The 57,671-nt window shown below is 70.7% G+C and carries 37 protein-coding genes and 1 pseudogene (1 of these 38 running past the window's edge); 14 read left to right on the top strand and 24 right to left on the bottom strand.

Annotation, left to right across the window (positions count from 1 at the left end; translation table 11 throughout):
- Positions 1 to 2,916: the 5' portion of a patatin-like phospholipase family protein gene (locus WMF28_RS20115; RefSeq protein ID WP_437603873.1), read on the bottom strand. Its footprint begins 510 nt before the window's first position; 2,916 of the gene's 3,426 nt are visible here — the first part of the coding sequence; it begins with the start codon at positions 2,914 to 2,916; the stop codon falls past the left edge of the window.
- A gap of 505 nt (positions 2,917 to 3,421) precedes the next feature.
- Between WMF28_RS20115 and WMF28_RS20120 the strand changes: the two genes are divergently transcribed.
- The 3 genes from WMF28_RS20120 to WMF28_RS20130 all read left to right on the top strand — a co-directional run bounded on the left by WMF28_RS20120 (position 3,422) and on the right by WMF28_RS20130 (position 7,745).
- A complete protein-coding gene (locus WMF28_RS20120) occupies positions 3,422 to 5,413 on the top strand; it encodes a hypothetical protein (RefSeq protein WP_437603874.1) in 1,992 nt (663 codons plus the stop codon).
- 282 nt (positions 5,414 to 5,695) lie between these two features.
- Positions 5,696 to 7,099, top strand: coding sequence for a selenium-binding protein SBP56-related protein (locus WMF28_RS20125; protein ID WP_437603875.1), 1,404 nt, complete (start codon positions 5,696 to 5,698; stop codon positions 7,097 to 7,099).
- Between the two features lie 64 nt (positions 7,100 to 7,163).
- On the top strand, positions 7,164 to 7,745 hold the full coding sequence (locus WMF28_RS20130; protein ID WP_437603876.1) for a hypothetical protein: 582 nt from the start codon (positions 7,164 to 7,166) through the stop codon (positions 7,743 to 7,745).
- A 26-nt stretch (positions 7,746 to 7,771) separates the two neighbouring features.
- Here the strand turns inward: WMF28_RS20130 and WMF28_RS20135 are convergent, their stop codons facing one another.
- The 4 genes from WMF28_RS20135 to pucL all read right to left on the bottom strand — a co-directional run bounded on the left by WMF28_RS20135 (position 7,772) and on the right by pucL (position 13,923).
- A complete protein-coding gene (locus WMF28_RS20135) occupies positions 7,772 to 9,421 on the bottom strand; it encodes an RICIN domain-containing protein (RefSeq protein ID WP_437603877.1) in 1,650 nt (549 codons plus the stop codon).
- A gap of 193 nt (positions 9,422 to 9,614) precedes the next feature.
- Complete coding sequence (locus tag WMF28_RS20140; protein ID WP_437603878.1) at positions 9,615 to 10,982, bottom strand: DUF1552 domain-containing protein; 1,368 nt, start codon at positions 10,980 to 10,982, stop codon at positions 9,615 to 9,617.
- A gap of 1 nt (position 10,983) precedes the next feature.
- A complete protein-coding gene (locus WMF28_RS20145) occupies positions 10,984 to 12,687 on the bottom strand; it encodes a DUF1592 domain-containing protein (protein WP_437603879.1) in 1,704 nt (567 codons plus the stop codon).
- 390 nt (positions 12,688 to 13,077) lie between these two features.
- The gene (pucL, locus tag WMF28_RS20150) at positions 13,078 to 13,923 is read right to left on the bottom strand and encodes a factor-independent urate hydroxylase (RefSeq protein ID WP_437603880.1); all 846 of its coding nucleotides are present in this window, start codon (positions 13,921 to 13,923) and stop codon (positions 13,078 to 13,080) included.
- Positions 13,924 to 14,130: 207 nt separating this feature from the next.
- Between pucL and WMF28_RS20155 the strand changes: the two genes are divergently transcribed.
- From WMF28_RS20155 to WMF28_RS20170, 4 genes are all read left to right on the top strand, one after another.
- On the top strand, positions 14,131 to 14,868 hold the full coding sequence (locus tag WMF28_RS20155; RefSeq protein WP_437603881.1) for a cobalamin B12-binding domain-containing protein: 738 nt from the start codon (positions 14,131 to 14,133) through the stop codon (positions 14,866 to 14,868).
- Positions 14,869 to 14,932: 64 nt separating this feature from the next.
- Positions 14,933 to 16,207, top strand: a complete 1,275-nt coding sequence (locus WMF28_RS20160) for a sensor histidine kinase (protein WP_437603882.1) — start codon at positions 14,933 to 14,935, stop codon at positions 16,205 to 16,207.
- The gene (locus tag WMF28_RS20165; protein ID WP_437603883.1) at positions 16,204 to 17,373 is read left to right on the top strand and encodes an ATP-binding protein; all 1,170 of its coding nucleotides are present in this window, start codon (positions 16,204 to 16,206) and stop codon (positions 17,371 to 17,373) included. Before WMF28_RS20160 ends, WMF28_RS20165 begins: the two co-directional genes overlap by 4 nt.
- A gap of 52 nt (positions 17,374 to 17,425) precedes the next feature.
- Complete coding sequence (locus WMF28_RS20170; protein WP_437603884.1) at positions 17,426 to 18,511, top strand: NAD(P)H-dependent flavin oxidoreductase; 1,086 nt, start codon at positions 17,426 to 17,428, stop codon at positions 18,509 to 18,511.
- Positions 18,512 to 18,605: 94 nt separating this feature from the next.
- Here WMF28_RS20170 and WMF28_RS20175 read toward each other — a convergent pair whose 3' ends face one another.
- The 11 genes and pseudogenes from WMF28_RS20175 to WMF28_RS20225 all read right to left on the bottom strand — a co-directional run bounded on the left by WMF28_RS20175 (position 18,606) and on the right by WMF28_RS20225 (position 36,067).
- Positions 18,606 to 21,281 carry a glycoside hydrolase family 15 protein gene (locus WMF28_RS20175; RefSeq protein ID WP_437603885.1) on the bottom strand — a complete coding sequence of 892 codons (2,676 nt, stop codon included), beginning with the start codon at positions 21,279 to 21,281 and terminating at the stop codon, positions 18,606 to 18,608.
- 375 nt (positions 21,282 to 21,656) lie between these two features.
- Positions 21,657 to 22,802, bottom strand: coding sequence for an ABC transporter permease (locus WMF28_RS20180; RefSeq protein WP_437603886.1), 1,146 nt, complete (start codon positions 22,800 to 22,802; stop codon positions 21,657 to 21,659).
- Positions 22,803 to 22,839: 37 nt separating this feature from the next.
- Positions 22,840 to 24,363, bottom strand: coding sequence for a sugar ABC transporter ATP-binding protein (locus tag WMF28_RS20185; RefSeq protein ID WP_437603887.1), 1,524 nt, complete (start codon positions 24,361 to 24,363; stop codon positions 22,840 to 22,842).
- Positions 24,364 to 24,416: 53 nt separating this feature from the next.
- Positions 24,417 to 25,451: a sugar-binding protein gene (locus WMF28_RS20190; RefSeq protein WP_437603888.1), complete on the bottom strand. Its 1,035-nt coding sequence runs from the start codon at positions 25,449 to 25,451 to the stop codon at positions 24,417 to 24,419.
- Positions 25,452 to 25,628: 177 nt separating this feature from the next.
- Positions 25,629 to 30,689, bottom strand: a complete 5,061-nt coding sequence (locus WMF28_RS20195; RefSeq protein WP_437603889.1) for an AAA family ATPase — start codon at positions 30,687 to 30,689, stop codon at positions 25,629 to 25,631.
- A gap of 352 nt (positions 30,690 to 31,041) precedes the next feature.
- On the bottom strand, positions 31,042 to 31,923 hold the full coding sequence (locus WMF28_RS20200; protein WP_437603890.1) for an ABC transporter ATP-binding protein: 882 nt from the start codon (positions 31,921 to 31,923) through the stop codon (positions 31,042 to 31,044).
- Positions 31,920 to 32,750, bottom strand: a complete 831-nt coding sequence (locus WMF28_RS20205; RefSeq protein ID WP_437603891.1) for an ABC transporter ATP-binding protein — start codon at positions 32,748 to 32,750, stop codon at positions 31,920 to 31,922. Before WMF28_RS20205 ends, WMF28_RS20200 begins: the two co-directional genes overlap by 4 nt.
- A gap of 5 nt (positions 32,751 to 32,755) precedes the next feature.
- Complete coding sequence (gene ntrB / locus WMF28_RS20210; protein ID WP_437603892.1) at positions 32,756 to 33,553, bottom strand: nitrate ABC transporter permease; 798 nt, start codon at positions 33,551 to 33,553, stop codon at positions 32,756 to 32,758.
- Between the two features lie 55 nt (positions 33,554 to 33,608).
- Positions 33,609 to 34,258 (bottom strand): annotated as a pseudogene (locus tag WMF28_RS20215) (ABC transporter substrate-binding protein).
- A 17-nt stretch (positions 34,259 to 34,275) separates the two neighbouring features.
- Positions 34,276 to 34,518, bottom strand: coding sequence for an ABC transporter substrate-binding protein (locus tag WMF28_RS20220; RefSeq protein WP_437603893.1), 243 nt, complete (start codon positions 34,516 to 34,518; stop codon positions 34,276 to 34,278).
- 682 nt (positions 34,519 to 35,200) lie between these two features.
- A complete protein-coding gene (locus tag WMF28_RS20225) occupies positions 35,201 to 36,067 on the bottom strand; it encodes an alpha/beta fold hydrolase (protein ID WP_437603894.1) in 867 nt (288 codons plus the stop codon).
- A 1,448-nt stretch (positions 36,068 to 37,515) separates the two neighbouring features.
- Between WMF28_RS20225 and WMF28_RS20230 the strand changes: the two genes are divergently transcribed.
- Genes WMF28_RS20230 through WMF28_RS20245 form a run of 4 tightly spaced genes read left to right on the top strand, consistent with a single transcriptional unit; the run spans position 37,516 to position 41,382 of the window.
- Positions 37,516 to 37,911 carry a VOC family protein gene (locus WMF28_RS20230; RefSeq protein ID WP_437603895.1) on the top strand — a complete coding sequence of 132 codons (396 nt, stop codon included), beginning with the start codon at positions 37,516 to 37,518 and terminating at the stop codon, positions 37,909 to 37,911.
- A gap of 57 nt (positions 37,912 to 37,968) precedes the next feature.
- Complete coding sequence (locus WMF28_RS20235) at positions 37,969 to 39,606, top strand: serine/threonine-protein kinase (RefSeq protein WP_437603896.1); 1,638 nt, start codon at positions 37,969 to 37,971, stop codon at positions 39,604 to 39,606.
- Positions 39,607 to 39,610: 4 nt separating this feature from the next.
- On the top strand, positions 39,611 to 40,528 hold the full coding sequence (locus tag WMF28_RS20240; protein WP_437603897.1) for a hypothetical protein: 918 nt from the start codon (positions 39,611 to 39,613) through the stop codon (positions 40,526 to 40,528).
- Entirely contained in the window at positions 40,528 to 41,382 is an 855-nt protein-coding gene (locus WMF28_RS20245) for a formylglycine-generating enzyme family protein (protein WP_437603898.1), read from the top strand. The genes WMF28_RS20240 and WMF28_RS20245 overlap by 1 nt, the downstream gene beginning before the upstream one ends.
- Before the next feature lie 181 nt (positions 41,383 to 41,563).
- On the opposite strand, the gene WMF28_RS20250 is transcribed toward WMF28_RS20245, so the two are convergent.
- From WMF28_RS20250 to WMF28_RS20270, 5 genes are all read right to left on the bottom strand, one after another.
- Positions 41,564 to 42,688 (bottom strand): SMP-30/gluconolactonase/LRE family protein, encoded by a 1,125-nt coding sequence (locus tag WMF28_RS20250; RefSeq protein ID WP_437603899.1) that lies wholly within the window; start codon positions 42,686 to 42,688, stop codon positions 41,564 to 41,566.
- 99 nt (positions 42,689 to 42,787) lie between these two features.
- Complete coding sequence (locus WMF28_RS20255; protein ID WP_437603900.1) at positions 42,788 to 43,012, bottom strand: DUF2188 domain-containing protein; 225 nt, start codon at positions 43,010 to 43,012, stop codon at positions 42,788 to 42,790.
- 22 nt (positions 43,013 to 43,034) lie between these two features.
- Positions 43,035 to 44,264 carry a glycosyltransferase family 4 protein gene (locus WMF28_RS20260; protein WP_437603901.1) on the bottom strand — a complete coding sequence of 410 codons (1,230 nt, stop codon included), beginning with the start codon at positions 44,262 to 44,264 and terminating at the stop codon, positions 43,035 to 43,037.
- Positions 44,261 to 44,746, bottom strand: a complete 486-nt coding sequence (locus WMF28_RS20265; protein ID WP_437603902.1) for an acyltransferase — start codon at positions 44,744 to 44,746, stop codon at positions 44,261 to 44,263. Before WMF28_RS20265 ends, WMF28_RS20260 begins: the two co-directional genes overlap by 4 nt.
- A 133-nt stretch (positions 44,747 to 44,879) precedes the next feature.
- Entirely contained in the window at positions 44,880 to 46,337 is a 1,458-nt protein-coding gene (locus tag WMF28_RS20270; RefSeq protein WP_437603903.1) for a sigma 54-interacting transcriptional regulator, read from the bottom strand.
- Positions 46,338 to 46,591: 254 nt separating this feature from the next.
- On the opposite strand from WMF28_RS20270, the gene WMF28_RS20275 reads away from it, so the two are divergent.
- On the top strand, positions 46,592 to 47,662 hold the full coding sequence (locus tag WMF28_RS20275; RefSeq protein WP_437603904.1) for an endo alpha-1,4 polygalactosaminidase: 1,071 nt from the start codon (positions 46,592 to 46,594) through the stop codon (positions 47,660 to 47,662).
- Positions 47,663 to 47,737: 75 nt separating this feature from the next.
- Here WMF28_RS20275 and WMF28_RS20280 read toward each other — a convergent pair whose 3' ends face one another.
- Positions 47,738 to 52,543: an MG2 domain-containing protein gene (locus WMF28_RS20280; protein WP_437603905.1), complete on the bottom strand. Its 4,806-nt coding sequence runs from the start codon at positions 52,541 to 52,543 to the stop codon at positions 47,738 to 47,740.
- Between the two features lie 593 nt (positions 52,544 to 53,136).
- Here WMF28_RS20280 and WMF28_RS20285 point away from each other — a divergent pair.
- Both WMF28_RS20285 and WMF28_RS20290 read left to right on the top strand, forming a co-directional pair.
- On the top strand, positions 53,137 to 53,937 hold the full coding sequence (locus WMF28_RS20285) for a hypothetical protein (protein ID WP_437603906.1): 801 nt from the start codon (positions 53,137 to 53,139) through the stop codon (positions 53,935 to 53,937).
- Positions 53,938 to 54,006: 69 nt separating this feature from the next.
- Complete coding sequence (locus tag WMF28_RS20290) at positions 54,007 to 54,951, top strand: bifunctional methylenetetrahydrofolate dehydrogenase/methenyltetrahydrofolate cyclohydrolase (protein WP_437603907.1); 945 nt, start codon at positions 54,007 to 54,009, stop codon at positions 54,949 to 54,951.
- 104 nt (positions 54,952 to 55,055) lie between these two features.
- Here WMF28_RS20290 and WMF28_RS20295 read toward each other — a convergent pair whose 3' ends face one another.
- Positions 55,056 to 56,576, bottom strand: coding sequence for a protein kinase domain-containing protein (locus WMF28_RS20295; RefSeq protein ID WP_437603908.1), 1,521 nt, complete (start codon positions 56,574 to 56,576; stop codon positions 55,056 to 55,058).
- Positions 56,577 to 56,741: 165 nt separating this feature from the next.
- Positions 56,742 to 57,560, bottom strand: coding sequence for a hypothetical protein (locus WMF28_RS20300; protein WP_437603909.1), 819 nt, complete (start codon positions 57,558 to 57,560; stop codon positions 56,742 to 56,744).
- Positions 57,561 to 57,671: the final 111 nt, after the last annotated feature.

The following is a 57,671-nucleotide window of genomic DNA, read 5'->3' on the forward strand; positions in this document are numbered from 1 at the left end:
GGTCTTCTCCACCTTCTCGTCCTCGCCGATCGCGTGGGAGCGCAGGAGCGCGAAGATCAGGCCCTCCTCGTCGCGCCAGCGGGCGGCGGCGGCCTTGCCGCGCAGGAACATGGGCGACGTCAGGCTGAGCAGGAGGACCCGGTGCTCGGCCGCGCCGATCCACCGGGTCTCGGGCTTCGCGCTGAGCCGCCTCAGGTACGAGAACGCCGTGTCGCTCGGGAAGTTGTTGAAGATGCCCCCGTCGGCGAACAGGTCGTCCGCCCTGCCCACGCTGTCGCGGCCGAAGATCTCGCGGCGGCTCCGCCTGCGGAACGCGAGCGGGAACGACGCGGCCGCGAGGCACGCCTGCACCGCCCTCGGCGACGGCCGCTCCGGATCGAGCTCGTCGTCGTACCCGAACGACTCCGGGACGCCGCGGGTGTGGTTGGTCACGCTGAAGATGTAGCGAACGCGCTCGCTGCTCGAGTGCAGCTGCAGCGTGGGGTCCCCGTCGCCGAACACGATGCGGCGGAGGTGGCGCTCGAGGTTCTCGAAGCCGATGATCTCGCCGCGATCGGGGTGATCCGGCTCGAAGCAGCCGAGGCTCGCGGCGATCGCGTCGAGCGGCGCCACCGCCTCGTCCAGCCGGAGCCGGGCGAGGCTCAGGAAGAACCCGCGGAGCGCCTCGTAGTCGCTCGCGCGCGACGGACCGCCGGGGAACGCGCGGGGCGAGCCGGCCCCCGGGCCCGGCGCGGGGGCGAAGAGGAGCGCCTCGGCGCCGAGCCGCAGCTTCTCCCAGCGCGCCCACGCCGCGGCCGACGTGAGCCTCGGGGAGGCGAAGACATCGACGATCTCGCGGGGCGTGAGCTCGCGCAGCGGCCGCACCGCCTCGGAGCGCCACCGCTCGGCGATCGTCTCGCGGATCCGGTCGACCCGCCCGCGCGGCGCCTGGCCGCCGCCGTTCCGGAGGCCGAGCTGGCCGGCGATCGAGGCGAGCCACGAGGCGGCGCGCCGCGCGGGCGGCGGCGCGGGCGGGTCGCCCACCGCGTCGATCCAGGAAGGCACGGTGTAGAGGAGCTGGATCACCTCGGCCAGCGTGTTGCGATCGCGCTGACTCGATCCGTCCTGACGCTTCAGGCAGGCCTGGAGCAGGTAGGAGAAGATCGTCCCCACGGAGGCGCCGGCGTAGAGATCGGGCTCGATCTCGTACCCCTTCAGCGCCGCGATCGCGCCGACCTGGAAGGCGCCGAGGAACACGCCGCCCGCGGGCACGATGACGGTGAGCGGCGCCGGCGGCGCCGTCGCGCCCTCGACTCGCCGTTGCTCTTCATGAAACGGGGCGAAGTCGTTGACGCCGCGCGCGTCGCCGCGCGGCGGGCGGGGAAAGAGCTGGCCCGGGCAGTGGGCGCAGACCTTCTTCAGCGGCTTGAAGTAGTCCGCGATCGGCGCGCCGTCGCGCGTGCCGCCCTGGTGCGCTGCGCGCGCTGCGTCGAGCACCTCGCGGCACGGGGCCGACGGGCGGTCCTTGCAGAGCTCCCCGATCTTCGGGGCGAGGAGCACCTCGAGCGCGCTCCGGCACCCCGTCGCGCTGGCCTCCGCGAGGTCCTGTTCCCTGGGCACGCTGACCGGGATGAACGGCAGCGCCGCTCGCGGGGCGATCTCGGTGATCCGGACCGGCACGTACGCGCCGCCGGAGGCGCGCTGCGGGACGGTCGCGCCGGCCTCCTGGAGGGTCTGGATCATGTCGGTGATCATCTCGACCACGCGCGAGATGTACTGCTGGTCCACCCGGCTCCGGAGCAGGAGGTTGTGGAGCGCGGGCATGAAGAACGAGGTCTCCTCGGGCGGGGAGACCTCGCCCGTCGGATCGCTGTACACGGCGAAGAGCCGGTAAGGCTGCTTCGGAGCGCGCTTCAGCCCGGCCCAGTGGGTGACGGCGGGCGAGAGCGGATCCCGCTCCACCTGCGCGGCGTCCATGAGCAGGTCCTCGGGGCGCAGGTGGGGAGGCATCGCGTCGAAGAGCTCCTTCATGTGCACGCCGGGGAAGACCGGCGCGAACGCGCAGCTCGCGCGCAGCGCGGCGAAGAGGTTGGCTCCCGAGAAATCGCGGCGCCGGCCGGGTCGCTTGCCGATGAGCTCGAGGCGCGGGGTGCCGTCGCGCCTCCGGTGGGAGGAGAGGTTCGCGACCTGGAAGAGGAGCGCGGTGTTCTCGAGCTGGTCGAAGCGGGTCTTCCAGCCCGACGGCGCATGCCGCGCGATGGCCTCGCCGAAGTGGGTGTCCACCACGCTCCCTTCCACGAGCGCGCGGCGCATGCCGTACGCCGTGAGGAGCTTCTGGGCGAAGCGCAGCGAGAGATCCTCTGTCACGCGGTCCGCGCCGATCTGACCGCGCAGGAGCGCGAGCAGCTGGCCGTCGCGCCAGAGCGCCTCGGCGGCGTCGCCGCTGGTCTCGAGCGCCGCGCGCAGGACGCAGGATCGGAGGTGGGGCGGCAGCGCGCACACGAGCGACACCCAGGCGCTCGGCTTGCCGGAGAGCGCCGCGCCGAGGCGCTCGACGACCTCCCCGAGCGGAAGGTCGATGTCCACGAGATCGCCCGCGAGGCGGCCGAACGGGCCCTCGGAGAGGCAGGTGAGGATGTGCTCGCCCGGGTTCCTCATCCACGCGTCGAGGTGCTCCGAGACGAGCGCGAGCCGCTCCGCCTGCGACCTCACCTCGCCGGCGATCGCGAGCACGGTGCCGGCGAGGCAGCCAGCGCTCGTGCCCACGACCGTGCCCGGGTAGTAGCCGCAAACGACGAACGCATGGACGACGCCGGCCATGTAGACGCCGCGCAGGCCGCTCCTGCCCAGCGCGATCCCGGCGTGCTCGTCGTGGATCGGGAGCGGCTCGCTGGAAGGGAAGATGAACGATCTGTCCGGCTCGCTACGCGAGTTCATCAGTCCATCCTATCCGAGCCGGGGTCATTCACCTAGAACACCGGACCGGTTGAAACCGCGACAGAATCGACGGGAAGGTGGCCGGCACACGAATGCAGACGAATCACGATCACCCCGACTCCTCAGCAGGACGTGCGCGCCCGAGGCCGAATCGACGGCCACGCGATCTCGCGCGCGACGTCCCCCCCGACCGGGCCGGGATCGTCACCGAGGGCCTCGCCGCGAGGAGCGCGGGGGGCGCGCTGGCAGACATGGATCAGGGCTCGCTCGCCTGCGTCATCCTGCAGCGCAACGCGGCGCGCAAGAGGCCGGGCGAGCCGTCCGCAGCCGTCAGGTCGAATTTCCCCGGGGGTCGGCTTGCGTCGGAGGCGCTCAGCCCGGACGCTCTGCCGCATGGGCGCTCCATGGCACGCCCACGCGCGCGCCGCGGGAGCACTCTCCCGACGCCGTTCGGGTGAATGTTAGAAACAGCGAGCGCACCGAAGCATCAGAATACGGAGGAACTATGCGAACTTACCGAAGACATACTGGCACAGCCATTGCTTTTGCTCTATCCCTTGTAGCTCAGACCGCTGATGCGGCGGTCACCGTCAACATCCTTCAGCCGAGCAACACGATCATCGACGGTGGCACGGTCCCGGTGCGCGTCGCCGCGTCGTCGCCAGAGGACATCTACTACGTCGAGGCGGAGTTCGAGGGGCTCACCATCGAGCTCGCGCCGACGGGAGACGGCTACTTCGAGGGAGCGTTCGATCTCGGCGAGCTCGGTGGCGACCTCCCCTACGGCCCTTATGTCGTGACGGTCAACGCATACAGCACGTTCGGCGAGGCGGCGAGCGACCAGGGCACCGTGCACCAGTACGCGCCGCCGATCATCGCGTGGAACGTGCTGCCGCACGAGGCCCTCACGGCGGACAAGCGCTTCGATGCGAAATGCATCCCGACGCCGCCGTACGAGTGCACGAGCCTCGCGGCGACGTTCCGCAGCGACGAAGGAGGCGGCTACACGCTCTTCGCCGAGAGAGATTGGCCCTACCCGCAGCCTGTGCCGGGGCGGCTCTACGTCAAGGAGGGGGCGTACGGCTATTCCGGCGCGATCCCCTCGGGCAGAACGTACACGCTCACGATCGAGGCCAGCGACCGCGTGGGGCCCACAATCACCAAGACGATCGGCCCCATCCACGTCGACCGGAGCCCGAGGCTCACCGTCGTCCAGCGCGCTCCTGGCAGCATCCTCGATTTCGATGCCACGCGGTTTCTCTTCGTGGATTCTTACCGGCGGCTCGGGATCTCCGATCGGAACACGCAGCAGGTGACGTGGATCGAGACCATCCCGGAATGGGCTGGCCCGCTCAGCGCGACCTACGGGGCGCTCACGCCGTCGGGGTCCGTGCACCAGTCGCCGACCGGCTACATTCTCTCCTGGGTCGACGGCGTTCGACGCCAGATCTCGAGCGTGAACAACGCGCCGCGCCTCGACGCCGTGAACGGCGACACCGTCGTGTGGACGGCGTACGGTGACGACCGGGCCTTCGCGCACTCGCTGTCGACGGGCACGAACCGGTCCCTCTGGCACGTCCCGGGGAGCCGATCGCCGTTCCAGGCCGACGTTTCGGCCTCGGGCGACATCTTCTTCGGCACCTACGAGGGAGCGTCCATCGTCGGGCCGGGCAATGCGCTCCTCGGGGATCACGCGGGCAACCTGCAGCGGCCGATCGCCGACGGGACGAACGTCGTCGGCCGGTGGTGGGATGGGATGACGAGCTCGAGCTACCTGTACACGGCAGATGGCGAGGAGGTGTTCCTGGGCGACTCGCTCACAAACACCTCGGCCGGGCTGCTGGCGCACGCGGGCTACGCCGCCTTCCTGAAGAGCGACGGCAAGGTCAACCAGGTATGGCTGCGGACCCCCGACGGCGAGCAGCACCCGATCAGCGACTTTCCGACGTCGAGCCAGTTCGATCAAGCAAAGCTCCGGGTCGGCCATGACGGCCTCAGCGACACCGGCGAGGTCCTGTTCCTGAACGACGGCAAGCGCTATATCGGCCGGCCCGGGGGAGCGCCCGAGAACATCAGCACGAGCCTCGGGCACGCTCGCTGGGTCGACGGGAGCTGGCACGTGGCGATCGGCAACACGCTGTTCCAGGTCTCTAGCCCGGAGGTCGCCGTCGCGCGGCTCGGCGCACCGGGGATCGGGGCGTCCACGCCGGCGGAGGGCCTCGGCGAGCGCCATGAGCTGTCCACCTCGTTCGCCGAGGACGCGGTGCTCGATTCGACGGTGTGGGCTCGGGATCTGCACGAGCCCGACGCGATGCCGGCGTTGGACGACGGCTCCCTGCTGCTGGGCGACGTCGACGAGGACACGGGCGCCGACATCGCGCCGGCCGGGGCGGGGTGCAGCACCTCTGGCCCGGCGGGCTCTACCGGCGGCGTCTCTGCGCTCGCCGCGGCGCTCGCGGGCCTCGCGCTCGCGCGCCGGGGCCGCGCGCGGTCGTAACGCGCCCCGGGGCGCCTCGCCGCTGGCGAGGGGTCCCGGGACCTCCGGAACCCCGCCGACAGAGTAGCCCGCGTCCGCGACGTCTGATATAACGGATGTCCGTCCACGGTCTGGCCTGGTCCGGCTCGACGCGCGGAGCCGCCGGGCGATGAAGCGCATCGGCTCGGCAACGGATCGCCGTTCATGGTCCCATGTCGCGAGCATCGCGCGCCCGCCTCGCCGGGACCGGCGGCGGCGCCTGGAAGGACACGCGACCCCCCCGAAATCAAGGAGATCCAGCGCATGCGATTTCGTCCGGATCCCACGTTCTACCCGTCGCCGCGCCTGGCGATTGAAGCGCCGCCCGAGCGGCTGGCCTACGTGACCGCGTTCGACGCGGGCGCCGCGCTGAAGCGCCCGGGCAACCATCGCCACGACGCGCTCACGGTCGTCGACCTCGATCCGAGATCGCCGGCGTATGGCACCCTCGTCTCGGTCAACGAGGTGCCGACCTACGGCGACGAGCTCCACCACTCGGGCTGGAACGCGTGCAGCGCCGCCCTGTGCCCGTACGCGCCGCACCCCCACGTGGAGCGGCGCTTTCTCCTGCTCCCGGCGCTCCGCTCGTCGAACATCTTCGTCTTCGACGTCAAGCGGGACCCGCGCCGCCCCGAGCTCGTCCACACGGTCCGGGCCGAGGAGATCGCCAAGCGAGCCGGCTACTCGCGCCCGCACACGCTGCACTGCGGCCCCGACGGCATCTACGTGAGCGCGCTCGGCAACCCCGAGGGCGAAGGGCCGGGCGGCATCTTCGTGCTCGACTGCGAGAGCTTCGATGTGCTCGGCCGCTGGGAGATCGACCGCGGGCCGCAGTTCCTCCACTACGACTTCTGGTGGCACCTCGGCCACGATACGCTCCTCACGAGCGAGTGGGGGACGCCGAAGATGATCGAGGACGGCGTGAATCCGGAGCTCCTGCTCGGCAAGAAGTATGGCAACAGAGTTCACGTCTGGGACCTCCGCAAGCGCAAGCACCTCCAGGCGCTGGAGCTCGGCGACGAGCACCAGATGGCGCTGGAGCTCCGCCCCGCCCACGACCCGACAAAGGCCTACGGCTTCGTCGGCGTCGTCGTGAGCGTCAAGGACCTCTCCGCCTCGGTCTGGCTCTGGCATCGCGACGGCGAGAGGTGGGCGATCCGCAAGGTGATCGAGGTGCCGGCCGAGCCGGCCGAGCCCGACCTCCTGCCCCCGCTGCTCAAGGGCTTCAAGGCGGTCCCTCCCCTGATCACCGACATCAATCTCTCTCTCGACGACCGGTTCCTCTACGTGTCTTGCTGGGGCACGGGCGAGCTCCGCCAGTACGACGTGTCCGACCCGTTCCACCCGAAGCTGACCGGCTCGGTGCACCTCGGGGGCGTCGTCCGCAGGGCGGCGCACCGCCGCTCCGGGCCGCTGCGCGGCGGGCCGCAGATGGTCGAGGTGAGCCGCGATGGGCGGCGCATCTACTTCACGAACTCGCTCTACGCGTCCTGGGACGAGCAGTTCTATCCCGAAGGCGTCGGCGGCTGGATGGCCAAGGTCGACGCGGCGGCCGGCGGCGGCCTCGCGCTCGACCCCGAGTTCTTCGTCGATTTCGGCCCCTTGCGCCCTCACCAGGTGAGGCTCGAGGGGGGCGACGCGTCCTCGGACTCGTTCTGCTATCCCTAGCTCGCCATGACCCCCCTGGCTCACGCTGGCGCTCCTCGGCGCTTATCACGGCATCAACCCGGGCATGGGCTGGCTGTTCGCGGTCGCCCTCGGCCTGCAGGAGAAGAGCAGCCGCGCGGTCCGGCGGGCGCTCGTCCCGATCGCGATCGGCCACGCCGCGTCGATCGGCCTCACGGTCGCGCTGCTCGGGCTCGGGCTCGCGAGCGTCCCCGCCGCGGCGCTCCGCTGGATCACGGCGACCGCGCTTGTCGCGTTCGGCGTGCTCAAGCTCGTGAGGCCGCGCCACCCGAGGTGGGTCGGGATGCGCGTGGGCTTCCGCGATCTGACCTGGTGGTCCTTCCTGATGGCCACCGCGCACGGCGCCGGGCTCATGCTGCTCCCGGTCTTCCTGCTCGGCGCCGACAACCCGGCTCCGTGCCATGGCGGCGGGTGTCACAACGCAGCTGGCCTGTCGCTGACGAGCCCCGCAGGCTACGTCGCCGCCGTCCTCGTGCACACCGCCGCCATGATGGCGGCGGCCGCCGCGGTCGCGCTCGTTGTCTACCACAAGCTCGGCGTCGCGATCCTCCGCACCGCCTGGTTCAACCTCGACCGCGCCTGGGCTGTCGCGCTCATCGGGGCCGGCATCCTCGCGGCCCTGCTCTGAGGGCCGCTCCGCCGTTCACCCGCCCGTCAGTTCGCCACGACGATCTGCCATCGCTGCTCCTCGCCGCCGCCGCTCCCCCGCTGCTCGATCGCGGCAGCGTCCTCGGTCGAGCCCTGGACGACCCCGATCATCTTGCCGCTGTTCTTGTTCCTGATCTGGAAATCGCCGCCGCCCAGATCGATGAACAGCCACGCCTGGTTGTCGCCGTCATGGTTCGTCCATTGCTTGAGCGCGATCCCGTCGCTCTTCGACTCGTCAGGGACGTCCAGCACCTTTCCGCTCTTGACGTTTGTCAGCCGGAAGTGACCGGAGCTGTTGTAGTTGAAGCTCCACTTCTGGTTGTCTCCTCCGTCGTCCGCGCTCTGGACCACCGCCGCCCCGTCCTCGGACGACGCGCCCACGACCTCCATCACCTTGCCGCTCTTGCTGTTCACGAGCTTGAAGTTGTTCGTCGCCCCGGTGACGCTGCCCGCCGCCGTGTCGATCGTGAGCGTGTTGTTCCAGCTCATGCTCATTGTCGTGTCCGAGGGGAACGAGATCGGCTGCCAGACATAGGTCGAGTCGTTGACCCGCCCGCTCCAGGCCCCCGCCCAGCGATCCCCCATGTACAGGTAGGCCGTCCCCGAGCTGCCCTGGACCGGGACCACGTAGGTCGACTGGGAGTGGTAGGTCGTGCCGTCGCCGACGTTGGTCATCGCCGACCAGCCCCTGTCGAGGGAGCGGGAGGTCGCGTACTTGGCCTGGTTGGGCGACCAGCCCGTGGCGCCGGAGGTCAGCAGGAAATAGATCCCCTTTCGCTTGAACAGCGCCGGCGCCTCGCGGTGTCCGCCGGGGAAGAGCACGGCGGCCAGCCGCTCGACGGACAGGTAGTCGGGGGTCAGCGCGTAGAGGTTGAGATCGTAGTTCTCGTTCGAGGCGGAGATGAAATAGCCCTTGCCGTCGTCATCGACGAAGAGCCCGCAGTCCCGGGACATGTACCCGGGCTTGTCGTGGTCGGTCACCCCGGTGCCCGCCATCGGCCGGAAGCTGCCGTGATACGTGTAGTCGCCGTCCACGGTGCTCGAGCTCGCGACCGCGGCCCGGGCCTCGCCGTAGTGCATCCCGTTCTCCCAGTGCATCCACATCACGTACTGGCCCGTGGACGCGTTGTAGACCACCTTCGGGCGCTCGATGTTGGCCGGGTCGAGGTCCTCGTCCGAGTCCATGGTCAGCACATGGTTCCTGAACTCCCAGCGCCGCAGATCGGCCGATCGATAAGCGGATACAGCATAGAACGTCCCGTCCGGGTTCCGGTTCTCGCCGAACCAGTAGTAGTAGGAACCCACCTTGATCACCCCTCCCCCGTGCGCCTGGATGGGTTTGCCCGCGGTGTCGGCCCACTGGATCCCGTTGACCAGAGGCCCCACCGCCGGAGGCAGCGCCGGGCCCCCGCCCTCGCCGGCGGCGCCGCCGTCGCCTGGCGCACCGCCGTCGCCGGGCGCACCGCCGCCCGAGGCGTTGACCCCCGAGGAGCTGCCGCCGCCGGGCGCACCGCCGCCCGAGGCGCCGACCCCCGAGGACCCGCCGTCCCCGGAGTGCGAGCTCCCAGGACGCGCTGCCGGGCCGGCATCGCAGGACGCGAGGCCGGACCCCGCGACCAGCAGGCACACCATCGGAGACAAGGAATCCAGACGCATGATGCCCTCCAGAAAGAGCACCATCTCCAGGCCTTCAACCGGGCTTGTCAAGGCCTTCCCGCGCGCCATGGCAGCGCTGGAATAATTCGCTCCCGTGCGAACTGCCTGCACCCAAGTGCTCTCGCCGCTCTTCGTGTCCGGGCCGCTGTGCCCGGCGCGGCCGAGCGCCGGGCGTACGCCGGGCCGGGCGCGACTACGTGAGATCGGGGAGCGGCCCGCTGCTGAACGCGGGGTCGCCGAAGGTCGTGTCGTCGGTCCCCATCGCGTTCGCGATCGTCAGCAGCAGGTCGTTGTGCTGGCGGGCCGCGCCGCCGTTCGCCAGGTAGTCGACGAAGCGACCGGTGCGGAAGGCCCCGCCCGCGCTGCCGGCGAGCAGGAACGGCATGTTCGTGAGCGCGTGCTGCGTCGACTCGCTGATCTCGGTGACCCACAGGACGACGGTGTTGTCGAGGAGCGTGCGATCCCCTTCCGCGTACGAGTCGAGCTTGCCGAGCAGGTAGGCGAGCTGCTCCGCGAACCACGTGTGGATCTTCGAGTACTGCGCTTTGCCCGGGGTGTCCCACTGGTGCGAGATGGCATGGTGGTTCCCACTGAGCCCGAGCCACGGGTAGAGGTGCTCGCTCTCGGCATACGACCACTGGAGCGTGACGATCCGGGTGAGGTCGCACGCGAGCGCCGCGGCCGCCATGTCCATCTGGAGCTTGCCGATGGCGGGCATGTTCGCGTCGTCCGAGAGGTTGATCCGCTCGCCAAGCGCCGGGGGCTGGCAGCTCGTGGTCGGGCCGCCGGTGCCGGTCGAAGGACCGCCGCCGGCCAGGCGCGCCTCGATGTCCTGGATCGATTGCATGTGCGCGTCGAGCTTGACGCGATCTTCCCTGCCGATGCGAGGTCGCACCTCCGCGATGTCCTCGCGGAGGAGGTCGAACACGGTTCGACGCTGCGCGCGGAGCCGATCCAGCGCATCGGAGCTGCCCTGCCCCTGCACCGACGCCCCGAAGAGCTGCTCGAAGGTATCGTAGGGATCCTCGCGAGGGGGGATCGGCTGGTCGGGCCCGCTATAGCAGAGCCGGCCGCGCACCTCGGCGTCGCGGACCTGGACGCCGAGCTCCAGGGTGCGAAACAGCGTCGAGGGCTTCAGCTTGTTCGCGATGTGCTGATCGAGCGAGATCCCCGACGACCAGCCGGCGTTGTTGGAGTTGAAGCTCCGGAAATTGCCCTTGAGCAGCGCCCGCCCCGTGAGCAGGCCGCCGATGCCCCGCGCGTGCTCGGAGCCGATGTTGGAGTTCACCACGACGTTCATGTTGATCCCGCGCAGCGGGATCAGCTTCGCCTTGAACGGCGAGAGAGGCTGCAGCAGCGGGCTCAGCGTGTAGTTGGCCCCGGGACCCGTGGGCATCCATTGCGACTCGAGCGTGCCGTTCGGCGTGTAGAACACAACGAAGCGCTTGGGCGCGGTGGTCTCGTCCCCGCGGGCCAGCTCCGAGTTGAGCAGCGGGATCGTCGCGGTCGCCGCCAGCGCGCCCTGGAGCATCCGCCGTCGAGAGATCATTCGCTGTCTCATGTCACTCCTCCTCTGCTGCGATCGCGCTGCGGAACATGAACGCGTCGGTCTGCGTCGTCTGCACGATGAGCTCCACGAGATCGCCCTCGGAGCCGTGGAACTCGGCGCGCAGCTGGCCGAGCGAGCACTCGTCGCCGACCGTCTCGAAGCGACCCGCCGTGTAGCGGAACCACTGCGTCGCGAGGCACTCGCGGACCTGGTCGCTCCCGGCGAGCTTCTCCGCCAGCTCGCGGACGCCGACGAACGGGCCATCCATGTCCTCGGACTGGAAGATCTCGCCGGAGACGTCGATGACCTGCCCGCCCTCCTCGGTGCGGTAGGCGCCGACGGAATCGAAGTTCTCGAACGCGAAGCCGATCGGATCCATCAGCTGATGGCAGCCGGCGCACGCGCCGGAGGCGTGCTGGTTGAACCGCTCGCGCGCCGTGACGCCTTGCTCGCCCGTGGGCGGCGTGAGGTCGACGTCGTTCGGGGGCGGCTTCGGCTCGGAACACATGAACTTCGACCGGATCGCCTTGCCGCGCAGGACCGGAGACGTCTGATCCGGGTGCGCATGGACGGCCAGGAACGCGGGCTGCGTGAGCACCCCGGCGCGCTGGTCGGGCGGGAGATCGACGCGCTGGGGCGTTGTCGAGCCAGGCGGGACCGACACGCCGTACAGCGCGGCGACCGACTCGGTGGCAAAGCCGACAGGCAACGTCAGCAGGCTCGACAGCTTGCGGTCCCCCGACCACAGGACGTGCTCGATGAACGCGGGCGTCTCGGCCTTCATCCCCGCGACGAGCTCGTCGTCGAAGCCGGGGAAGGCGCCCTCCTCCTTGACGAGGGTCTCGAGCTTCCCGAGATTCAGCCATTGCTTGTAAAATTCCGCGATCGCCAGGCGCGCCCGCGGGCTCTCCAGCATCTCGCGGACTCGCTCGGCGAGCTGTTCGCGGGTCTGGAGCAGGCCGGCCTCGGCGGCCTCGAGCAGCGCGTCGTCGGGGGCCGACGCCCAGACGAGGTAGGAGAGACGGGATGCCATCTCGTAGGGATCGAGGCGCACCTTCGGCGCGGCGCCGTCGAGCTCGTGGCGCAGCTCCAGGCGGAACAGGAACTTCGGCGACTGCAGCGCGGCCCGGATGACCACCTCGATCCCCTCGCGCAGCGACCCGCCCGTCCGCCCCGCCGCGTACGCGCGCATCAGCCGCTCGACGTCCTGCGGCGCGAGCGGCCGGCGGTACGCGCGGCGGCCGAAGTCCTCGACGAACTCCCGCGCGCACGCCTCCTCCGCCTCGACCTGACCGTCGACGGCAGCCGGATCGCACGGCAACAGCGTCGACAGGTCGCGCGCCACGGCCTCGGCCGCGAGCGCCTCGGCCGCCAGGAGGTACTTCTCGGCGTGCAGCGATGACACGGTGAGCACCGCCGCGTTGTTGTTGAATCCGCCGGCGATCTCGTCCGGCGGGAACTGATTGGCAGGGGTGAGCGACGTTCCGAGCAGATCTCGAACCGTGTTGTTGTATTCGAATCGCGTCAGGCGCCGCTGGGGCGCGAGGAGCCGCTCCGTGCCCCCGCACGCCTGCGGATCTCCTTGTCCGGACCCCGGGATGTCCGTCCCGGCGCCTGCCCCTCCGATCGTCCCGTCGCACCCGGCCGCGAGCGTCAGCGCGAGCGTCGCGAGGGTCACGCGACCACCTCGCCAGCGACGATATCCTAAGTCAGCCATACCGTGACCTCCTACCGTCGTGCACAACCTACGGTGCAGCTCCGTCACGCGTCAAGCGCTGTTCCCACCGACGATCGCATCGGAGGCCAGCGCCCAGGGGCGGACATCGCTTATCGTGGAACCATTAAATCGAGGACTTCATCGTTAACGAAATAGTGAGTCACTCCTGCCTTGACGCGGCGCGATTGACTGGCTGCGTCACGCCAGCAGATCGCCGATCGCCTCGTGTGAGAGATCGCGAAAATTATAGCCACGCCGAAGCCATCGTGTCTCGCCGCGCCACCGGCGCCGAACGCCGGACAACCATCTCGTTAAATGCCCGCGCTGGGGCGTCTTGATCACGAGCGCGTCAGAAATCCGCCTGCGCCACGTTGGACCGGAGGCCCCCGCTCATCCGTCGCGCTTCATCGTGGCGTGAATGAGCCCGTGCGGCTCGTCGACCGGGACGAAGATCTCGTTGTCGTTGCCGAGCCCGAAGGGCGAGAGATCGACCAGCAGGCAGTGCTTGTTCGGCAGCGAGAGGCTCAGCTCGTCGACGGCAGGGCAGGCCGCGAACACCGCCTCGCCGAGCGCGTGGAGCGTGTGCTGCACCGAGACGCTGTGTTGCTCGGCGAACGTCTCGAGCAGGGCGCGGCGGACGCGCTCCCACGTCGCCGTGGGGGCCTGGTCGCGGGCCGCCGCGCGCCATCGCGCCAGGATGAGGGTGGACAGGATGCGGTCCTCCGTCTCCTTGAGCGTTGTGTACCTGTCGCGCGGAAAGCCCGAGAACGCCGAGCCGGTGGTCTTGAGGACGAGCAGATCCGCGATGCCCGACGCGATCTCGACCGCGCCGGGAGCCGCCGTGATCTCCGCGGTCCGCCGCTCTGCCCCGGCGCGGAAGAAGGCGTGCCGGTGCGGCGCGCCGCCCGCGTCGATGCGCGACCAGACGTTCTCGGCGATCGAGACCCTCGCCCGCCGGGTATGGGCCTTTCCGAGGAAGTGCTCGGCCAGCACGACGCCGAAGTCCTCGATCGGCTCGACCGGGTGGCCCTTGGCGAGGGCGTACACGGTGTTCTTCATCGTGTCCGTGGGCAGCACCTTGCTGTTGTCGCCCCGCGTATAGGCGTCGTCGAAATCGCCCTCGAGCTCGATGTCGACGTCGATGTCGGTGAGCTCGTGCCGCCCGTCCGCGCGGCGCACCTTGACGAGCCGCACCCTCGATTTGCCGTAGCTGTTCCGCACCAAGGAGATCGACATCGTTCTTCAGCTCCCGCGCCTGGCAACGACGCTTCGTTGCGGTGCGGGAGACCGTACCTTGAAGCAGGACGCCGGCTCAAGCCCGGCGGGCAGCCCGGCGCTCGCGAGGCCCGGCCTGCCGGCGGCGCCCGTACGCCCGAACGCCCCGGGCGAGCTCGTGCGATATGGGACGTGCGCCGGCGATCCCGCGCTACAAGATAGGCACATATGGTGATCGCAGAGCGCAACAGGGCGGCGGCCGACCGGCTCACCTCGGCGCACGTCGAGCCCCCCAGCTTCGTCCGGCCCGAGGCCCCGCTCGGCCTCGTCGCGTGCGGCTACCTCGACGCGCTCCTCCAGGGGGACCAGCGGCGGGCCATGGAGGTCATCCGGGAGGCGATCGAGGCGAGCACGCCGGTCAAGGACATCTATGCTCACGTCCTGCATCCGTGCCAGTACGAGGTCGGCCGGCTCTGGCAGCTCCGTCAGCTCAGCATCGCCGAGGAGCACTACTGCACGGCGGTCACCCAGATGACCCTGAGCCAGCTCTACCCGCTCGTCTTCAACGCCGATCGCGCCGGCCGCCGGCTCGTGGCCACCGCGGTGGACGGCAACCTCCACGAGCTTGGCGCGCGCTTCGTCGCCGACTTCTTCGAGATGGCGGGGTGGGACACCTTCTATCTCGGGGCCAGCACGCCGGCCCAGGACGCGATCGACGAGGCCGTCCACCGCGCGGCCGACGTCCTCGCGGTCTCGGCCGCGCTCGACGAGCACCTCGCGCGCGTCGGCGATCTCGTCGCCGCCGCGCGCGCCGACGAGCGGTGCACGGACATCGTCGTTCTGGTCGGCGGCCAGCCGTTCGGCGTGGACCACGACCTCTGGAGGCAGCTCGGCGCCGACGGCTCGTCGCCGACAGCGGAGGGGTCCGTCCGCGTGGCGGAGCAGCTCCTCGCCGCGCCACGGTGAGGGTCGGATTCCGATGGTACCGCGCGAGCCGCGAAGCAGAGGAGATAGCGAAGAGAGGGCGCGCGTGGCCCCGCCGGCGGGAGGGCAGCTCTGCGGCCGGACCGCAGAGCTCGCCGGCGCTTTCCTCATGGACTCGACAGCGCTGGCGGTCGGCGTCTTTTCGCCGGACGGCGCGCCGCGGTTCGCGAACCGCGGCATGCGCCGGCTGCTCGGGCACGCGGGTGAGCCGGCCCGCCTCGTCAGCCCGAGCTTCCCGCAGCTCGCCGCGGCAGGGCACGGCCGCGAGGCGCCGATCCACCGCGGCATCCTGCACTTCGGGGACCTCCGCTCGATCGCGCACAGCCTCCGGGGGGAGGTGTGGCGGCTCGGCGATGAGCTGCTGATCCTCGGCGAGTTCGACGTCGTCGAGCTCGAGCGCGTCGTCGTCGAGGTGTCCGCGCTGAACTCGAGGATCTCGAGCCTCCAGCGGCGGCTCGTCTCCGAGCAAAAGGCGCTCGAGAGGTCGCTCGCGCGGCTGCGCGCCACGCAGTCGATGCTCGTCCACTCGGAGAAGATGAACGCCCTCGGCAAGCTCGCCGCCGGCGTGGCCCACGAGATCAACAACCCTCTCGCCTTCGTCCGCAGCAACGTGCACACCCTCGGAGAGTCGCTCGGGCGGCTGTGCGCCGCCTACGCGGCGCTCGAGGAGGCCGCGCTCCGCGGGGGCCCAGGCGACGTGACGGACGTCGCCGAGGCGCTCCGGGACGACGCCGACCTCGCATTTCTGCGCGAGGACGCGGGCGATCTCGTGAAAGGCACCCTGGGCGGCCTCGCGCGCGTGCAGAAGATCGTCGCGGATCTCAGGACCTTCGCGCGGCTCGACCAGGCCGAGGTGGAGCAGTCCGACCTGAGAGAGAGCCTGGAGACCACCCTCGCGATCGCGGGCCCCGCGCTGAAGAGCGGCGGTGTACAGGTGCTGGTGGAGTGGGCCGACCTGCCGAAGGTGCGCTGCAAGCCGGCGGAGCTCAGCCAGGTGTTCCTGAACCTCCTCATCAACGCGGTCCAGGCGGTCGAGTGCCGCGGGCGGGGGAACGGTCGCATCGCGATCCGCGCGCGAGACGACGGGCGCCGGGTCGCCCTGGACTTCGAGGACAACGGCGCCGGGATGACCGATGACGTCCGCGGCAGGATCTTCGACCCGTTCTTCACGACCAAGCCCGTCGGGCAGGGCACGGGGCTCGGCCTCACCATCTCGCACAAGATCGTCGTGGATCAGCACGGGGGCACGCTCTCGGTCCGCTCGACCCCCGGGGCCGGCAGCACCTTCACGATCACGCTGCCGAAGGGGCTCGAACGGTGACGCGCGCGCCCGGCGATCGCCGCGCGCTGCTCATCGTCGACGACGAGCGCGAGACCCTGAAGGCGCTCCGCCGCGAGCTCCGGCGCGACTACGAGGTCCTCACTGCAGAGAGCGCCGAAGAGGGCCATGCGCTCCTGCGCGAGCGGCCCATCCCTGTCGTCCTCAGCGACCAGCGGATGCCGGGCATGACCGGCACGGAGCTCTACGCGGCGATCAAGGCCGAGTTTCCGGATACCGTCCGGCTCCTCATGACGGCCTATGCGGACACGAGCGCCGCGATCCAGGCCATCAACGCCGGCGGCGTGTACCGGTTCATCCCCAAGCCGTGGGATCCGCCGGCGCTCGCCGGCGTCGTGCGGGACGCGTTCGCGCTCCACGAGCGCCTCAGCGACAAAAGGCGGCTCCTCGCCAGCCTGGAGGCGAGCGCCGAGGCGCTCCGCCGGGAGAACCAGCGCCTCGCCGAGCTGAGCCAGCGGAGTCATGAGCTCGTGGGCATCGCCGCGCACGATCTGCGCAATCCGATCGCGGCGATCCAGTGGTTCTCGACGATGCAGCTCGGGGGCGCCTTCGCCGCGCGCGAGGACGCGCAGCGCCACCTCCTGAAGATCCAGGCCAACGCCGAGTTCGCGCTGCAGCTGGTCGAGGATCTGCTCGACATCACGACGCTCGAGCACGGGAACATCGCGCTTCGCCTGCAGGACGCCGACCTGCGCGGCATCATCGCGGCGGCGGCCTCCCTGAACGAGCACGGCGCCCGCCGCAAGGGGATCACGATGGCGGTCGATGTGCCCGCCGGTCTCCCGCTCATCCGCTGCGACGTCGAGCGGATCGAGCGGGTCTTGAGCAACCTGCTCAGCAACGCCTTCAAGTTCTCTCACCAGGGCACGACGGTGACGGTGCGCGCGCGGAGGCTCGGTCGGGCGGTCGAGGTGATGATCGAGGATCAGGGCCTCGGCATTCCCCCGGAGGAGATAGGCGGCGTGTTCCGCAAGTTCCAGAGGACGAGCACCCGGACGACGGGCGGGGAGAAGAGCACGGGGCTCGGCCTCTCGATCTGCAAGAGCCTCGTCGAGCGCCACGGCGGCACGATCCGCGTGGAGAGCGAGCTCGGCCGGGGAACGCGGGTGTTCTTCACGCTCCCGCTGGAGGCAGAGAGGAGCAGCTGAATCGACGCAGCTTTCTTCGAGCGCGATCTCCCGTCGCCTACCATGCTCCGTCATGTGGACCGATACGCGCCTCACCCGACAGCTCGGCCTGCGTCTCCCGATCATCCAGGGCCCCTTCGGGGGCGGCCTGTCCACCACCGCCCTCGCGGCCGCCGTCTCGAACGCCGGCGGGCTCGGCTCGTTCGGGGCGCACGCCCTGACGCCATCGCAGATCGCCGACCTCGTCCCCGAGCTCCGGCGGCTCACGCCGCACCCCTTCGCGGTGAACCTCTGGGTGCCTCAGCCCGGAGAGCCCACCACCCTCGATCCGGCGGCGCTCGAGCAGCACGTGGCGCGCCTGCGCCCCATGCTGCGACAGCTCGACCTGCCCGACCCCGAGGTGCCCCGCGCGTTCGCTCCGCGCTTCGAGGAGCAGGTCGAGGCCGCGCTCGAGGCGAGACCGCAGGTCCTGAGCTTCGTCATGGGGGTTCCGCCCGGCCCGGTCATCGAGGGGGCGAAGGCGCGGGGGATCGCCGTCATCGGCACCGCCACCACGGTCGACGAGGCGATCGCGCTCGATCAGGCCGGCGTCGACCTCATCGTCGCCTCGGGCAGCGACGCGGGGGGGCACCGCGGCGCGTTCCTGCGGCCCGTGCGGGAGTCGCTGGTCGGCACGCTGTCGCTCGTCCCGCAGGTCGTGGACGCGGTGCGGGCCCCGGTGGTCGCCGCGGGCGGCATCGCCGACGGCCGCGGCGTCGCGGCGGCGCTCGCGCTCGGCGCCAGCGGGGTGCAGATCGGGACGGCCTTCCTCGCGTGCGAGGAGTCGGGGGCGAGCGCCGGCCACCGCAGCGCGCTGGCCTCGCCGCACGCGCGTACGACCGTGCTCACGCGGGTGTTCTCCGGCCGCACCGCGCGGGGCATCCCCAACGCGTTCGTCGAGGCCCTGACGCCGCACGAGCCCGAGGTGCCGGAGTATCCGGTCCAGAACTGGCTCACCCAGCCGATCCGCCGGGCCGCGGCGGCGGCGGGGCGCGAGGACTACCTGTCGCTCTGGGCCGGCCAGAGCGCCGCCCTCGCCAGGCCGCGGCCGGCGGCCGAGCTCCTGGCGGCGCTCGCCGAGCAGACCGAGCAGGTGATTCGCGGGCTCATGCAGCTTTGAGGGGGCGAGCCGGGCGGCCAGCTAGCCATTCGGCCAGCTCGCCCGTCGGTCGCCGCGGCGCTCACCCCCTCCCCTCGCCCGCGCCGCGCTTATCTTACCAGATCACCGTGTCATTGAGCGTGAGCGTCCCGCCGGACGCGGGGGTGCTCATCGTGCGATTGCCGCCGCCGGGCCGGTTCTCCCAGGTCACGGTGCCATTGGCGTTCTTGCGGTAGTACTTGTACTGCAGGGCGCTGCTGGCCGGCAGGTTGGCGCGGTTCGTCCACACCGGGTAGCTGCGCGGATCGACCGGGATGCCGAGATCGGTATTCCAGCTGCCCAGCGCCGCGGTGTTGCCGGTGACGTACACGTGCTGGCCGACCACGGTGGTCGCGGTCGCGTTGAACACGACGCCCGCCTGGCCCGACGCGGGCGGCACGACGCAGGCGTTGTAGCGGCTGCAGACCACCGACGGGATGTCGACGACCTTGCCCGCGCGGATCGACGCCAGCAGGCTGATGTACTCGCCCATCGCCCAGTTCAGGGGGCTCATCGACCTCGTCGGGGTGCCCGCCGTGGCGGTCGCCGGCTTCACCACTTGCCAGCCGGTGACGTCCGTCGTCTCGCTCCACACCTGCTCCGGGATGAAGCCCTGCGGCGTCGAGAACGCCTTCACCGCGGTCAGGAACGGATTGCCATCGCTGCCGACGCCCGTGCCGGCGATCTTGAACATGCCGCGCTCGGCGGTGAAGATGGGCCACAGCCGGCCCCGGCCGCCGGTGCCGTCGAAGTTGCTGCCGTCGTTCTTCTCGCCGTATCCATCGTAGTTGTAGCGGAACCAGGCGTCGCCCTTGCCGGCGATGTTGCGCTTCAGGATGAGGTCGTACTCCGGCAGCGTCGCGAGGATCGACGGATCGTCCGCGCGCTTCACCCCCATCCGGACGAGCTCGAGGAACCCGCCGTCGACGATGTAGCGCTGGTCGTGCGTGCCACCGCCGTTGCCGATCGTGAAGGAGATCGCCGCGTCCGGCCCGGACACCGGGTTATACACCTGCGGTCCTGTGCCGGTGTTCCCCCGCGCAGACGGGTTGATGCGGATGTAGTACTTGCCGTCGCCGTGATAGCCGGTGTTCGTGAACGTCCAGCGGTCGACGCTCTGCTGCCAGACGTCGGCGGCGGCCATGTAGCGGGCCGCGCTCGTCGTGTCGCCGTTCGCGCGCGCGATCGTGGCCGCGCAGACGAGGCCGGCGATCTCCGCGGCGATGGTCGACGGCGAGTACCCGGCGTTCTCCTCCCAGCGCTCCTGCTGGGTCCACGGGCCGGTGTTGACGATGTAGTCGGCCGTCTTCTTGATCTTCGGCCACAGCGGGTTGGACACCGACGGGCCCAGGCGCCAGGCCAGGATGATCGGCATCGCCTGCTCGTCCATCTGCGTGCCTTGCCAGTACTGCCAGCCGCTGACCCAGGCGTTCTGCGGGAAGCGGCCGACGCGGGTGTAGCCCTGCGGGCAGCTCGGCGCGTTGTACTCGGCGACGCCGCAGTCGCTCGACTGCTGGAGCGTGTTGAACAGGTAGTTGACCACCGCGGTCCCGGCCGCCGTGTCTCCGGCGGTCACGAGCGCGCTGGCGAACTTGAACAGATCGCGCGGCCAGACCAGGTGGTACCCGCCGTTGTTGGCGTCGCCGTTGGTCTCGCCCCACGGCGTGCCCATCCCGGCGATCATGGCGCCGTTCGACTTGTCCTGGATCGATTTGAGCGACATCGCCGCGAGGTAATACTGGTCATCGGCGGTGCCGCCCTGGTTGTTGAGCCCGCTTGTGTAACTGTTCCACCCGCTGTCGTAGGTGGTTCGCAGGGTGGTCAGGTTGCTGCCGAGCGTCGCGTTCGCGGTGGTCGTCGCCTCGGTCTCGGTGGCGCCGAAGCCGAGCACGACGTCGAACGAGACGCTGGTGACGGCGCTCGCGCCGAGGTCGACCCAGCCCATCTGCGCCACGTTGCCACCGCTCGCCAGGTCGTTGCGCCAGCTCATGGTCCTGTCGGCGCTGCCGCCGAGCAGGTCGGTAAAGCCGTCCGTCTCGCCGACGAAGCCGCTCGACACCATCGGCGGGCCGCCCGAGGTCAGCGTCTTCCACGCCCGCGAGATGGCCAGCGCCGAGACGCGGCTGTTCTCCGAGGCGACGAGCATCGTGCGCCCGCCCGCCGTCGCGGTCTTCGAGCTGTCGCCGGCCCCGGAGTTGTCCATCGCCGGGTTGTGGAGCAGGTAGAGGTTGAACTGGGTGACGTTCCTGCCGTTCAGCGCGTCGAACTGGACGCGCTGGATCAGCGAGCTGCGGCCGGGATCGGCGAAGATGGTCTTGGTGATCCGCCAGTTGTGGCCGCTGTTGCTGGTGACCGCCTGCCACCGCATGGATCGCTTGTCCGGCTGGGTGACGCTGTAGCTCTGCTGCTTCTCCTCGTCGACGAAGGTCTTCGCCGTATCCCCCACCAGGAACTGCAAGTCGACGGAGTTGACCGTGTCGAGCACCGGATAGAACACCTCGGACACGATGCCGCGGTGCCCGGTGAAATAGACCCGCGAGGCCGTGGTCGTCGAGGTGCCCAGGAACGACTTCTCGGCCGGCCCCCACACCGAGGCGACCCCTGAGCCCGCGGCGCCCGTCAGGGCCGCGACGCCGCGTCCGATCGGGACGGCCGACGCCCCACGCGACGGCTCCTCGGCGCCGGCCACACAGCCGACGAGCCCCAGCGCCAGATGAACAATTGTAGCGTCACAAGAAATCCGCTTCCGCATCACGCCATCCCCTTTCCACGCGGGCATCACCGCGTGAAGGCCTCTCCACGGCTATCGTAAGCCAGCGATTTAATTGATATTTCCACGTGACGCAGGCGGTCCGCGGCCCGGCTCCCCCCGGCCGCTGCTCGCTCCTGCTCCGCGTGGAACGCCGGCGAGCTTTCAGCATAGCACGCGATCTGCACGCTCTCGCGCGCCGCCATGCCGGGCTCGTGGCGAGGACAGCGACATTGCGCCTTGCGCACCGTGTCGACGCGGCGAGGCGCGTCCTGCGGCGGCGGCAGCGGCCGCGGGCGTCGCGCCGCCGGGGCGTTTGCTGGGCCTCGGTCGATCTCGGCGGCGGCCTGCTGGAAGCGCCGCCGCGAGCTCATGATCTCATGAGCCAACCGCCCTGCGCCGCGCCGCCGCATAGCGCCTGACCAGCTCGTCCGCGATGACGCCGATCAGGATGACGGCGCCGATCACAGCGAACTCGATCTGCGTCGGGACGCCCAGCATGTTGATGGCGTTGCGCAGCACCTGCATCAGCGCGGTGCCGAGGATCACCCCCAGCACCGCGCCCTCGCCTCCGCGCAGGCTGAAGCCGCCCAGCACGGCGGCGGCGATCGCGTAGAGCTCGTAGAAATTGCCGAAATCGACGGGCTGCGCCGAGTTGACCTCCAGCGCGAACAGCATGCCTCCGAAGCAGGCGAGCACCGAGCACAGCACATAGGCGAGGATCGTCATCCTGTCGGTGTCGACCCCGCTGTAGCGCGCCGCCTGCTCGTTGCGGCCGAGCGCCATCAGATAGCGGCCGTAAATGGTGCGGTTCAGGAAGATCGACGCCGCGATCGCGATCGCGAGGAACAGGAGGAACGGCATCGGGATATCGATCCACGTGATCGCCGCGAGGCGCGTCCTCGCGCCCGTGAACGGGTGCACCGCGTACGGGCTGAAGCGCCCCTCCGAGATCCACGAGAGGAACGGCACGGGGATGGAGAACGGGCTGCCGACCGACAGGTAGCGCAGCGACTCGAACCCCATGCCGAACCCCTGCGTCTGGTCGCCCGAGATCCCGCGCGCGGTGCCCCTGTAGAGCAGGAGCCCGCAGAGCGTCACGACGAACGGCTGGAGCCGGAGCTTCGTGATGAGCAGCCCGTGCGCGAGCCCGATGCAGAGCGAGATGCCGAGCAGCACGGGCACCGCCAGCGAAGGCGGCCAGTGCTGGACCGAGAGGAGCCACGGCAGCATGCAGCCGGCGAGCGCCACGACCGAGCCGATCGACAGGTCGATACCGCCCGTGATGATCACGAAGCCCGCGCCGATGCTGAGGATGCCGAACAGCGCCGTCCGCCGGATCAGGTTCTCGAGGTTCTCCGCCAGGAGGAACCTGCCGTTCATGAGCGCGGTGCCGAGCGACACGGCGAGGAGCAGCCAGAAGACGCCGAGCACCTTCCGCCGCGTGCTCGGCACGAGCGGCGCGGGCGGCGCGGGCGGCGCGGAGCCGCGCGCCCGGAGATCACGTGTCGTCGTCACAGGCATGCTCCTCTGGCCTCGGCCCCGTCTCGATGGCTCCGTGTCACGCCGCGGCGTCGCTGCCGGTCGCGAGCTGCAGGATCGCCTCCTCGCTCAGCCCGGCGCGGCCGAGCTCGCCGGCGATGCGCCCCTCGTGCATCACCAGCGCCCGATCGGACATGCCCATCACCTCTTCCATGTCGCTGGAGACGAACAGGGTGGCCATGCCGCTCGCGGCCAATCGCTCCATCAGCTGGTATATCTCGTGCTTCGCGCCGACGTCAATGCCGCGGGTCGGCTCGTCCAGGAGGAGCACGCGCGGCGACATCGACAGCCACTTTCCGATGACCACCTTCTGCTGGTTGCCGCCGGAGAGGTGCTGCGCCGGCTGCACGTCGCACGGCGTCCGCACGCCGAGCTCTCGGATCATCGCCGCCGACATCCGGCGCTCGTCCGCGCGGTCGAGGACGCCGTAGCGCTGCGCCCTCCGGAGGCTCGGCAGGCTCACGTTCGCCCGGATCGCCATCTCCAGGATGATGCCCTGTTGCTGGCGATCCTCCGGGACCAGGCCGATCCCGGCGGCGATGGCGTCGCGCGGCGTGCGCGGGGTGATCGCCCGCCCGGCCACGCGCACGGCGCCGCCGGCCGCGGGCGTGACGCCGAACAGCGTCCGGAGCAGCGACGTGCGCCCGGCGCCGAGGAGCCCCGCCACGCCGACGATCTCGCCGGCGCGCACCGTGAACGAGAGCGCGCGCTCGGGGTGCCGCGACGTCCGGAGGCCGGAGACCTCGAGCACCGGCGCGCCCGGCGGGTGCGGGACGTGCGGATAGAACTGGGAGAGATCCCGGCCCACCATCAGCCGCACGATGCGATCGTGGCTCATCTCGTCGCGCGGCAGCTCGCCCGCGTTCTCGCCGTCGCGCAGCACGAGCACGCGATCGCACAGCGCCGTCACCTCGCCGAGGCGGTGAGAGATGTACACGACGCCGATGCCGCCCGCGCGGAGCTCCCGCACCACATGGAACAGGACCTCGGCCTCGTGCGGGCACAGGCACGACGTCGGCTCATCCATGATGAGCACCCGGGCGTTCGCGGAGAGCGCCTTCGCGATCTCCACGAGGTGACGTTGCCCGAGGGACAGGCCGCCGACGAGCGCGCGCGGCGAGCACGCGAGGCCGACCCGCGCCATGATCGCCCGCGCCTCCCGCTCCATCCTGCCCTCGTCGAGGAAGCCGCCCCGCCGCGGCTCCCGGCCGAGGAAGATGTTGGCCGCGATATCGAGGTTCTCCGCCAGGTTGAGCTCCTGGTGGATGAGCGCGATCCCGCGGGAGAGCGCCTCCCTCACCGAGCCGAGCGCGACCGGCCGCCCGTCGAGGCGCATCTCGCCGGCGTCGGGCGCCTCGACACCAGCGAGGATCTTCATGAGGGTGCTCTTGCCAGCGCCGTTCTCGCCGACGATGCCGAGCACCTCGCCGCGGCCGAGCGCGACGTGAACGTCGCTGAGCGCGAGCACGCCGGGGAAGCGCTTGGTCAGGCCGCGCGCCTCGAGCAGCGGTGTCGCGTCCAGGTCGGGCGAGGAGGCTTTCATTCGCTTCAGGGGTCGTCAGCCCGGGCGGCGCGCCGCGCGGCCCGCCCGAGGGCTCACTCGGTTTTGCCTGCCTTCTGCTTCAGATCCGCCCAGAACTCGCCCAGGTTGCCCTTGCGGATCTGCCGGGCCGGCAGCGAGATGAACTCGTTCGGGGGCACGACGGAGCTGTCGCCCCGCACGAGCGCCGCGAGCACGCGCACCGACTCCTTGCCGTACATGTACGGGTTCTGCACCACCGTGCCGACGACCTCACCGTCCTGGATCGCGCGCAGCGTCGCGTCCTGCTCGTCGAAGCCGACGACCTGGATCGCGCTCATCTTCCGCGCCTGCTTGAGCGCCTCCAGCAAGGCCGGCGTGTGGTACGCGTTCAGACCGATGAGGCCGACGAGGTCCGGGTGCGCCGACATCATGTCTTCGGCGTTGCTCTTCGCCTTGGCCGCGTCGATCTGGTCCGTCACGGTCGCGATGACGGTGTACTTCGCCCCCTTCAGCTCCTGGTTCAGCGGGTCGTTCCCGGCGCTGTTGTCCGGGCGATCGAGCAGCTCGTCGAGCACGCCCTGGCGGCGCTTGCGGGCGTTGTCCCCCTCGAGCCGCCCGACGAAGATCGCCAGCTTGCCGCCGCCGGGGATCGCCTCCTTCACGAGCTGCCCCGCCATCCGGCCAGCGACGTAGTTGTCGATGCCGATGTACACGATCCGCTCGCTCTTCGGAGCGTCCGAGTCCTGCGTGATGAGCTTGGTCTTGGCGGCCGCCTTGTTGAGCAGCGGGACCTGGTTCTCCGCGTCGATGGGGCTTATCGCGATGCCGTCGACGCCGCGGATCAAGAGATCCTCGACCCGCTGCATCTGGTCGTTCACGTCGCTCGGCATCACGACGCTCACCTCGGCGTTGTACTCCTTCGCGCCGTCGATGACGCCCTTCTCGGCGATGGTCCAGAACGGGGCGACCCCGTTCGTGATGTAGGCGAGCTTCGGCTTGCCGCGTTCTGCCGGCGCGCCCGGCGCGCCGCTGCCGTTGTCGCAGCCCAGGGCCGCGAGCCCCGCCGCCACGCAGACCCCGACGATGAACCGACCGATTCTATGGACCATACGCCTCACCCCCTCCACCCGCGAGGAGCCGCCCTGTTGTTCGACGGATCCGGACGCCTCGTGCGACCGCACGGCGCACGATGAAACAGGCACCCCCCGACGGACTGGCGAGCTCATGATGCGCCATCCGCTCCAGAGCTGTCTACACGATTCGACGTAGGGACATCCGGCGAGCCCCTACACACGCGACCCCGAATGGCTCGCGCCGCCCGATCGGCCGACGGCGTAGGCGATCCCGCTCTGCAGTGTCCCGCGGATCACGATACGCGACAGGTCGATGTCGAGCCGGATGAGCGCCTGGGCGACCTCGCCGCGGATGCCCGTCAGCACGGCCTGGGCCCCGAGCAGCCGGAGGGCGTTCGCCGCGTTGATCAGGGCGCTCGCCACGCGGTGATCGACCCCCTTGATCCCGGTGACATCGATGATGACGACGCGCGCGCTGCTCCTGGCCGCGCCGTCGAGCAGGGTTTGCAGCACGTCCTCTGAGCGCTCCTCGTCCAGCGTGCCGATGAGCGGCATGACCATGACATCGTGGGTGATGGGCACGAGCGGGGTCGACAGCTCCGAGATCTTCGCCCGCTGGAACCGGATCACCTCCTCATGCAGCTGGGCGCGGGCCTCCTCGGCGCGCTCGCGCTCGCCGAGCTCGTGCACGAGGCGCAGGTTGGTCTCCCGGAGCTCCTCGCCCTGCGCCGAGAGGCGCTCGTTCGCCTGCGAGAGCTCCTCCGTGCGCTCCCGCACCTCCCGCTCCAGCCGCTCGTTCGCCGCCCGGAGCTCGGCGCTCACGGCCGTGAGGCCGGTGTAGAGCAGCGCGTTCTCGACCGCCACCGCGGCCTGCGAGGAGAGGAGCCGCAAGAGCTCGATGCGATCGGCGGTGAACGCGTGCTCGGCGAGGTGGTTCTCCAGGTACAGCACGCCGCTCAGCCGGCCCTGGTGCAGGAGCGGCAAGCCGAGGATCGATCTCGGCCGGCGCGCGATCACGTGCGGATCGCCGGCGAGGCGCGGATCGTCCGTCGCGCGCCCGATCACGAGCGCCTCGCGCGAGCGCGCCACGTAGTGCACGACCGAGCGGGCCAGATCGAGGCGCGCCTCCAGCGGCATCGAGAGCCCGAGGCTCACCGTGTCGGGATCGACCGAGATCATCGCCTCGACCGTCAGCACCTCGCCGCGCGACAGGATCAAGAACCCCCGGCTCGCCCCGGCGCTCTTGATCACGATGCGCAGCACCTGATCGAGCACCTTGTCCAGCACGATCTCGCGCGAGATGGCCTGTGCTGTCTCGAGGACCGTGGCGAGATCGAAGCTCTCCCCCGCGGCGAGCCCTCGCGGCGCGGTGCTCGTCGGCGAGAGCGCGAGAGGCCCGCCCTCGGCCGACGAGACGGCCGGCGCGAGCTCCTCGCGCAGCGCCTCGGCCTTCTCGCTCGCCCCCCAGCGCTCGTACAGATAGAGCGCCCTGCGCAGGAAGATGCCGGCGAACTCGGCCCTGCCCTGGGCGAGCCAGAACCTGCCGTAAAGCTCGTTGCCGAGCGCCTGGTTGTTGATGTAGTCGGCCTGCCGCGCCGCCTCGATCCCCCGCTCGTAGAGGTCCATGGCCTCGGCCCTCCGCCCCTCGACGCGGGCCTGCTCGGCGAGCAGGAGCAGGTATTTGTGAAGGACGTTGTCCGGCCCGGCGTCGGCCCACCGCTTCATCCGCACGAGGAGCCGCTCCAGGTGCTCCTCGTGCTCCCGCCGCTCGGCGCCCTCGGCGCTCTCGCACGCGGCGATCCGCATGAGCCCCGCATAGAACGTCGCCTCGGGCACCTTGGCGTGCGTGGGCAAGGCGCCCTCGATCACGGCGAGCTTCGGCATCAGATCGGCGAAGCTCGCCCTGTCGCCGAACAGATAGGCATTCCGGATCTTGGCGTAGAAGAGCCACCCCATGTGGTAGGGCGAGCCGCCGTGCCTCGCCGTGTAGGACGCCTCGTCGAACGCGCCGTCGTCGAAGCTGAGGCGGCTCTTCGTGAGCCCTTGCAGGCATTTCAGTGGCTGGATCACGCCCGCGAGGAGGATATCGATGATGTCCTGGCTCCGGGCGCGCCGCAGGAACGCGAGGTGCGTGTCGGTGAGCTGCGCGAGCTCCGCGAGGGGCATCCCGTAGGTGAGCCGGTCCGCGCCGCTCTGGCTGATCATGTAGCCCATGGCCGTCCAGTCGCCGGCCTGGAGCCCGAGATCGTAGACGCGGTCGTAATAGGGATCTGCCCTCCGCAGCGGCTGCGTCCAGCTGTGCACGTCCGCGGAGAAGATGTGGTAGGTCTTGGCCCGGAGGACGAGGTTGTCGAGCTGGTCGGCGAGCTCGATGGCCATCCGGCCGAACCGATAGGCCGTCTCGTACTCGCCGAGCAGCGGGCCCACCACCATGCCGTACGCGACGTATCCGAAGGCGGACATATCGCTGTTCCCGTGCTGCAGCGAGAGCGTCACCATCTTCACGATGGCGAGGTTCGCGAGCGTCTGATCGCTCGAGTTGTAGGCACCGAAGAACAGGTTGACGAGCAGCTCCAGCGTCACCGGGTGCTCGGGGCGCGTCGTCCTCGGGGCGTGGGCGAGCTCCTCGATGCTCCGCCCTCCGAGGAGGACCGGCACCGCCTCGAGCTCCCGCTCGAGCAGCGCGGCGACCTCGTCCCGGTCCTCGGGGATGGGGCACCCGAGGAGCCGCAGGCCGGCCTTCTGGACCAGGGTCGCCTCGTGGTTGCGCCACTGGAGCAGGTACTGGTTCGCCTGGACCAGGTGGATCGAGACCTTGTCCATCGCCGTCCGGGCGCGGGCGAGCGCCGCGGCGCAGAGCCGCTCGGCCTCCTCGAACGCGCCGCACAGCGACTCGACCTCGGCGCGCTCCCTGTGGAGCGCGAGGGCGAGCTCGTAGTGGTCGTCGAAGCCGCCGCGGGGCAGAAACCCCATGCCCGCGCGGAAATAGCCGGCGGCGGCCTCGTAGGCGGTGGCCGCCTTGGCCCTCCTGCCGGCGGCGAGGTTCAGCTCGGCGGCCGTGGCCTGCTCCGCGGGGGAGGTCACGATGGGCGCCGCGATGTTGACGTGGTTGACGATGTCGAAGAGCGCCTCCTCCCGCGCGGCGCCCTCGCGGCTCGCGAGCATGAGCCGCCCGATCCTGAGGTGGACCTCCCTCCTGTGATCCTCGCCGAGGAGCGAGTAGGCCGCCTGCTGGACGCGATCGTGCAAGAAGCGGTAGTCGACCCGCCAGTCGACGCCGGTCTGCGCCTCGCCGTCGGTCGCGTGCGCGAGGCGGTAGTCGGCGTCGACGGGCGCGATCAGGCCCTCTTGCAGGATCCTCCACAGCGCCGACACGGTCTCGTGCGGCGGCCGCTCGCTGATGACCGCGAGCGTGCGCAGGTCGAACTCGTGCCCGATGCACGCCGCGAGCCGGAGGACGCGCACGAGCTCGGGATCGAGCTCCTCGATCTTGCGCGCCATGAACTCGACGACGTTGTCGGTGACCGTGCGCCGCCGGATGCCGTCGAGCTCCCAGGTCCAGGCGCCCGCGTGGAAGCGGAGCAGGCCCTCGGCGTGGAGCGAGACCAGGAACTGCCGCACGAAGAACGGGTTGCTCTGGGTCCGGTCGAACACCACGCGGGCGAGCGGCTCGACCTCGGCGCGGGACGCGGAGAGCGCGTCCGAGAGCAGGTCGGCCACGTCGGCGAGGGCGAGCGGCTCGAGCCTGAGCTCGCGGAGCGGCGCGCCCGCCTTCTCGATCTCGCCGAGCGCGACGCGGAGCGGGTGAGCCGCGTACACCTCGTTGTCGCGGAAGGCGCCGATCACGAGCAGGTGGCCGCGCTCCGGATCCGCGGCGAGGACCTGGAGCAGCTTGAGCGAGGCGGGGTCGGCCCACTGCAGGTCGTCCAGGAAGAGGACGAGGGGGTGCTCGGCGGTCGCGAAGACGCGGACGAACGCCTTGAAGATCGCGTGGAAGCGGCCCTGCGACTCCGCCGGCGCGAGCTGCTGGACCGGGGGCTGCGGGCCGACGATCCACTCGAGCTCCGGGATCAGGTCGACGAGGAGCTGCCCGCTCGTGCCGAGCGCGCGGCCGAGCTCGGCGCTCCAGCGCGCGAGCTGCTCCGGCCGCTCGGTGAGGATGTGCCGGACGAGCTCGCGCAACGCCCGCGCGAGCGAGGTGTACGGCGCGCCGCGGTTCAGCTGGTCGAACTTGCCCGCGGTGAAATAGCCCCCTCGCTGGGCGATGGCCCTGTGCATCTCGTTCACGAGGGCCGACTTGCCCATGCCCGAGTACCCCGACACGAGGAGGAGCTCGCCCTCCCCGCCTGCGGCGCGCTCGAAGGCGGCGAGCAGCGCGCGCTCCTCCTCGGCGCGGCCGTAGAGCTTCTGCGGGATGCGCAGCGTGTCCGGGATGTCGCGCTCGCCGAGCGCGAAGGGCGCCACCGCGCCGGAGGTCGAGAGCTGGCGGAGGCACGCGTCGATGTCGGCGAACAGGCCGAAGGCGCTCTGGTACCGGTCGTCCGCGTTCTTGGCGAGGAGCTTCATCACGATCCGCGACACCGCCTCGGGCATGTCCGGAACCCGCTCGGGCGGGGCCACGGGCGTCCGCGCGATGTGGCCGTGGATGAGATCCATCGGATCGCTCTCGCTGAACGGCAGGACGCCGGTGAGCATCTGGTAGAGGGTCACGCCGAACGAGTAGAGGTCGGTGCGGCGGTCGATCACGCGGTTCATCCGGCCGGTCTGCTCGGGCGACATGTACGCGAGGGTCCCCTCGAGCGCCTCGGGGCTCACCGCCTGCTGCGTCTCCTGCGGGAGCAGCGTGGCGATGCCGAAGCCGACGAAGTGGACATCGAGCGTGTCCGGATCGACCAGGAGGTTGCGCGGCTTGACGTCCTTGTGAATCACCTTGCGGCGGTGGATCTCGTCGAGGATCCGGGCCGCCGAGCGGGCGATCGTCAGGGCCGCCTTGAGCTCCAGCCGTCCGGCGCGCAGGAGGTCGTGGAGCGTCGTCCTGCTCGGCATCTCGAGCACGAGGGCGAGGCCGTTCTTGTGCTTCTCGATCCCGTACGCCTTGACGACGCCCTCGACGTCGAGCTCGCACAGGACGTTGTACTCGTGCCGGAGCGCCGCGAGCTCGCGCGAGCTCGGGAACTCGCTCTTCAGTACCTTGAAGACAGCAGGCTTGCGCTGGTCGCCCCAGGTGCCTTCGAACACCTCGATGCTCGAGTCGCTGTAAATCTGCTGGCTCACAGTACAGGTTGCGGAGAGCATCTCACCTCGCCACGGCGCTGGACCTCCGGCCGACACTGCCGCTCACGCCGAGCAGACACGACGGACGGTGGTCTTGCAGGATCGCACCGTGGGCGGATTCTGTCTAGACCGCTGGTCCGCGGCTCCCCATCGAACTGTGGGCGTCCATTCGTATCTCGTTGAGATTTTGCGGTCCTTGTGTCCCAGCTCTCTTATTCGAACCGGGCTCGGCAGTCGTGCCCGGCGACGGGCGCGCCGCGGGAGCTGCGCGCCGCCGCGTCCCTGTCGCGGCGCGCTAGGCGCTGTGGGCTATCTCGCGGGGGACAGGAGGCGAGCGATCCACCTTGCGGCGCTACGCCGACGTCCTGCTCCCCTTCCAGAGCGCGGTCCAGAAGCGGCCCGTCTTCACCGCGGCCTCCGGGGCGCGCTCGAGCGCGGTGTCCACGGCGGGCTTGTCCTTGTACGCCTGGGCTTCGAGGAACGTGATCAGCCGCTCTCGGAGGGGATAGTACATCGGGTCCTCCAGCACCGCCTGACGGTCCCTCGGGTGCGGGAACGGTACCTCCAGGATCTCGCCCACGCGCGCCCCCGGGCCGTTCGTCATCATCGCGATGCGGTCCGACAGAAACAGGGCCTCGTCCACGTCGTGCGTGACCATCAGCGCCGTCTTCTGGTCCTCTGCCCACAGGTTCATGAGCACCTCCTGGAGCTCGAACCGGGTGAGCGAGTCGAGCATGCCAAAGGGCTCGTCGAGCAAGAGCATCTTGGGCGACAGGGCGAAGGCGCGCGCCAGCCCGACGCGCTGCTGCATCCCGGAGGACAGCTCGCGCGGCTTCCTGTGCATCGACTCCTCGAGCCCGACCAGATCGAGGTAGTGCGTCGCGATCTCGATGCAGTCCTTCTTGCTCTTCTGCCGGTGGACCTGCTCCACCCCGAGCAGGACGTTCTCGAGCGCCGTCATCCAGTGCAGCAGGCAGGGCGACTGGAACACGACCCCGCGGTCCGGGCCGGGGCCGTGGATCTGCCTGCCCGCGAGGACGATGCCGCCGCTCGTGATCTCGCTCAGGCCCGCGACCATCGACAGCACGGTGGACTTGCCGCAGCCGGAGTGGCCGATGAGCGACAGGAACTCTCCCCTCTTCAGGTTCAGGTCGAAGTTCCGGACGACGATCGCAGGCCCCTTCGGGGTGGGAAACGTCTTTGTGACATTCCAGATCTCGAGATACTTCTTCATGCGACTGCCTCCGCCTCCCGCGCTGCGCCGGACACGCCCTTGCCCGCCATCGGCCCGGCGCCCGGGCCGAGCAGGTAGTTGATGACGGCGCCGCGGATCTCCTTGAAGCGCGGATCGTGGTTCATGGCCTTGCGATCCCGCGGGCGCTCGAGATCGACGATCACCCCGGGACCGAGCGTGGCGCCCGGGCCCTTGCTGAGCGGGACGATCCGGTCGGCGAGGAGGATGCCCTCGTCGACGTCGTTGGTGATGAGGAGCACGGTCTTCCGGGTCGCCCGCCAGATCCGCGCGATCTCGTCCTGCAGCGTCGCGCGCGTGAGCGCGTCGAGCGCGCCGAGCGGCTCGTCCATCAGGAGGACCTCCGGTTCCATGGCGAGCGCCCGCGCCACCGAGACCCGCTGGCGCATGCCGCCGGAGAGCTGCGCCGGCTTCTTGTCGCGGGCCGGGGTGAGCTTCACCATGGCGATGGTTCGTTCGGTGTGCTCCCGCTTCTTCTCCGCGGGCCAGGACGAGAAGATCTGGTCCACGGCGAGATGGATGTTCTCGTAGACGGAGAGCCAGGGCAGCAGTGAGTAGTTCTGGAAGATGACGCCGCGGTCGGGCCCCGGCCCCTCGACCGCCTTCCCGTTCAGCGTCACCACCCCGGTATCCGGCTGCAGGAGCCCGGCGATGAGCGACATGAGGGTCGTCTTCCCGGCCCCCGAGTAGCCGACAACGGCGACGAACTCGCCCTTCTCGATCTCCAGGTCGATGTCCCTGAGCACCTCGGCGCGGGTGGCCCCGGCGCCGTAGCTCTTCCCGACGTTGCGCAGCTCGAGGAGCGCCATGGCCGTCACCCTCCCGCCAGCTTGAGCCTGCGCTCGACGAGGCTCATGAGCGCGTCCAGCAGGAAGCCCACGAGCCCGATGGTGATGATGCACAGGATGATGTGCTCGTAGATGAGGCTGTTGTACTCCTGCCAGAGGAAGCCGCCGACCCCGGGCGAGCCGGTCAGCATCTCCACGGCGACGATGACCAGCCAGGCGATGCCGAGGCTGAGCCGGAAGCCCGTGAACATGTACGGCAGCGCGGCGGGGAGCTGCACCTTGATCAGCGTCTTCATGCGCGAGAGCCGGAGCACCCGGGCGACGTTCATGTAATCCTGCGGGATCGACCGCACCCCGAGCGCTGTGTTCAGGACCGTCGGCCACATCGAGCACATGGCGATGGTGAAGACGCCGGCCGGGTCCGGCTTCTGGAAGAGCACGAGCCCGAGCGGGAGCCACGCGAGCGGGGAGACCCGGCGGAGGATCTGGATGATCGGATCGAAGCTCGTCCTGAACAGCTTCGAGGCGCCGAGGAAGAAGCCGATGGGGATCCCGAGCAGGATCGCCAGGGTGTAGCCCTTCGCGACCCGCTGGAGCGAGTACCACGTGAAGCGGAGGATGCCCTGGTCGAGCTCTCCCCGCTTCTCGAACGGCTCGAAGATGTAAGGCTTGCTCACCTCCCACGTCTTGAGCGGAGAGGGCAGCGCCTGGGTCCACAGGCTGCTCGCGATGGCCCATAGCCCGATCACGCACGCCACCCCGACGAGGGGCAGGATCAACTTGTCGACTCGAATCCTCGGAGAGATCGCTTTCGCCTCGCTCATGCAGCACTCCTCCGCCGCCGCCGCGCTTTCCGTCGGCCCCCGGCGATGTGGGGGTTCATCCCTTCAGGGCGTTGACCGGGAAGGACGTCGCGTACTTCTCCGGGTCCTTCGGGTCGAACGTCACGCCGTCGAACAGCGTCTCGGGCTGGTCGCTCGGGCCGCCGTGCTGGACCCCGAGCTCCTTCATCGCCTCCTCGTAAAGGTCGGGGCGCATGACCTGCTTGACGACCCCCTCGTAGTCCGGCTTCCCCTCCACCATGCCCCAGCGGCGGAACTGGCTGAGCCACCAGAGCGCGTATTTCGCCTGCGGGTAATTGCAGCCCCGGTCGCTGAAGATCATGTAGTCCCTGTCCTCTTTCTTGCGACCGTCGCCGTAGTCGTAATGCCCCTGGAGCCGGCCCAGGATGAGCTCCGGCGGACAGTTGATGTACGTCGGCCTCGACACGATGTCGGCCTGCTCGGGGCGGTTGTCGAGCTTGTCGAGCCAGACGCTCGCCTCGTGGAGCGCCTTGAGCACCGCCTTCACCGTCCTCGGGTTCCTGTCGGCGAACTCCGCGGTGAACGCGCACACCTTCTCGGGGGGTCCTTCCAGAGCTCCTGCGTGGTGATGGCCGTGTAACCGATCTGATCGGCGATGGCCCTGGCGTTCCACGGCTCGCCGACGCAGAACCCGTCCATCTGTCCCACCTTCATGTTGGCGACCATCTGCGCGGGCGGGATGGTCACGAGCGCGACGTCCTGAAGAACCCCTTTTCATGAGCGATCACGAGCGGCGAGCAGTCGGTCAGCGCGATGATGCCGAAGCGCAGCTCGGACACCTCCGGCCTGTCGGCGGCCGCCACGAGGGGCGCGGCGTTGGCCGCCGGCGGCCCCGGCTCGCCGGAGCGTGAGTCGCAGGCGTGGAGGAGCGCTGCTCCCCCGAGCCCGAGGGCGTCGCCGAGAAAGCGCCGGCGTTCGAGGGGCATGGCGCTCGGTGCCTCACGCGAAGGTTCTCGTCTCTTCATTCGATCGTCCTTTGCTGTGAATGACCGCAGGGCCGCGGGCGCGTGGAGAGATACGCGCCCGCCGGCCAGGGCAGAACGGACGGGTTGCGCTCCGGGGGCGCCGTCCGTGAAATCGCCTGTTCGTTCGACGGTGGGCCAGGCCAGCTCCGCAGCGGATCGGCGGGAGGAGATCGATCGCGCAGCGGGAGTTTGCCCTGGATGACATCAACCCTACATGGGCCCATGATCCGCCAAGTACGATGCATGGGTGCGTGTTTCAATCAAGTTTCTGTGGAATGTTTTTTCTGCATTCGAATTGATGCGCGTACCTCCTCACGCCGATCCGCGTCGCCGGGGAGGAGGAGGAGCTCTTTTCGTGGCAGTTCGCCACCGGATGGTCGTCGCCGGACCTCGACGCGGACACAAAGAGCGACGGCAACTGCGCGAGCGTCTATGCGGGCGTCACGCAGCACGACGGGCACTGCTTCGTCTACAATCTCGGCGCGGATGCCGACGAGCCGATCGAGGACGAGGGCTGGGGGCCGCACGTGAACACCGCGGCCGCGACGTCGTACGGGCTCTCGAACGATTGCAGCGGCCACACGCGCGCGAAGCGGATCTCCCGCTGGACGCGCTGGTGAACGCGCCCCGCGGGCTCAGGCCATCAGCGTTCCTTGATGAAGCCCAGGACCGCGGCGCAGAACGCCGCCGCGTCCTCCTCGGGCCACATGTGGGTGGCCCCGTGGACCACCAGGTGCTGCCCGGGGATGCAGCGGGCCGCCGCGCGGGAGACCACGCTGAACAGCGGCCGGGAGAGCTCGCCGTACGCAACGGTGACCGGCACCTTCAGGCTGGCCAGGTCGCCGCACGTGATGGCCGGGGGCTGGGGCTGCGACAGGAGGAGCGGCATGGTCCGTGCGTTATCCAGGTAGACGGCCTGCCGCTCCGCGGGCTGAGCGGCGAAATAGCCCTCGCGCTGGCCCGAGCCATCCAGCAGGAGCCTCACGGCTTCCTGGCTGTCACCGCGCTGGACTGCCCCGAAGACGGGGCCGAACATGGCGCTCATGTCGTCCCCCAGCGCGCTCAGCTCGGCGGGATCGGTGACGTACGAGGGCACGCCCGGCTCGTAGACGAAAGCGCTCCTGATCAGCGCTGGATGGCTCAGCGCCGCGCTCAGGGCCACATGGCCGGCGTAAGACCACGCGACAAGGTGCGCGGGGCCCGCGTCGAGGGCGCGAAGGAGCGCGACAAGGTCGTCCGCGTGCGTCTGCACGCCGAGCGGAGGCCAGCTCGACCCCCACGCGCCAGCCCCGAAATAGCGCTGGCTGTAGGCGATGGCCCGGTGATGCTGGCCCACGATGGCGCGATGCCGGTCCCACATCCGGTGGTCCGAGGCCGCTCCGTGCAGGAACACCACCGGGGAGCCCTGCCCCTCCTCCGCACAGGCGAGGCGGGCCCCGTTCACCTCGATGAGCCGAGGCGTCTGCGCGCCGTCCGGGCCGCCGTGGCCCACCAGGGGTGCTGTCGTCATGGGCATGGAGCGATAGCTCGCTCGAGCGCCCGGATCAAACGCCGCGGAGCGACGATGGGAGCAACGCCGTGAACTCGCTCGACATCGAGGTCTCGATCCCACGCCCGCGCCGGCTCCTGCGGGGAGTGTCATGGAGGCCTCCCGGCGCCGGCCCTCCGGGGGGACGGCCCGGGTCAACAGGTCAATCCGGGGTGATGCTCGGCTCGAACGAGCCGGCAGAGACGTTGTTGTAGCTGTCGACGAAGAGGTCGATCGGAGTCCCCGCAGTCACATCCATGGGGATCGACTCGGTGTCTCCGGAGTTGCCGACGTCCAGGCAGCTGATCTCGCTCGCGTTCTTGCTGCAGTCGGTCCGCCTGTGGAGGACGAGATCGGCGGACGACTACATAGAGCGAAATGGGGGGACAATATTGCGTCCTGGACGAACTTTCTTAGTAAGGAAAGAGATCTAACAATCGTGCACTCATGAGATGGTCGCGTTGCAAAATCGAAACGCGAGAGGGCATGTCCGTGACGCATCGACGCAATTTAGGGAAAGTTCCCGATGGCATATTCAGTGCTTCATGGGACCGCAGCGCCGCCGGCGCGGCCTTCGCCCCCCCTGAGGCCCCGGCGGCGCTGCCTTTTTGTTTGTCTGCGTGGGTTGCCGTGCCTGGACGGCTCAGCCTGCCTCCCTGACGGCCGGGGCCGTCCGGCACGACGGCGGCGAGAGCCGGTCCCCGTGACGTTGCAGGGTCCGGCGCCCCAGGGCGACGAAGCTCTCCTCTCCCCCGGATCAACTCCCCCGGATCAACGGTTCGAGCGCCGCGACTGCCCATCTCGGTGCAGCCGGCCGCCCTGGACCCTCCGCTTCAGCACCGAGGAAGCCGCGCGATAGGGTCTGCCGAGCAGCGCGTGCCGGCGACTTGGCTCGCGAGCACCGCGGCCTCGAGAGGGGCGTCGGGCGAGCGGGTGAAGCGCGGCAGGGAGATCTTCCGCAGCGACGAGGCGAAGTGCTCGCGCTGCCACGTGCCCGAGAGCGATTACACGGATCGCATGGCGTACCCGATGCCAAAGCGGCCGCCGCTGCCGGGTCACGACGAGGATCCGCGCCCCGAGTACAAGACGCCGTCGCTGCGAATGGCTGGACGACGAGCCGGCGTCGATCGAGAGCGCGCGGCGCTCGTCCGTCGCGCCTCCGCCATGTCGCCCCACAGCCAAGGTATCCTCCGCGCCGATGAATCAATCCCATCGCCCCGCGCCCCACAGACAGCATGCCATCGCGCGCGCAGGCAGCAGACTCGGCACATCCCACCGCGGGCCTTCCGCGCGCTCACGAGCCCGGCGTCGAAGCAGCGAGCAGGACAGAGGCAGCTGACCGCGCCCGCCGGGCTCGCGGACGCCTGCTCCGCCCGCGTCTCGCGGCTTGCCTTCCGACCCGGCGCGGCGCACCTTCGCGCCCAGCCACCATGCACAGCGACGATCCCTACGTGATGTCCGCCTACGTCAAGCTCCTCGTGGCCGACGCGGAGCGCTCCGCCTCGTTCTACGAGCTCCTCGGCTTCACCCGAGCTCACCAGGATCCGGTGTTCGTCCACCTGCGCTGGGCGCCCCATGCCGATCTCTTTCTCATCGCGACGCCGCCGGGTGTCTCGCTGGCCGGTCAGCGCGGCCTCGGCGTGATCGTCTGTTTCAGCGCGACCGGCGACCTCGGCATCGAGACGATCGCCGCGCGCGCCGCTGCGGCCGGCGCCGGCGTCGACGGGCCGCGCGACCAGCCGTGGCATACGCGGGAGGTCGTCGTCACCGACCCCGACGGCTATCGCCTCTGCTTCGTCGAGCCGAGCACGCCCCTGCCGGGCTGACGCCCCGCCCGACGACCGGGGACGCGGCCGCGCGGGCTCGTGTATCATCGCGCCGGCATGTCGTCGGCGCCGTCGCAGCCCAGGCGAATCGGGCGATATCTGCTGTACAGCCCCATCGCGTCCGGCGGGATGGCGTCCGTGCACCTCGGCCGGCTGGTCGGCGAGGCGGGCTTCGCGCGCACCGTGGCCATCAAGCGGCTGCACCCCCAGCTCGCCGAGGCGCCCGAGATCGCCGAGAGCCTGCGCGGCGAGGCCCGCATCGTCGCGCGCATCCAGCACCCCAACGTGGTCGCCACGCTCGATCTCCTCATCGCCGAGGACGAGGCGTTCCTGGTCATGGACTACGTGCGGGGCGAGTCGCTGGCGCGCCTGCTCCGCGCGGCGCGCGCCCGCGGCGCGCCGGTGCCGGCCCCGATCGTCGCGAGCATCGCGTGCGGAGCGCTCCACGGCCTCCACGCGGCCCACGAGGCGCACAGCGAGTCCGGCGAGCCGCTCGCCATCGTGCACCGGGACGTCTCGCCCGAGAACGTGCTCGTCGGCGTCGACGGGACGGCGCGGCTGCTCGACTTCGGCATCGCCAAGGCGCGCGGGCGGCTCAGCACCACCCGCGGCGGGCAGCTGAAAGGTAAATTGCCTTACATGTCACCCGAGCAGATCCTCTGCGCCGACGTGACCCGGAGGACCGACGTGTTCGCGGCGGGTGTGGTCCTGTGGGAGGCGCTCGCGGGCCAGCGGCTGTTCGACGGCGGCGACGAGGCCGCGCTCATCGGGGCCGTGCTCGAGCGGCCGATCCCGCCCCCGAGCTCGCTCGCGGCGCACGTGCCGCCGGCGCTCGACCCGATCGTGCTCCGGGCGCTCGAGCGGAACGCCGAGGGCCGCTACCCGACCGCCCGCGAGCTCGCGATCGCCATCGAGGACGCGGTCCCGCTCGCGTCGCCGCGCGCGGTGGGCGAGTGGGTGGAGGAGCTCGCCGGCGACGCGCTCGCGCGGCGGGCGGCCCGCGTCGCGGAGATCGAGAGCGCCTCGGCGGCGGGCCTGGAAGACGCCCAGGCGGCGGGCCCGGGCAGCGCGGCGGCGCCGCCGCCTGGGTCCGCGACGTCCAGCGGGCTCTCCATGGCGCTCTCCCCGGGAGACGGCGCGTCGCGCGACGTCCCGCCCGCCGCGATGTCGAAGCGCGCGCGCCCGGCCCTCGCGCTGGTGGGTGTGGTGCTCCTCGGCAGCGCGGCCGCGCTCGCAGCGCAGTGGGCGCGCCGCGGCCCGCCCGGGCCGGAGGACGCAGCGCGCGCGGCCCACGCGCCCGCGGCGCAGCCCACCGGCACGGGGGTGGTGACGCCAGGCGTGACCAGCGCGCCCCCGACCCCAGCCCTGCCGGCGCCAAGCCCGCCGGGCGCGATGAGCGCGACGCCCACCGCTCCCGCCCCGCCGCCGAGCCCGGAAAGCTCGCCAGGACCGCCGGCGCTCGGCCCGGAAAGCTCGCCAGGACCGCCGGCGCCCGGCCCGGAAAGCTCGCCGAGCCCGCCGCCGGCGTCGAGCGCCGCCGTGACCGCGCCCGCCCGGAAGCCGGCACGCCCGGCGGCGGGTGCGCGCGCTCCTGCGCCCACGCCGCGCGCAGCCAGCGCCGCCGCCCAGCGCTGCTCCCCGCCCTATACCGTGGACAAGGCCGGCATACGCCGGCTCAAGCCCGAGTGCATGTGACCCGATGAACGCCTCCTCTCCCGCTCGCGCACGGCCCGCGCCCACGCTCGCCGTCGCCGTCGCCGCGGCGCTCGCGCTCACCGGCGCCCGCGCCCGCGCCGAGCCTCACAAGCGGGCGTGCGCCGCCGCCTACGAGCGTGCGCAGGGCCTCCGTCGGGACGGCAAGCTCCTCGCGGCGCGGGAGGCGCTCATCGCGTGCTCGCAGCCGACCTGCCCGGCGGCCGCCGTGGCCGACTGCGGGCCATGGCTCGCCGAGGTCGAGAAGAGCCTCCCCACCGTGGTCATCGCCGCGAGGGACGCGCACGGGCGGGAGCGGCTCGACGTGCGCGTGCTCGTGGATGGCCGCCTCCTCGCGGCGGCGCTCGACGGCAAGGCGCTGCCGGTCGATCCCGGTCCGCACACGTTCCGGTACCAGCCCGCCTGGGGCCCCGCGGTCGAGGAGCGTGTGCTGATCCGCGAGGGCGAGAAGAACCGCGCGCTCACCGTGACCCTGGGCGCCCCCTCGGCCGGCGCGCCGGCCTCTCCTGCTCCGCCGCCTGCCGCGCCGCCGCCCGCCTCGCCTACCGCCCCGCCGCCCGCCTCGCCTGCGATCCCCGGGCTCGTGTGGGCGTCCGGCGCCGTCGGCGCCGCGGGGCTCGCCGTGTTCGCCGTCGCCGGCGCGCACTCGCTGAGCGCCGAGGCCGACCTGCGCGCCACGTGCGCCCCGCGCTGCGCGGCCGACGAGGTGCGCGCCATCCGCGTACAGCACGCGGTCGCCGACATCGGCCTCGGCGTGGGCGTCGTCGCGCTGGGGGCCGCGGCGTGGTTCTACGCGACCCGGCCGGCCGCGGCGAGGCCGCCGAAGGCCGGCGCGCGCGCGCCCGGGCCGGCGCTCCGGCCGTTCGTCGCCGGGAACGCTGCCGGCATCGAAGGGGCCTTCTGATGCGTCCTCGGCCGGCCCACGCCGCCGCGGCCGCCCTCGCGGCCGCCCTCGTCTCGGCGTGCACGTTGGTGCGCCCGCTGCACGGCCTCACCTGCGAGCCCGGCGCCGGGAACGCCTCGTGTCTGTACGGCCAGCCGTGCGAGGCCGACGCCGACTGCGCGACGGCCTCGTGCGCCGCGCGCGTGTGCCAGTGCCCCGCCGCCATGGTGACGATCGAGAGCTCGTTCTGCATCGACCAGACCGAGGTGTCGAACGCCGCCTACCGCGCCTTCCTGGCCACGCAGCCGGACGTCGCCGCGCAGGAGCCGTTCTGTCTGTTCAACGACAGCTTCGCGTTCGACACCGGCCCCGGCGCGCCCGAGGTGTGCACGACCCGCCGCGAGGACGACCGGCACCCCGCCTCCTGCGTCGACTGGTGCGACGCCCGCGCCTTCTGCAAGAGCCTGGGCAAGCACCTCTGCGGCAAGGTCCACGGCGGCCCGCTGCCGTACGGCGGCGACACGGCGCAAGGCGAGTGGTTCGAGGCGTGCAGCGAGGGCGGCGCGCGCTCTCACGCCACGGGTGAATTCGACGCGCAGCTGTGCAACGGCGACGGGGACGCGACGGTGCCGGTCGGCGACGACGCCAGCATGGCGTGCGAGGGCGGCTATTTCGGCCTGCAGCACATGAGCGGCAACGTCCGCGAGTGGGAAGACGCGTGCTCTGGCGACACCGGCTCCGGCGACCTTTGCAGGACGCGGGGCGGAGCGTTCGACAGCGGGGACTCGCTCGACGAGCTCCGGTGCGACGCGCGCGACGCGCGCGAACGCGCCGACACGGACCCCACGATCGGGTTCCGCTGCTGCAGCGGCTAGCGCCGCGTCGCCCACGTTCGCCCCTGCTTCCCCGAGAGGCGAGCCCCGAGGAGCCCGCGGTCGTCGCGCGGCGCGGCGCGGGGAGGGCCTAGCCGAGTTGCCCTCCCCGCTTTCGGCCCCGCCGAAGGACCGGGCGCTCAGGCGGATCCGCTCGGGTCGCCGCGCTGCGCGGAGGGTCGGATCAAGGCAGCCCCGGCACGTTCATCTGCACGACGTGCACCTCCGTCCCGCCGCCGACGACAAAGAGGGTCTTGCCGTCGACGCCGCCGAACGCGAGGTTGGTGCCGCCGGGGAAGTCGCCGATGGTCTGCCCCTCGGGGTTCAGGATGGTCCCGCCCGAGAGGTACACGTTGCCGTCGCAGTCGACGCCGATGCCGTCGGCGTTGAGCGGGAAATTGCGCTGATTCGACGTCACGCCGGCCGCGTCCACATCGTAGAGGCCTGCGTTCACCACGTAGAGCCGGGTCTGATCGGGCGATAGCGCGATGCCGTTCGGCTGGCCGCCGCCCTGCTTGATGATCGACAACGCCCCCCCGGGATCTCGCCTGAATACCGCGCGCCCGACGCCGGGAGGGCGATTTCCGACCTCATAGGTCGGGTTCGTGAAATAGATCGTGCCGTTCTTGTGCGCGATCAGATCGTTCGGTGAGTCGAGCAGCTGGTTCATGTACATGTCGGAGAGGATCGTCACCTGCTTGGTGGCGACGTCGAACGAGCTGATCGAGCGGGTCTTGTGGCTCGCGCCCAGCAAATTCCCGTCGATCGACACCGCGAGACCGTTCACGCCCACGTCCGAGATGAACACCTCGCAGCCGCCGCCAGGCGTATATTTGATGATGTCGCCGGTGAAATTGTTGCCAGCGGCGCGCTGTACGAAGTTGGTGAAGAAGAACGCGTTTTGCGCGGCGATCCACGTCGGGCCTTCGTTGTAACCGTAGTTGTACCGGAAACCCGCACAGACAGCCGTGGATGTGAGCGCCTCCGGCGCCGGGAACGGCCCTTCGGGGCACGCCGTCGCCGAGGGCGCCCCGCCCGAGCCGGCGGAGCCTCCCGCCCCGCCCGCGCCTCCGGCTCCTGTGCTGCTGCTGCTGCTGCTGCTGCTGCTGCTGCTGCTGCTGCTGCTGCTGCTGCTGCTGGTGCTGGTGCTGGTGCTGCCCCCGCCGCCGGTGCCAGCCGCGCCTCCCCCGGCTCCTCCCGCGCTGCCGGCCGGCTGCGGCGAGGGCTGCTCGGTGTCTGCCGCGTCGCTGCATCCGACGAAGCTTGCCAATACCGCAAATCCAACCCAGTAGAAGCAGTGAAGTCTCATGATGCTCCGAGGGTAGGACGATGGAGGCGAATTGACCATGGGTTTACCCGCCCGACGTCGACATTCACCCCGAGCCGGGCGAGATCGGATGGGCGGATATCACGCCGCGAGCCGGTGATCGAGCTCGATCGGAGTGAGCCGCGGGGGCTGTTCGTCGACGACGAGCGTGCTGCCCGGGTAACGGCGGACGAGCCCCTCCGTCACCTCGATCGCTTCCTCCTTCGTGCCGTACGGGAGCGAGCGGGCCTCGTACCCCTCGGCCGCGACGATCCACCCCCAGCCGTCGCGATCCGGCAGGACGTGATACGAGAATTTCCTCATCATGGCGCCACCTCTCGCCAGAAAGCTAGAGCGGCGCGCGCGATCCGCAAGCGATCGACGCCGCCGTCTTCGCCGAACCATCGGTCGAGCTGCGCCCCGCGCAAGCGCCGGATCGTGACGGCTCACCCCCGTCCTTCGCCCTCGGGGAACGACGTACCAGCTCCTCGTAGCAGCGGCTCAGCTTCTCGAAGGCGACCTCGCTGGTGAATCTCTCCTGGAAGAGCCTCCTCCCGTTGCTCGACCTCTTCGTCGCGACCTCCCTCTGCCCGTCGATCGCCCTGATCGCCTCGCCGACCTCGCTGGTGGACACCTCTTTCAGGAAATATGCGCTCTCATCGCTCAGGATATCCCCCAAGAAGCCCTTCTTGGTGGTGATGATCACGAGCCCCATCATCAGCGCTTCATTGATGGAGTTGTTGTGCCCTTCCCCCTTGTGGCTCGTGGGATAGCAGAAGATATCGTTCAGCTTGAAATGCCGCAGCACCTCCTTGTGCGGCTGCAATCCAAGGCGCTGGATCTTCAGGTTGGGCTGCTCGGCTCTGGAGTCCATCCACCGCGTGAATTCATCGTGCTCTTTCCCGATGATGGTCAGGCGGATCCTGGTGCCCTGCCTGGCGGCCTCCTCGCAGCCCGATACGACCTCGTAGACGCCCTTGTCCTTGTAGCAGTACCCCACGAACAGGACCTTGAGCTCTTCATCTCTCAGCTTGTCGGCGACCTCGTCGGGGATCTCTTCCGTCGGGATGAAGTTCGGGAAATAGTGCGCCTCTTTCCCGAACGTCTCCTTGACGAAGTCGAGGTACACGCTCCCCTCGGCGAGGACGACCTTGGAGCTCTTCAGGCAGAAATCGGTGAGGCGCCGCGACAGAGGGTTCGTGCTGCTGTACCACTGCATGAAGGCCCCTGCCTTGATCTCGTACAGGACCGGCTTCCCGAGCATCCTGGAGATCAGCACCACGGCGAACTCCCGGGGGATCGCCCCCCGGTACTGCGCGAGGATATGAACGCCGTCTGGCCTCGCCTTCACGAGGCCGGAGATGAAGGCGGAGATGTCCTTGGCAAGCCGCGCGGGAGCGGTGAATGGACCGAAGTCGTACTGGCCCCTCACGGTGTGAAAGCACGGGACGATCGTGAACTCATCGGACCTGAAATGGTTCAGGTACACCGACATGTTGCGCGTGTAGCCGCCGGTGCCGCCCCCGTACGCGTTCTTGAGCTTGGACAGCACGGGGCCGAACAGGAGGATCGTCCTCACTTGAGCTCCTTGAGGATCTTGAACGGAACACCGCCGATGACGCAGTTGGATGGAACATCCTTGTTGATCAGGGTGTTCGCTCCAGCGACGACGTTGCTGCCGATGGTGACCCCCCTCAAGACAGTGCACTTGTCCGCGAGCCAGACGTTGTCTCCGATCACGATGGGCGACGTGCTGTACCCCTTCAGGAGCAATCGGTCGCCCTCCATCGTGTAGTTGTGATCGTGATCCACGATCGCCACGTGCTGAGCGATGGTCACGTTGTTTCCGAGGCGTATGGATTCGAACGCGACCACCCTGGAGTACCGGTTGATGACGAAGTTGTCTCCGATGGTCAGGCTGCCGTCAGCCTGCAGCTCCGTGTGGTCGCCCAGGATCGCCTTTCTCCCGAGCTTGAGCGTCCCCCTGGGCGAGACGAGGACGTAGCAGCTCTCCCCGAGCATCCCCACGCCCCCGAGCTCCAGCCTCCGCCCGTGAACCATCTTTGCGAAGGCGAGCCTCAGCACAGAGCATGATTTGTATGCGATGGAATTCTTTACTATCCTCATGACCGTTTTCTGGGAGTATCGCCCCCGCCCTTCGTCCCTGCGGGCCCTCGTGCTCGATCGCCCGCGCTCACCGCCGGAGGTCGTACTTTTCCAGCTTGTAGAGCAGCGCGCGCCGCGAGATGCCCAGCCGCTTCGCCGCGCGCGTCTGGTTGTTGCCCTCGGCGGCGAGCGCGTCCTCGATGCTCTTCTTCTCCAGCTCGGCGAGGCGCGCCGGCATCGACGCGTCCTCCGCGGGCGCGCCCGCGCTCGCCGGCGCGCCCGCGCTCGGGGGGGCCGCGCCGTCCCCGGCCACCGAGGCCGGCAGGTGCTCGACCTCGATGACGCCGGCCTCGGCCAGCACGACAGCGTGCTCGACCGCGTTGCGCAGCTCGCGCAGGTTGCCGGGCCACGCGTGCGCCTCGAGCACCTGCATCGCGGCGGGCGCGAAGCGCGGCGCCCGCTCCCCCATGCGCTCGGCGATCTGCTGCGCGAAGCGGTGCGCGAGCAGCGCGATCTCGGCGCGCCGCTCGCGGAGCGGCGGCACGCGGAGGACGAACGTGCTGATGCGATAGTAGAGATCCTGCCGGAAGCGCCCGGCCGCCACCTCGGCCTGGAGGTCCCGGTGCGTGGCGCACACGACGCGCACGTCGAGCTCGAGCTCCTGCGTGCCGCCGATCCGGGCCATGCGCCGGCTCTCGAGCACGCGCAGCAGCTTGGCCTGCATGGCGAGGGGCAGCTCGCCGATCTCGTCGAGCAGCAGCGTGCCGCCCTGCGCCGCCTCGAAATAGCCGATCTTGCGGCGATCCGCCCCGGTGAACGCGGCCTTCTCGTGGCCGAAGAGCTCGCTCTCGAGCAGCGTCTCGGGCAGCGCCGCGCAGCTGAGCTGCACGAACGGGCCGCCGGCGCGCGGGCTCGCGCGGTGGATCTGCTCCGAGACGACCTCTTTGCCCGCGCCCGTCTCGCCGAGGACGAGCACCGTCGTCCGGGCGCGCGCCAGGCGCTGCACCACCTGGAAGACCTTCACCATCGCCTCGTCCGCAACGACGAAGCCGGCGCCGGAGAGCGCGTCCTCCGCCGCCGGCGCGGACCCCGGCGGCGTCGGCGGCGGAAGACGCGCAGGCGCGGCGATCGCGACGACGATCTCGGCCGGGCCGATGCGGATCACGTCGCCGCCGGCGAGGTCCCGCGCGGCGTCGCGCAAGACGGCGCCGTTCACCGAGGTGCCGTTGCGGCTCCCGCGGTCGACGACCTCGAGGGCGTCGCCGTGCCGCGCGACGATCGCGTGGTTGCGCGACACGCGGGGGTCGTCGACGCAGACCGCGGACTCCGGCGCGCGGCCGATCGCGACGACGTCGCCTTCGGTCAGATCGATCACCCGCGCCGTGCCGTCGGCGGCGCGGACGATGAGCGACGCCTGCCCCTGGGGCGTCCGGCCGCCGAGCGCGCCCTCCGCGGCTTCCAGCTCGGTCGCGACCTCGGCCGCGAGGGGCGGCGGCGCCTCGCCTGACGGAGGGGCTGCCTGTCGACGAGGATCTCGCTCCGTCATGCCGTTCGAAGGTTGCGCAAGTGTACGACGCTTGCGCAACGCTCAGCAACGGCGCAGCGCGGCACGGGCGCGAGACCGCGGGGCGAACGCGGAGCGTGCGCTGGCCCTCGCCTTGCAATGCCTCTCCAGCGCGCACGGAGACGATGCGGGAACCGCCGTCGCCGGGAGCCATCGCGGGGACCGCGGAGCGTCGAGAGACACCCCGTACCGCCGTGCGCCCAGCTTCACGAACGCACGAACCGAGGAGAGAACCCATGACTTATTCCAGCCGTCCGGCGTCCGTTCTCGCGCGCCGCAGCGCGCTGCGCCACGTCGCCGTGTGCTTGACCGCCGCGCTCGCCGCCGCCGGGTGCGACGCAGATCCGGGCGCCGGCGCGGAGGTCACCTCGGCGGCGAGCGGCGCTGCGGTCACCGGCAGCGGTGGTGACACGAGCAGCGGCGGCTCCACCGGCAGCGGCGGCTCCACCGGCAACGGCGGCTCCACCGGCAGCGGTGGCTCCACCGGTAGCGGCGGCTCCACCGGCAGCGGCGGCTCCACCGGCAGCGGCGGCTCCACCGGCAGCGGCGGCTCCACCGGCAGCGGCGGCTCCACCGGCAACGGCGGCTCCACGGGCGGCGACGTCTGGGTGCCCGCCCCGGGGACGACGTGGCAATGGCAGCTCACGGGCACCATCGACACCAGCCTGGACGTCGCCATGTACGATATCGACCTCTTCGAGGCCCCGCAGGCGACGATCGACGCCCTGCGCGCGGCCGGGAAGAAGGTGGTCTGTTACTTCAGCGGGGGGAGCCACGAGGACTGGCGCAGCGATGCGCCGGAGTTCCCCGCCGCGGCGCTCGGCAACCCGCTCGACGGCTGGCCCGGCGAGCGGTGGCTCGACACCCGCAGCGCCGGCGTGCGCGACATCATGAAGGCCCGGCTGGACCTGGCCGTGACGAAGCGCTGCGACGGCGTGGAGCCCGACAACGTCGACGGCTACACAAACCGTCCCGGCTTCCCGCTGACCGCGGCGACGCAGCTCGACTACAACCGCTTCCTGGCCGCCGAGGCGCACGCGCGCGGGCTGTCCATCGGGCTGAAGAACGACCTCGATCAGGTGAGAGATCTCGTGGGTGACTTCGACTGGGCGCTCAACGAGGAGTGCCACGCGTACGACGAGTGCGAGATGCTCACGCCGTTCATCCGCGCCGGCAAGGCGGTCTTCCACGCGGAATACGTCGCCGCGTCGAGGGCAGACGCCGTCTGCGCCGCCACCAAGCCGCTCGGGCTCTCGACGCTGATCAAGAAGCTCGATCTCGACGCCTGGCGCATCGCCTGCCCCTGAGCCGCCCGCGCCGCCCCCCGCCGGCGAGAGGGCTGGCCGCCGTTGCGCGGCCAGCCCTCTCGCCCGCTCAGCCGCTCACTCCCCCATCACCTGCAGGAGCTGCGCTTCGGAGAAGCTCTGCTGCTCCGGCTGGTAATACGGGTGCACCTCGGCGCCGCCGTCCTCCGCCCGGACAGGCATGGTCGCCTGCAGCCGATAATCGAAGCTCGCCGCGCCGCCCGCGGGGATCTCCTTCACGTAGAGGATCAGCTGCTTGCCCGTGATCTCGAACCTCGAGAGCAGGCCCGCGGCGATGTACTGCTGGAGATCCTCGGTCAGGAGCTGGAAGCCGGGCGGGAGCCCGACGGTCACGAGGACCATGCTCTGCGCCGAGCTCGTCGTGTTCCGGACGTTCAGCGACGCGGTCACGATGTCATTCACGTACAGCGAGGTCTTGTCGTAGCTCAGGCTGACCGCGAGCGGCCCGCCCCCGTCGCTCGGGACCGCGCTCCAGGGCAGGTTGTGGCGGCTCACCAGGTTGTAGCTGAGCTTCCCCTCCCCCGCGAAGGCGAGCGTGACCTCGTGCGCGCCGGTGGTCGCGAGGTGCGTCAGGTCGACCGTGGTCATGACGTCGGCCTGGTCCTCGCGCAGGGAGACCGTGCCCGTCGGCTCGCCGTCGACCGCGACGGTCAGCGTCCCCGTGGCGCCCTCGGTCCCCTTGCTCGCGGCGAGCAGCAGGGTCCGCAGGCTCCAGATCGTCGCCTGGGTGGAGCCGAAGTTGCCGTTCGGGTCCTTCGACTGGGTCAGGAACTTCACGCCGCCGTCGGCGCTCGACCGGTGCGCGCCCGCGGAGAGCAACGCGTGCGCCGCGAGCGCGGTGGTCGTGACCTTCGCGTCGTCTCCGACCTCGTAGAACGCGGTCTGCGTGCCGCCGTCGTCCCAGAAGAACGCGTCCCCTTCGGCCGTCTTGCGCTCGTCCAGGGCGTCGAGCACCCGGTCCGTCAGCGCGCCGGAGGGGTCGGCCACGGCGAGCGCATTCGCCACGATGGCCAGCGTGTACAGGTCGTCGGTCGCCGGTTGCACCGACCTGCCCACGTAGCCGAGCCCCGCCGAGATCTCGGGTCCCGTGTACCCCGCGCTCGCGAGCGCCCAGAGCACGAAGGCGCTGTTGCGGAGCGTGCCCGTGTGGAAGCTGAAGAACTCGGTCTGATCGCCCTCCCACGTGCCGTCCGACTTCTGCTGCCCGGCGAGCCAGGCCACGGTCCTGGCGAGCATCGCCTCGTCCACGGCGTGCACCTTGATCATGTCGGCGAACTCCATGACGCCGAACGCGGTGACCGACAGGTAGGGGTGCCCGTCCTGCTCGCCGAACCACGAGAAGCCGCCGCCGGCGTGCTCGAAGGTGAGCAGGCGCTGGTAGCCCGCCGAGATCAGCGACTCGGCCTTCATCTGGATCTCCGGGGTGATCTGGCCCGTCTGCTTCATGTACTGCGTGACGAGCACGTTGGGCCAGGTGGTCGAGGTGGTCTGCTCGAAGCAGCCCGACGGCACCTGGAGCATGCTGTCCATGCCGCTCACGACCTGCGACAGGAACGCGGGGTAGATCTCGAGATAGAGCTGGTTCGAGCCGGCGACCGCGCCCTCCGGGAACGAGAGGGCGTGGGCGACGCTGCCCGTCTCGAGCATGCCGGACTGGCTCTCGGCGAACGGCTTGCCGTCCGGGACCACGCGCACGGTGCGGGCCACGGCGTCGGCGCCCTCGGTGCCCCGCGCGGTGACCGTGAGGGAGTTGACGCCCACGGTGTCCACGCGCACGGGGAACCGGACGCCGAGCACCTCGCCCGGCGCGAGCGACACCCGCGAGGATGTCGCGCCGAGCGCGGTGTACCAGCTCCCCGGCTCCAGGCTGAGATCGACCGTCTGCGGCGTCTCCAGGTAGTTGTAGACCGCGATCGGGAACTCGACCTCATCGCCGCGCGTGAGCGTGGCCGGGAAGCTCACGTCGACGAAGAAGTCCTGGAACACCTTGAAGCCGCTCTGCACGCCGCCGAGCTTGCCGTCGGCCGAGTTCGCGAGCGCCGAGAGCCGCCACTCGGTGATGCTGTCGGCGAGCGGGATGCTCAGGGTCGCCGTGCCGTCGGCGCTCGTGATCACGCTCGGGTTGACATACAGGGTCTCGGGGAACTCGCGCCGGACGCGCGGCCCGCTCTCGCCGCCGCCGCCGCCGCTGGGGTCCCCGGCGCTGCCGCCGCCCACTCCGCCGGCGGCGGCCCCCGTGGCCCAGCCGCCGTTGTCGCCGTCGGCGGCGGCCCACTCCTCTTGCGCGGGCACCTCCACCCCGAGCGCGCCGAACTCGAACGCGATCGACGCGTCGTCCGCGGTCTGCGCCAGCTCGTCGGGCCCCGACGAGACCACCGTGAGCCCCGTCGAGCTGGAGATCACCTTGTACGCGTTGCCCCACACGTCGAAGGCGCGGAAGCGCTCGGCCGTCCGGCTCCCGAGCAGCGTGACGTACTCGCCCTCGGCGCAGTAGTACTGGCTCGGTGCGCATCCGAGCGCCCGGAGGTCCTGCACGGCGCTCGCCGTGGCCTCGGCGAGCACGGGCCGGAGCGCGCCCCGCTGGCGCTCGTAGAACGGCGCGAGCTCGGTCTGCACCTTCGCCAGCACCGAGGGCCACGTGCGCGCCTGGAGGCCGGTGAGCGACGTGCCGGCGAGCGCGGCGAGCGACGCCTGGGTCGTGCGCTGCGCGGCCTCGGCCTGCTCGGGGTCCTCGCTCGCGGTCGCGCTGAACAGGAGGTTCTGGAGGTTCGCCGAGGGGCCGCGGATCTGGTAGCTCGGCTTCGCGAACTCGTCCTCCAGCTCGAAGTAGGTGCGGAGCAGCCCGGGCTGCGCGTCGACCAGCGCGAAGACGGCCTGATCGACCACCTGGACGCCGACCGCGGCGACCTTCGGGTTGCCCGCGTCGTCCTTGACCGAGAGGCGCAGCGTCGCCGTCTCTCCCGGCGCATACAGGGGCTTGTCGGCGGCGACCTCGATGCTGAGCGCCGAATCGCCCCGCGCGAAGACCGTGCGGCCCGAGCGGACAAGGTTGCCGTCGTCGTCGACCAGGTACGCCTCGACCCGGTTGCTGCCGAGCAGGCCGGCGTCGACGGGCATGCTGAAGCGGGCGCGCCCGCCCTCGAGCTCGAGAGAGCGCATGTCGACGGCCTGACCGTCGTTCAGCCAGTCGACGTAGACGCTGCCTGTCTCCTCGCTCGCCTCGATGGCGACCTCGATCGTCTCCCCGGTCTCGTACACGGCGCGGTCCGTGCGCACGATCAGGTGCTCGCCGCCCGCCTGGGCCGCGAACGAGAACTCCCGCTCGACCGCCCGATCGCCCACTGTGGCCCGGACCGAGAAGGCGCCGTCCGCCGAGCCGAGCGGCGGGGTGAAGCTCACCGCGGCCTGGCCGAAGGCGTCGGTGCGCGCGGCGAGCGTCGCCCCGTCCGGCGCGGTGATGACCGCGTCGGTATCGGGGATCGGCGCCCCGAGCGGGTCCGTGACGAAGAGCAGGAGGGTGTTCGGGACCCCCGGGACGAGCTCGCGCGCCTCGGGCACGAGGACGAGGGAGGCCGCGTCCGCGGCGACCTTCACCGGGATCGCCTTGGTGACCGCCTGTCCCGCCGTGTCCGCGACGGTGACCGTGAGCGTCACGGCCGCGTCGCCCTGCTCCAGCGGCAGGCCCGCGAGGCTCTGCGGCAGCGCCAGGCTGAACCCGTAGTGCCCCTCGGCGTCGAGCTCGCCCAGGATGCGCTGGAACGTCGTCTGACCGACGTCGAGCGACGCCGCCTCGATGGTCACGCTGCCGCCGGCGACGTTCTTGCCAAAGAAATAGCGCGCGTCGATGGTGCCGGTCACCGTGTCACCGGCGCTGTACCAGGGCTTGTCGGTCCTCACGGCGACCTCGAACCTCGGCAGCGCGTACTGCCCCACGTTGACGGTCTTCTCCGTCGTCGTCTCTCCGCTCACGAGACGCACCTTGAACTCGCCGACGTTCACGATGGAGCCGATCCGGAACGTCGTGGCGGCCACGCCGAAGGCGTCGGTCACGACAGGCTTCTTGAAGATCTTGTTGCCCTTGCCGTCCTCCACCTCGAACGTGACCGACTCGCGGACGAGCGGCGCGTTGTTCCCCCGCTCGAGCGCGAGCGCGCGGAGGTGGATCGTCTGGCCGGGCTTGTAGAGCGGCTTGTCGGTGGTGAGGAGCAGCTTCGGGCCGGGGCCCTCGACGGTGATGCTCTCGTCGACGACCGCTCTCACACCGAAGCCGAGCGCCCGCGCGGAGACGGGGAGCGCGCCGATCCCGCCGGGCTCCACCTCGAACACCGCGGCGCCCAGCGCGTCGGTCGTCCCGCGGAGCTCCCGCGCCGCGGCCCCCTCGCCCACGGCGAGCTCGACGGCCACCTCGGGCACAGGCTGGTGGGTGAAGGCGTCCGTCGCGCGCACGCGGTAGCTCGCGGCGCGCCCGCGCACCACGCGCGCCGGCCCCTCGAGCTGCACGTCGTAGGGCGGGATGACGCGCAGCAGGCTTCGCGTCACGAGCAGCCCCCTCTCCGACCCGTCGTCGATGCGGACGAGGTAGCGCGCGAGCCCCGGCTGCGCGCTCACGGCCGGCGCCGGCAGGCGAGCCTCCGCGGTCGCCGCCGCCGCGCTCGAGATCTCCACGTCGACCTCGGTCGTGCCTTGTTCCTTGTCCGCGTCGATATCGACGAGCGTCACGCGCAGGTGGCCGCGCGTCGCCCCCGTGGTCAGGTTGCGCACCGGGATCCGGAGGCGCAGGTCGCCCTCCTCGATCACGCCCCTGAGCTGCGCTTCGTCGACCTCGATCGTGCCGTTCTGCGGCTGATCAGGGCGGCCGAACAACGCTGGCGGCGCCTCGTCGGAGGAGCAAGCGGCCCCCGAGGACGCGCCCGCCAGCGCCAGCGCGGCAAGCAGGTGGGGTGAGCTCCAGCGTCGGCGGAATGCATCGAAGCGAATGCGCATAAGTCCAGTCCTCCCGAACGGCGCTGGCACAGCTCCAGCGACCGGCGCGTAGATTGCATCCGGCGTACCAGGACGTTCTCGCAGCAAATCCGCGGGAATAGACGCGGGTCGTCCCGGGGATGTGCCACCTTGTGCCCCGGATCCGGCTCAGGTGATGCTCCCGGCGCGGCGCTCGCGGAGGGGTCGCTCCGCGCTCGCGGGGGCGACGGCGATGGATCGCGCCCGGCGAGGGCGCTCGTCATGAAGCGTGGCGGCCACCTCGCGATCGCACCGGAGAGTCGCCGCGAGCCGGCCCTGTCAGGATCGCGGTTCGGGCTCGCGCGAACAGCATAGATGACCTCCCTGACAACACGCCAGCACAGCCCAGGACAAGGGCTGTCGGGTCTCCTCGCTCGCTGGCGCTCCCCTGGACATCGGCGCCCGACCGTCTCAGGCTCTCGCTCGAGCACGAGGCTCTTCGTTCAGGAGGAACCATGCAGATCGACTTCGAGATGCCTGTGATCGCGGACGGCGGCCTCGATGCGGGCGTGCTCGACCGGGTCCTGGTCGACCGGGAGCGGGGCGTGTTGACCCACGTGGTGCTCCGTTCACCGCTGGCGAGCGAAGAGCTCCTTGTATCGATGGATCTCGTGCAGGGCACGGCGGGGGGCGAGCTCCGCCTGCGGCCGGGTCGGGACGCGCTCCTGGCGCTGCCTCGGTACTACGACGGACGGACGACGGCGCAGCCGGCGGGGCGGGTCGACACCTCGCTCGTCCCGCAGCCGCCCGAGCGGAGGCAGGAGCTGGAAGAGGCCCTTGGGGTCACCGAGGATACGGTCGAGCTCGGCCCCGAGACGCGGGTGATGACCGCCGATGAGGCCGAGGTGCAGCTCGTGGGCATCGGCGCGAACGACCCCGGCAATGACATCTCGCGGCTCCGCGTCCGCGGCCCCGCGGGCGCCGAGGCCGACTTCCCCGCATCGTGGATCGAGGTGATGCGCGAGGACGTGGTGGCGCTGACGGTGACCCGGGACGACGTCCTGCGGTTGCGCCCCGCGCCCAGGCGCCGTGACGGGAACCTCGCGGATCTCGAGGGGCTCTCGGGCATGGGCGGGCTCGACGGCGACACGCCCGAGGAGGTGTTCGGCGCGGACTTCGTCGATGAGCTGCGGGACAAGGGCGGAATGGTCCTCGATGTGCCCGGCACGAGCGGCCCCGGCGAGGCCGCCGGTGGCCGCGTTGGAGAGCTCGATGCCGGCGTGGGAGTCCATGCCATGAAGCGTCCCAGTCGATGATCGCACCGCCGGGAGCCCGCCGCCGGGAACTTGACAGCGATGCTGGCGCGTGCTCGTCTCCCGCCCCAAATGGACCCGCACGACAAGCCGGCGCGCCGGGACACGGGCACGGCCAGAGTTCTCGATCCGACCGCGGTGGCGGAGGCGTTCCGAAGCGAGATCCGGGCGGAGATCGCCGCCCTGCCTGAGCCGCTGTTCCTGGTCGGCGTGCTCGCGGCGGATCACGGGCCTTCGTATACGTACGCGGAGTACACGCGCAAGGCGTGCGAGGACGTGGGGGTCCGCTTCGAGATCCGCCACGCCACGCGGCTCAGCGCCGAGGCCGCCATCCGCTCGGCGAACGAGGACGCGGGCGTGCACGGGATCATGGTGTATTACCCGATCTTCGGCACGGAGCAGGACGTCTATCTCCGGGACAGCGTCGAGCCGTCCAAGGACATCGAGGGGCTCCACACGTTCTGGGCACGTTGCCTGTACGGGAACCAGCGTTTCCTGGACGAGGCGAAAACGAAGAAGGCGATCCTGCCCTGCACGCCGCTGGCCATCGTCAAGCTGGCCGAGGCGGCCGGCTTCTTCGGCCAGGGCGAGCGGCCCCTCGAGGGCCGGAGCGTGTGCATCTTCAACCGCAGCGAGGTCGTCGGGAGGCCGCTCGCGAGCATGATGGCGCACGACGGAGCGCACGTGACCTCCTTCGACATCGACGGTCCCCTGCTGTTCGTCCCGAGCTCGTCCGGCGGCACGCACGAGGTGCACGAGACGACGGCGGACCGGGCGAGCGCGCTGCGGCAGGCGGACATCGTGGTGACCGGCGTGCCTTCGCGGAGCTTCCCCCTCGTGCAGGCCGCCGAGATCCGCGAGGGCAGCCTCTGCATCAACTTCTCCACCATCAAGAACTTCAGCGACGATATCCAGAGCAAGGCGAGCGTGTTCGTGCCGCGCGTCGGGCCCATGACGGTGACCATGGCGATCCGCAACAGCCTGCGGCTCTACAAGAACACCCACCCGACCCCGTGAGCCCGGCGCGCTCGCGGCGGGGAGGCCGTCGATGCCCTCGTCCTGCATCCCCGCCTTCCGCCTCGAATCGGACCGCCATCCGCCGTGCGGAGCAGCCGACGAGATCACATGTGCTCGGTGGGATCGTCAGGGGCCGCCCTTGGCCTGGCGGGTGGCGGCGTGCCTTTTCTGATGGATGGTGAGGGCGAAGGCGGCGCGCGCACGGGCGCGGATGCGCTGGTCGGCGCGGCGGGGGCTGACGTCGCGCTCGCCGCGGCGGGGACGCTGTCGGCGGGCGGCGGAGGAGGCGGCGTCGCCTCGGAGGGCGCTGTCGCGGACAGCGCTGCTGCGGACGCAGGCGAGTCCGCCGGGTCGAGCCGCGGTGCCGGCGCGTCGCTCGACGCGGTGATGCGCAGAACAGCGTAGGTGACGAGCCCCGTCATCGCGAGCGCGCCGAGGGCGAGCGGGATCCCGACGCGGCGGCCGCGGCTCGGCGGCACGATCACGCTGCTTCCGGCCGGCGCCAGCGTGCTCGCGGTCTCCTGGAAGGCCGGCGCGCCGCCCTCCGGGGCGCCGCTGCCCGGCGAGGCCCGCGGGAGGTCGAGTGGGCTTGCCGGAAGTGTGGACAGGAACGCGCCGCCGTCCGACTCCCTCGCGTCGGGGCCTGATCTCGGCGTTCCAGGGCGGGCCCCCGTCGCACCTGGGCTCGCTCCCGGCGCGTCGCCGCGGACGACGAGCGCTGGAGAGGCGCCCTCCGCGGGCGCCAGCGGCGCCGGGGCTCCGGTCCGCGCCCCCGGCGAGCTGGCCGCCGCGCCGAGCGCCTCGGCGAGCGCGCTCGCGTTCTGGAACCGATGCTCGGGGTCGCGCATGAGCGCGCGCGAGAAGAACCCGTCCACCTCGGGCCCGACCTCCGGCGCGAGGCTGGACGCCAGGGGGGCGTCCTCGGTGCAGATGGCCACGAACACCTCGCCGATCTCCTCGCCTGGGAACGGGAGCCTGCCGGTGAGGCAGCGATAGGCGATCACGCCGACAGACCAGAGATCGCTGCGCCAGTCGAGGGTCTTGCTCCGGCGCACCTGCTCGGGGCTCATGTAGTAGGGCGAGCCGACGAGCGTGCCCGTCTTCGTCTCCTTGCCGGCCAGCAGCATGCCCGGGGCCTTGGCGATCCCGAAGTCGAGGACCTTCACGAGCTCGTCGTCGTCCTGGCGCGAGAGGAAGAGGTTCGCCGGCTTGAGGTCGCGGTGGATGATCCCCATCTCGTGCGCGCGGCGCAGGGCCTTGCACACCTGCGTGACGATGCTCAGCGTGGCCGCCATCGAGAGGCGCCCCTCGCGCGTTAGCCGCGTCTCGAGGTCCTCGCCGTCGAGGAGCTCCATCACGAGGAACGGCGTGTCGCCCTCGATCCCGTAATCGTGCACATGGACGACGTTCGGGATCTTGAGCTGCGCCGCGGCCCTCGCCTCGCGCTCGAAGCGCGCCCGCGCGGTGGACGAAGCCGCGTACTCGGGCGCCATGAACTTGATCGCGACCCCGGCGTCGAGCTGGAGGTGCCGGGCCACCCAGATCGCCCCCATGCCGCCTCGCGCGAGTATCCGCTCGAGGCGGTATCTTCCAGCGACGACACGGCCTTCTGCGGGCGAAATCATGAGCTTCGGCCTCTCGCTGGGATGACGTATCCAGGGACCCGGGAGCCAGCGCTCCGGGGCGTCTCGCACCCAACGAAGCAAACGAACGGGCCCCCCGCAACAGGATCCGGCTCGGGGGCGGGAGCGCGCGCCGGGGCGTCGCCGGTCGCGCGCGGCGCGAGCCGCCTACCTGCCTCTCGGTCGCGTCGTCGAGCCCGCGGCGCCCTGCGCTGTCGGCGCGGCGGCGGCTCGCCCGGCGCCCTGCGGGGCCCGGAGCTCGCTCGCCCTCGATCGCCGCGCGGGAGCGCTGCCCTGCGATGTCAGCGGCTCCAGCGCGCCCCGCAGCTCGGCGCGCACGTGCGGGCCGAGGAGCTTCTCCGCCATGGCGCTCAGGCGCCCGGCGAACGTGGCCATGATGCAGGCCGCGCGCTGGTCGTCGCGGTCCGGGGCCCCCGAGCGCCGGTAGTGCCGTGCGTAGTCGCGCGTGATGGCCCCGAGGTCGCCGCCGACGTGGACCGCCTGTCGCATGAAGAGCCGCGCGGCGCGCTCGTTGGCGATCGGCGGCATCTGCGCGAGGGTGAGGGCGACGTCGGTCCTGCCCACGGCGAGCAGCATGGACACGACGCGCTGGCGGGCGATCTCCACGAGCCTCGGGGCGAGGGTGTGCTCGTCGAAGACGTGGACGTTCGGCGGCACGAGCTCCCCGCGTTCCGTGCCGAGCTCGCTCAGGAACGCGTTGAGCACCCGCGAGCGCGTCGGCGCTGCCTTCAGGTACTCCCGCGCGCTCCCCGCCGTCGGCGCGCCGCCCGGCGGCGCGGGCGGGCCGGCGTCGAGCGCCGCGGGCGCCTGACGTCGCGCGGCTCGCGCCTGCCGTGCCCGCTCGAAGTGCCTCTCCGCGCTCCCGGCGCGCTCATCCGCCGCGGCGGAATCCGTCGCGCCGAGCAGCGCGGCCAGCCCGGCCGCGTGGGCGGCGGTGACGTGCGGAAGGGGTTTCTGTCTGGACATTCGAGCAGGCTCTCTCTTTTCCAGAGCTGCTCGGGCGTTTACCACACCGTGCAAACAGTTGTACAGCGCTGAACCCCGGTTCCCAGGCGGGCGGACGCACGCCGGCACGAG

Source organism: Sorangium sp. So ce590, from assembly GCF_051521365.1.
In the GTDB taxonomy this organism is placed as follows: domain Bacteria; phylum Myxococcota_A; class Polyangia; order Polyangiales; family Polyangiaceae; genus Sorangium.

What these genes read in the sequence shown, in the direction of transcription:
- WMF28_RS20120 (WP_437603874.1), top strand. Translation starts at nt 3,422, where the DNA reads ATGCGAACTTACCGAAGACATACTGGCACAGCCATTGCTTTTGCTCTA.
- WMF28_RS20125 (WP_437603875.1), top strand. Translation starts at nt 5,696, where the DNA reads ATGCGATTTCGTCCGGATCCCACGTTCTACCCGTCGCCGCGCCTGGCG.
- WMF28_RS20130 (WP_437603876.1), top strand. Translation starts at nt 7,164, where the DNA reads ATGGGCTGGCTGTTCGCGGTCGCCCTCGGCCTGCAGGAGAAGAGCAGC.
- WMF28_RS20135 (WP_437603877.1), bottom strand. Translation starts at nt 9,421, where the DNA reads ATGCGTCTGGATTCCTTGTCTCCGATGGTGTGCCTGCTGGTCGCGGGG.
- WMF28_RS20140 (WP_437603878.1), bottom strand. Translation starts at nt 10,982, where the DNA reads ATGAGACAGCGAATGATCTCTCGACGGCGGATGCTCCAGGGCGCGCTG.
- WMF28_RS20145 (WP_437603879.1), bottom strand. Translation starts at nt 12,687, where the DNA reads ATGGCTGACTTAGGATATCGTCGCTGGCGAGGTGGTCGCGTGACCCTC.
- pucL (WP_437603880.1), bottom strand. Translation starts at nt 13,923, where the DNA reads ATGTCGATCTCCTTGGTGCGGAACAGCTACGGCAAATCGAGGGTGCGG.
- WMF28_RS20155 (WP_437603881.1), top strand. Translation starts at nt 14,131, where the DNA reads ATGGTGATCGCAGAGCGCAACAGGGCGGCGGCCGACCGGCTCACCTCG.
- WMF28_RS20170 (WP_437603884.1), top strand. Translation starts at nt 17,426, where the DNA reads ATGTGGACCGATACGCGCCTCACCCGACAGCTCGGCCTGCGTCTCCCG.
- WMF28_RS20175 (WP_437603885.1), bottom strand. Translation starts at nt 21,281, where the DNA reads ATGCGGAAGCGGATTTCTTGTGACGCTACAATTGTTCATCTGGCGCTG.
- WMF28_RS20180 (WP_437603886.1), bottom strand. Translation starts at nt 22,802, where the DNA reads ATGCCTGTGACGACGACACGTGATCTCCGGGCGCGCGGCTCCGCGCCG.
- WMF28_RS20185 (WP_437603887.1), bottom strand. Translation starts at nt 24,363, where the DNA reads ATGAAAGCCTCCTCGCCCGACCTGGACGCGACACCGCTGCTCGAGGCG.
- WMF28_RS20190 (WP_437603888.1), bottom strand. Translation starts at nt 25,451, where the DNA reads ATGGTCCATAGAATCGGTCGGTTCATCGTCGGGGTCTGCGTGGCGGCG.
- WMF28_RS20200 (WP_437603890.1), bottom strand. Translation starts at nt 31,923, where the DNA reads ATGAAGAAGTATCTCGAGATCTGGAATGTCACAAAGACGTTTCCCACC.
- WMF28_RS20205 (WP_437603891.1), bottom strand. Translation starts at nt 32,750, where the DNA reads ATGGCGCTCCTCGAGCTGCGCAACGTCGGGAAGAGCTACGGCGCCGGG.
- ntrB (WP_437603892.1), bottom strand. Translation starts at nt 33,553, where the DNA reads ATGAGCGAGGCGAAAGCGATCTCTCCGAGGATTCGAGTCGACAAGTTG.
- WMF28_RS20220 (WP_437603893.1), bottom strand. Translation starts at nt 34,518, where the DNA reads ATGCCCCTCGAACGCCGGCGCTTTCTCGGCGACGCCCTCGGGCTCGGG.
- WMF28_RS20225 (WP_437603894.1), bottom strand. Translation starts at nt 36,067, where the DNA reads ATGACGACAGCACCCCTGGTGGGCCACGGCGGCCCGGACGGCGCGCAG.
- WMF28_RS20230 (WP_437603895.1), top strand. Translation starts at nt 37,516, where the DNA reads ATGCACAGCGACGATCCCTACGTGATGTCCGCCTACGTCAAGCTCCTC.
- WMF28_RS20235 (WP_437603896.1), top strand. Translation starts at nt 37,969, where the DNA reads ATGTCGTCGGCGCCGTCGCAGCCCAGGCGAATCGGGCGATATCTGCTG.
- WMF28_RS20240 (WP_437603897.1), top strand. Translation starts at nt 39,611, where the DNA reads ATGAACGCCTCCTCTCCCGCTCGCGCACGGCCCGCGCCCACGCTCGCC.
- WMF28_RS20245 (WP_437603898.1), top strand. Translation starts at nt 40,528, where the DNA reads ATGCGTCCTCGGCCGGCCCACGCCGCCGCGGCCGCCCTCGCGGCCGCC.
- WMF28_RS20250 (WP_437603899.1), bottom strand. Translation starts at nt 42,688, where the DNA reads ATGAGACTTCACTGCTTCTACTGGGTTGGATTTGCGGTATTGGCAAGC.
- WMF28_RS20255 (WP_437603900.1), bottom strand. Translation starts at nt 43,012, where the DNA reads ATGATGAGGAAATTCTCGTATCACGTCCTGCCGGATCGCGACGGCTGG.
- WMF28_RS20265 (WP_437603902.1), bottom strand. Translation starts at nt 44,746, where the DNA reads ATGGTTCACGGGCGGAGGCTGGAGCTCGGGGGCGTGGGGATGCTCGGG.
- WMF28_RS20270 (WP_437603903.1), bottom strand. Translation starts at nt 46,337, where the DNA reads ATGACGGAGCGAGATCCTCGTCGACAGGCAGCCCCTCCGTCAGGCGAG.
- WMF28_RS20275 (WP_437603904.1), top strand. Translation starts at nt 46,592, where the DNA reads ATGACTTATTCCAGCCGTCCGGCGTCCGTTCTCGCGCGCCGCAGCGCG.
- WMF28_RS20285 (WP_437603906.1), top strand. Translation starts at nt 53,137, where the DNA reads ATGCAGATCGACTTCGAGATGCCTGTGATCGCGGACGGCGGCCTCGAT.
- WMF28_RS20290 (WP_437603907.1), top strand. Translation starts at nt 54,007, where the DNA reads ATGGACCCGCACGACAAGCCGGCGCGCCGGGACACGGGCACGGCCAGA.
- WMF28_RS20295 (WP_437603908.1), bottom strand. Translation starts at nt 56,576, where the DNA reads ATGATTTCGCCCGCAGAAGGCCGTGTCGTCGCTGGAAGATACCGCCTC.
- WMF28_RS20300 (WP_437603909.1), bottom strand. Translation starts at nt 57,560, where the DNA reads ATGTCCAGACAGAAACCCCTTCCGCACGTCACCGCCGCCCACGCGGCC.